Source organism: Acinetobacter sp. YH16042, from assembly GCF_013417245.1.
Lineage (GTDB): Bacteria > Pseudomonadota > Gammaproteobacteria > Pseudomonadales > Moraxellaceae > Acinetobacter > Acinetobacter amyesii.
Window position 1 is genome coordinate 1 of record NZ_VPEJ01000004.1, and the last position, 57,671, is coordinate 57,671.

A 57,671-nucleotide genomic window follows, 5' to 3' on the forward strand; every position below is an offset into this window, starting at 1 on the left:
TACTGACAAAAATTTGCTCAAATAAACTTCGAGTAATTTCTACCATCAATCAATGAAAATAATTTCGATCGATCAATCAGTAAAAATCCACACAAGTTGTTCTTCATAATCTCTTAATGATCTTCTTAATGCTTCGTCAGCAAATAAGAAAACAACATCAAACAACTCAAAACCTTATGTTTATAGCTGTCTGCGTTGGTATGCAGCGTATTCTATAGAGTTTCAAAACAAACACAAGCCCCTATCATAGAAATTTCTACGATATTGCGCTTGAATGTATATTTTTTAAACTAAAAGCAATTTATTGCTTATTTAAAGATCAATATATCCGTATATTTTGCTTTATGAAAGACGAATTTTATAATTCTTGGTGATTTTTATATTCTTCAATCTAAAAAGCCCGTAATTCAACGGACTTTTCAAATAACGCGGATTTCAAGAAAACTAATAAAGTTACGAAAGTAACTTTAGTTTGCTTGCTCAGCCAACCAACTCATGAATTTTTGTCGTTCAGCTTTACTAGCCTTCTGCCAAAGCTGAATTAATTGTTGATCTACTCCATTTTGATGAACAGCTATATTTTTTGGAGCAGCTACAGGAACGGCTACGTTCGTTGGCTTTACTGTTACGGATTGTGCATAAACAGGTGCCGGTTGATTTTCTGGCACAGCTTCTTTCTTCGTAAAATCTACGGCATTACCCAATACACCATTGGAGAAAATCGATTTTTGTTCTTTCTTTGCCCCAGCTTGCTGCACAAGTAATTGATTAGATTTGTCATACAACCCAAATATCGGCTGGTCTTTATATTTTTGCGCAGCATCAAAATCTTTTGGTGCATTGACTAGACCCAAACGATACTCTTGACCATCAATCAGTGCTGGAGTACGAATAGCGGCAACACCTGACTTTAATATATCGTGCGAATTATCAGCATGTTGAAAAAATTCGCTATAACGGACCGTTAATACGTTTTCACCTGCATCTAGCTTATATTTCTCGGTAGATCGAAATAAACCACCAGTAACTTCTTGATCATTAACTGCAACTATTTTAATTTCTTCCGGAACAGTCAAAGTTACAGCTGCAAATCCGGCACTACTTAACATCAGCGCTGCAGCAGCAACAGTTAATCTTAAAGTCATCATTATCACTCTTTATCAATTATTTAGTTTCGAATGCACTATGCAATGCATATATGACAATCTTATGACATCTAACAATCACTGTATATTTTGTTTCAAGACATTATTTTGATATTCATTCAAGAATTTTGCATATAAAAAAAGGATGCTCAAAGCATCCTTTTTAATTCATCACACCATCATTACTTGAATGTTTTGAATCGTTCTTCATCTGCAATAAAGGTTTTTTCACCTGCAGGTGCTTCAATCGAACCAAAAACAAGCTGTGCGCGTAGTTTCCATTGATCTGGCACATCAAATGCCGCAGCTGTTTCAGCATCAACAATTGGATTGTAATGTTGTAATGACGCACCAATATTTTTTTCAGCCAAAGCCGTCCAAGTAGCAAATTGAGCAATCGCTGTTGAGTGTTCAGACCATACTGGGAAATTATCTGCATAAAGTGCAAATTGTTCTTGGAGGGCTTTTACTACAGCCTGATCTTCATAAAATAATGCTGTACCAAAACCTGCTGCAAAACTATTAATCTTGCCATTGGTTCCTTCAAATGCATCTGCAGGTACAATTTTACGTAAAGTTTCACGTACGATATTCCAGAATTTTTGATGTGCATCACCAAACAGAATAACGACACGAGACGTTTGAGAGTTAAATGATGACGGACTTAAACGTACTGCATTTTTAATGGTTTGCTCAATTTCATCTTGCGATAAAGTAACGTTATTACCAATAGAATAGATTGTGCGACGTTGTTCGATTTGATTCAAGAATGACATTACAAGACCTCTTTTTATTTTCAATTAGCTGACTAAGTTGAGATTTATAATAGGTGATGTTTTTAACAGTTGCATGACTATATTTACAACATTGTGTCTTATTTCTAGAACAATCAGTTGCAAGCATCTAAATACCTACAACCCACTTACATTCAAATATTGGTTCACAGTCTTTAGGACAGCAGAAATCAAAGCAACCTACAGAACATAGAAATTACTCATAAATTCTAAACTGATCTTGATCTTCTGGTTCTAAACGTTCAGGCGCTTGACCTTCAATTGAACCAAAGACCAACTGCGCACGTAGCAGCCATTGTTTTGAAATATTAAAGTGTTCGGCAACGGCATAATCAATGTGTGGATTATAGTGTTGTAAACATGCGCCTAAACCTGCATCTGCGATCGAAGTCCATACTGCGAATTGAGCCATGCCTGACGTTTGCTCCGACCACACTGGAAAATCTTCTGCACTTAATGGCACTTTCTTTTGTAATTGTTGAATCACAGCTTGATCTTCATAGAAAAGCACAGTTCCCAGGCCAGCTGCACACTGATCTATTTTGAGCGCCACACCTTCAAAAATATAACTCGCAACATTCTTGCGTTGTACGTCTTTTACAATGTCCCAAAATTTTTGATGAGATTCGCCAAATAAAACTACAATACGTGTGCTTTGCGAATTATATGCAGATGGACAACTTCTTACGGATTCTTGAATCAGTTCAGCCAAGTAAGCCTGACTATAATGCACCTTTTTTCCAAGCTCATAAATACTTCGACGTTTCTTTAGTTGGTCGACAAATGACGCTTCTACTTCTTGTTCGGTAGTTTTCTTTTTTAATTTAAAATCTTTAGTGATATCCGCAGTCAATACATGACCAATTTTATCGAGTAACGCCACCCTAAACACCCCAAAGCAATTTTTATATATAACAACAATTCCTTACTTATTCTAAGGGTATATCAGGCTAAATTTTGACTATGATTTATTCACATGTTGCTTTTTAAATCAATCAGTAAGCTCAAAAACAAAAAACTCCGCATTTTGCGGAGTTTATGTGACATTTAACGCATTTTATTTATCAGTTTCAAATAATGCTGCGACAAATGATTTTGCTGAGAATGGACGCAAGTCATCAATTTTCTCACCTACACCAATAAAACGAATTGGCACATGGGTACGGCTTGCAATATTGAATAACACACCACCTTTGGCTGTACCATCAAGCTTAGTAATAGTTAGACCTGTAAGCCCTACTGCCTCGTCAAACATTTCAACTTGGTTAATGGCATTTTGACCTGTGCCTGCATCTACCACCAACATCACTTCATGCGGAGCTGTAGCGTCAATTTTTTGCATTACACGTTTTACTTTAGACAACTCTTGCATGAGGTGTCCTTTGTTGTGTAAACGACCTGCGGTGTCTGCAATCAGCACGTCTACGCCTTTTGCACGAGCACTTTCGAATGCATCAAAAATAACTGAAGCAGAATCTGCACCATGACCTTGCGCCACAACTGCAATATTATTGCGTTCGCCCCAAATTTGTAATTGCTCTGTTGCTGCTGCACGGAATGTATCACCAGCAGCCAACATTACTTTTTTACCTTCACCTTGTAAGCGTTTTGCTAATTTACCAATCGTGGTGGTTTTACCCACACCATTTACACCAACAACCAAAATCACATACGGATTTTTATTGCTATCGATATGTAGCGGTTTAACACGTGGTGCAAGTAATGCCACCAGTTCTTCTTGAAGCGCTTTATACAAAGAGTGTGAGTAAATTAAATCACCACGTTCAGTACGTTCAGTTAAGTTCGCAATAATCGTTTTGGTTGCATCAACACCAATGTCAGCAACCAAAAGTTGCTCTTCGACTTCTTCTAAAAGTTCATCGTCAATTTCCTTCCCACCGATCAGGATATTCACCATGCCGTCTGCCAAGTTCTTACGTGACTTTGCTAGACCTTCTTTCATTCGACTAAAGAAGCCGCCTTTCGCCTTCGAGTCTTCAGTTTCTGACTCTGTTTCTTGTAATGGTGCAGCAACGTCTTGCTGTACTTTCGGTGTCTCGATAATCGGCACATTTACCGCAGGTAAACTCGGTAGCGTGACATCGTCATCACCGATATCAGCATCAATCAAAAATTTATTCTGCCCATGAGATTGCTGTTGCATGCCGAATCCTTGAAAAGCACTGCGTTAAAAAAACCGATTCTATCATAAGTTATCTTAAATTGAGTCGCTACACGCCTGTCAGAGCGAAGCACACTAAAAAACAACATGTTGAACTTGCAATCAAAATTAACTTTAGGAAAACTAGATAGCTATAAAATGCATTTTAATGGATTCCTTTGTGTCCCATAAAAACAGATTTTCTCCTTGTCTTTTTAAAACTTTATTTCGCTCTGCGCTTCCTATCTGTGTCATTAGCAGTTGCCTTTGGTCTGCAACTCATCTACATGCAGACACACGTACCCAATTAACACGTAGCACCTTTGAAACCACACTTAAAAATGGCTTAAAGGTCATTATCCGTGAAGACCACCGTGCGCCGATGGTAATGACCCATATTTGGTATCGTGTTGGCAGTAGTGATGAGTCGGGCAATCTATTAGGGATCTCCCACGCGCTCGAACATATGATGTTTAAAGGAACCACCAAAGTTCCTAATGATGAATTTACACGTCTCAGCCGTATCTATGGCGGCAGCATCAACGCTGCAACCTTTACCAATTACACCAATTATTATCAGTTGTATCCAAAAGCCTATTTTCCTATGGCGCTGGAGCTCGAAGCGGATCGTATGAGTAATTTACGATTGCAACAACAAGATTTCGAGCCTGAAATTAAAGTGGTTATGGAAGAACGCAGACAGCGTACAGATGATAACCCTCGTTCTTTGGCTTATGAACGTTTCAAATGGATCTCTTACCCAACCAGTCACTATCGTCAACCCGTCATTGGACACATGAAAAATCTGCAAAACATCAAATTAGCAGATTTAAAACAGTGGTATAAAGATTGGTATACCCCAAACAACGCCATTTTGGTGATTGTCGGTGATGTCGATGCCGAAGCAGCAATACGTCAAGTTCAAAAATACTTTGGTGATATTCCATCACGTAAAACACCTGATCGTAACGATGTGATGGAATTCGAACGTGTGGGCTATCGTCACATGGAACTAAATTTGCCCGTACAAGTGCCCAATTTGTATATGGCGTGGAATGTACGCTCACTGGCTACCGCAAAAAATCCACAAGATGCTTATGCACTCAATATTATTCGCAATATTTTAGACAGTGGGATCTCATCTCGCCTACAAGACAAACTGGTACGAGATAGAAAATTACTCACGGCTGTAAGCGTTTCTTATGATCCATACAATCGTGGAGACAGCTTGTTTACCATTTCAGCACTCCCTGCCGATGGCGTCAAAATGGAACAAGCGCAAAAAGCTATACAAGATGAAATCGACACTTTAAAAACAGAATTAGTCAAAACACCTGAAGTTGAACGTATCACCACACGTTTTGTCTCCAATTTAGTCTATAACCAAGATGACATCAGCAGCCAAGCCAAGACTATCGGTAACTTAGAAGTCAATGGGCTCAGTTTCAGGCTAATGGACGAATTACCAAAATTATATGAAAACGTCAGCGCACAGGATATTCAACGTGTCGCCAATGCGTATTTTGTCCGAGAAAATTTAAGCACCATGTATCTACTTCCAGAACAGACGGAGGTTCCAACAACCTCAAATAAAGCAGATCAAACAGTAAAATCCGCTCAAACGGAAGTTGTTATTCCAGAGCAACAAATCAGCTCAACCCAAAACACAGATAGCGTCTTGTAAGGATTAGTGATGACTATTACGAAAATTTTATCCCTAAGCTTACTCACTGCGTTTGGCTCAATCCTCCATGCAGAAACATATACGGAAAATGTTCCTGACCTCAACGATAATCCGAGCCAATTACAATCTATCCCCATGCTGCAAAGTTTAAAGAATTTACAGATTGATAAAGACTACCGTGCTCCACTTGTTCAAGTGCTGAAAAACCGACATGGTGTGAATAGCCTGTTTGTTGAATCGCAAGATCTACCCATGGTGGATATTCAACTGACCTTTAATGCGGGTTCTGCTCGTGATGAAGAAGTCGGAAAAGGCTTGTATGGTGTTGCCAACATGGCTGCACGTTTAATCGATGAAGGCACAGAAAAATACAATGCAACGCAAATTGCCTCGGTTTTTGACCAAACAGGTGCTCAATTTAGCGTGCAAGCACATCGAGATATGTTTGTCGTTCGGTTACGCGTATTGTCAGACCCTAAAAAATTAGAACCTGCTTTAAGTATGATGATGGACGTGATTAAAAATGCGACTTTTAAAACCTCTAGTCTAAACTTAGCTCTCAGTAATAACCAAGCTGGTCAGAAGCAACTCCAAGAAAGCCCAAGTCGCTTAATGAATATTCGTTTCTATCGGGCTGTATACGGCACACATCCTTATGCAGAACCGATTACGGGAACCAATGGCAGTATCAAAAAAATAACACCAGACATTTTAAAAAAGTTTCGTGATCAATTTTTAGTTGCTCAAAACATGAATATTGCCATTACAGGCAAACTCAGCAAAAAAGAAGCGCAAAACCTAGCAGAACGTATTTCTGGAAACTTAAACCAAGGTGAAAAAGCCAAGGCACTTGCACAACCAGAAGAAAAACAAGGGTTTGATATTATCCATCTTCCCTACAATTCCACCCAAGCCAACGTCATATTTGGACATTTAGGGACGACCCGTGATAACAAAGATCGATTAGCCCTAGAAGTAGCCAATCGAATGTTTGGCGGTGGTGGTTTTAACTCGGTCCTCATGCAAGAGCTTCGTGTCAAACGTGGCTATACTTATGGTGCCTATAGTGCATTTAGCTTTAGCCAAGCGCCCGGTATCTTTAGTTTTAGCTATGGAACACGTCAAGATCAGCTGATAGATAGTATTCGTGTTGCGCATAAAGCCTTTAATGATTTTGTCAAAATGCCTATTGATCAAAAACAAATGGAAGAAACCAAAGCCGGTATGCTGCGTGCTTTTCCAAATAATTACAGCAGTAATGCAACAATCAATGCACAGCTTGGTCTATTGGGCTTTTATCAACAAGACCCAGATTATTTGACCCAGTACCCTAAATTATTGGAAAAAATAACTGTAGCTGATGTACAAAATGCGGTTCGTACCTACATGCACCCTGAAAATATGACGGTGATTGTGGTCAGTAAAACCTTAGATAAAAATGAAGTACAGCAGATATTGGAGGAGAATGTACAAGCAGCTCCAACCAAGATAATCCCTGCGACTAAGGCTGTTCCTCTGCCAAAGCCGGAAGTTGATGTGCCCGTACAGACTCCATCTGATAAGCATGCATCAATTTAAGATAAGCACCCACACGGATGCGATCTTGCTGTCTCAGCAACATCGCCATTTCCTGAGTTTCAGGATAACTTTGCTGAAACGCAAGTCGTGATACGTTTTGGTATTGCTGTACAGAAATAGGACGATATAAGGCAATCACAGCCAATACCAAAATCACTACGATCACGACTGAAACAAAGATATTATAAATTTGCTCTAGCTGTATTTTAGATTTGAATTGAATAATTTTTTCTAAATCAATAGTCATACACTACCTCAGGTTCAAAGTAGTGTATGGCTGACGTTCAAGAAGTTCAAGTCACAGCGCTTAAAACTGCATCAGTCCACTGTTTCAGTCTGTGAGTTAGCTAAACAATTTACTGAATAATGGTACGTATCACCGCAAAATAAAGAATCAATGCAATAATCGCCAAAACGATAAATACTGCAAAAATACTCATTCCACCCTCTGCATGCGCAGGATGTAAATCATCATCATCGGCGATTTTGAGTAATTCACCATTGTATGCATTGTAAAATTCTAAGCGCTGTCCCTTATCTAAATCCCGTGTGAAATCATATACACGTTTGCGCTGTGCTAAACCAAAATCCCCTAAATGAATCTCCTGATGAAAAATTGCGTCATCAAGATTGCGACGATGTAGATGTGCCAATTCCACAATTTGCGCTAATGTCGGAGGATAATCTAAAGTTAAACCGTCTAAAACTTTTGTCATTTTACTTCTCCTTATTATCTACAACTTCTTATGTTAGTATTTTACCCATGAAAACAATTGTTCATTGTTTAATCATGTAAACTATAGCAAATTAGAAATACTTACGTGAATAGTTGACAATTCAAGATAATTGTAATATTAGTTTAATAATACTTAGTTATATTAGTTAATAGGGCTAAAGAATGGGCCCTTAATGATCATAATTAGAATAAGGAGTTAAATATGATTCAACAATTCTCTCAACATGAACTCGAACATGTATACGCAAATGCGGTGAACACAATTCAGTCTCAAATGAACTTCAGCGATGCAGTTCACGAATTGGAAGATGCAGCTCGTGCTGGACATGGTAAAGCAGCGTTATTTTTGGCTGAACTTTATTATCAAGGCTTCCGCGTAGAACGTGACTCACTCAAAGCGCAATATTGGCAGAACATGGCCACCTTGCAAGCATAACAAAACGTCACTAAGGTGGCGTTTTTTTACACCCTTCAACTTTTGACTACATAAATTCTTACAATCCAGTTCAAAGCTTACACAGCTTTTTCATAAGAATTTCCTACAATAGGAGCAACATCAACAACACGCTGCATATGATGTCTAAATTAAAGCAATATAAACCTATTCCAAAAGATTTATTTTTCAAAATTAGTATTTTAAAAACCATGATGTACTGTGGAGTCCTTTGGGGTCTCTACCACCAACAAGGTTGGGCAATGACCAGCGATCAAGATCATATTATCTTCCCGTTTTGGCTAAATGGCATTCAAGCGCATAAATATGCCAAAAAGCATTGGCCCAACTACACTCCACGACGCATTACTCCAGAAGATTTTGAGGCATCGCTATTACCAACATTGACACGCCTTAAAGTTATCCCTGCGTTGCATAGCTCAAGTCACATTCGTCTCAAGCTCACAACATCACAAATGCGTTTATTCTTTTTTAACCAAGATAAGATTCAAATGGCATAAAACCCTCAGTGCATGTTTGACCTCTGCATGCACTGAAAAGTATTTGCTTTTTTCAAATTTCGCGCTAATTTAAATTAAACAAAAACTACTATAAAGGAATGAAAATATGACTACAGTTGCCCAAGTACTTAAAGACAAAGCTTATCAAGAAATTTACACCATCACCCCAGATGCGACTGTACTCGAAGCCATTTCCCTGATGGCACAAAAAGGCATTGGTGCCCTCGTTGTGACCCATGAAGGCACAGTTGTTGGGATTTTGTCTGAGCGTGATTACACACGTAAAATCGCACTCATGGAAAGAACCTCTTTCGATACCTCTGTCAGCGAAATTATGACGGGTAGTGTCATCACCGTGACAAGTGCCGCGACTGTCGAAGAATGTTTAGAACTTATGACAGATCGCCATTTACGTCATTTACCTGTCGTTGAGGAACAGAAATTAACCGGCTTAATCTCCATCGGCGACCTTGTAAAAGCAGCAATGGATGATCAACGCAAACTGATCGAACAACTTCAACAATATATTTCAGGCTAAACTCAATAATTCCCCCTTAACAAGCTTTAAGGGGGGAATTCTAAAAATCAATAATTTAATATAATTCAAAATTTGTAATGACATACACATTACAAATTAATTACTTTTCTCAATTTCCTTTCTTATGTTGAAACCCGTTTTAGATAAATTAGACCAACTGGATGCCATCATTTTAGAATTAGAACGCTTAATGGTTTCGATGAAGAATGATGAGCTGCTGGAATACCACCGACGTACGATTAATTTGGAGATTGCTTCGTCTATCGCTGAAATTTTAGATGCAAAAGCAATTATTTATGCACTACATCCTGAGTTAATTCCAATTACATCAAGCGTTAACCACACTATATATAAAAATTATGTCAAAAAAAATATCCCAGTTAAAAACTGGGATACTTCGAATATAGATCGGGCTATACAACTGCAAAAGATTTTTGCACCATCAACAGATGATGAGCAACTTAGTCTTTTTTAATGGCAGTAATTAATTTAAACCTAATTTTTCAGCCACATAGTCTGAGTCTTTATCGCCCCGGCCTGAAACGTTAACAACAATCTTCACATCTTTGGCAAGTTTTGATGCTTCACGAATTGCCCATGCAACCGCATGTGAACTTTCTAGTGCAGGCACAATACCTTCTACACGTGAAAGCGTCATGAATGCATCTAAACATTCTTGGTCTGTCGCTGTTGTATATTCAACACGGCCTAGGTCTTTTAACAAGCTATGTTGTGGCCCCACTCCAGGATAATCCAAACCTGATGCAATTGAATGCACTGGTAATGGTTCACCCTGTTCATCTTCAAGGACATAACATGCCATGCCATGAATTTGACTTGGCTTACCCAATGTCAACGTCGCAGAGTGCATATTGGTATCTAAGCCATGACCAGCCGGCTCTACACCCACAAGTTTAACATCGGTGTCATTGAGGAATGCTGTAAATGCACCAACGGCATTGGATCCACCACCCACACATGCAACCACATAGTCAGGATTTGCACCAAAACGCTCGTTGGTCTGAACTTTAATTTCATCACCAATAATTGACTGGAAGTCACGAACCATTTTCGGGAATGGATGTGGACCAACCACTGAACCAATCGCATAAATAAAATTGGTTGGATCTTTTAAATATTCTTCAAATGCGCTATCTACTGCATCTTTGAGCGTAGCTGTACCACGAGTAACAGAGATTAGGTTGGCACCTAAAATCTTCATTTTCACCACGTTTGGATGTTCTTTTTCAATATCCACTTGCCCCATGTGAATTTCACATGGAATACCCACCAAGGCACAAGCCGTTGCTAATGCCACACCATGCTGACCTGCACCAGTTTCTGCGATCACTTTGGTTTTACCCATGTATTTTGCTAACAAAGCTTCGCCAAGGCAGTGGTTAATTTTATGTGCGCCAGTATGGTTGAGATCTTCACGTTTCAGGTAGATTTGTGCTCCACCTAATTTTTCAGACAAGCGCTTTGCATAAAACAATGGACTAGGACGTCCAACATAGTGTGCAAACAACTCTTTCAATTCATTTTGAAATTCTTCTGTATGACGAATTTGCTCATAAGCAACATTAATGTCATCCATTGCCTGTTTTAAATCTGGTGGAATGAACTGCCCACCGTATTCACCGAAGAAACCTTCTTCATTAGGTAATGCGATACCATTAATTTGATGATCCATCATATTTCCTTCATGTTGTATGCAGAACAAAGACTTTTAAATACTATCCAATTTTGAAAATAAGAAACAATGCAAAATTGGAGTAAGTAATATAAACATCATTGATAAGAAAAAGTATCGTTTTTAACGCTTTAGCGCGCTAAATATTTCGTCATATCTTCCACACCTTTTAGGGTCATTGGGAACATATGATCTTCAAAGATTTGTTTAATCGCAGCAATGGTTTGGGTGTAATGCCAATAACTTTCTTCTTCTGGGTTTAACCACGCTGTTTTATCAAAATGATTACGTAAACGCTGTAACCACACCTGACCCGCTTCATCATTCATATATTCCACAGATCCACCTACCGAGTTCAACTCATACGGTGCCATACTTGCATCACCGACAACGATAACACGGTAATCTCGCCCATAGGTATTGAATAGATCCCATGTATTCATACGCGTGCTTGAACGGCGAATATTGTCTTTCCACACATAGTCATATAAACAGTTATGGAAATAGAAATACTCTAAGGTTTTAAATTCAGTTTTTGCAGCGGTAAAGAGCTTCTCGCATTGGGCAATATGTGAATCCATCGATCCCCCAACATCAAACAGCATCAACACTTTAATGCGGTTACGTCGTTCTGGAACAAGCTGTACATCCAAAATGCCTTGCTTGGCTGTTTCACGAATGGTTCCATCAATGTCAAGCTCATCTGCTGCACCTTGACGGGCAAATTTACGCAAACGACGCAATGCCATCTGCATCTGACGACTGCCGAGAATCTGCTCATCATCTAGGTTTCGGTATTGACGTTGTTCCCACACTTTCACCGCAGATCGTTTACGACCAGGCCCACCAATACGCACGCCTTCAGGATGGTCGCCATAGGCACCAAACGGGGACGTACCACCCGTCCCAATCATCCGATTACCACCTTGATGCTTTTTATGCTGCTCGCGCAAACGCTCTTCAAGCATTTTCATCAGTTCTTCTAATGATCCAGCTTTTTTTAGTTCTTCTCGTTGTTCAGGTGTCAAATGCTTTTCGATGAGCTCTAGATCAAACCAATCCTTTGGCAGTTTATGTACCTGATTTAGTAGCTCGTCTAAATCAAAGGTGGCAATACCGTCAAAATAATCCTTCATTGCACGGTCGAACTTATCAAAGTAACGTTCATCTTTGACCATGACGGTTTTTGCAAGCTGATAAAATTCATTTTGATCTGCAAAGACCAGCCCTGCTGCCACTGCTTGGTTCAAGTCAATCAATTCACGAGTTGAAACAGGAACACCGTATTTTCGAAGGGTATAAAACAATCGCACAAACATAGGCGAATAAAATCCAATAAAAATTAAATATCAGGAGGTCAAATCCAGTGTGAATGCATGTGATCTTGTTATTTCATCTGCAACTGAGTCTTGCCTTTACGCATACCATTATGAAAAATTGATCTCTACAAGTAAAGCCAAAAGCTTTTACTGCGTGTTCATATACGTTGCCCTACTACCCAAAGAAACACATACAGCATGATTTATTCGCAAGTCGCATTTCTATTATTAAGCGATTGTTTAAGAGTTTCATATTTGTGTTGAACATTGAGGCGATCTTGCTGCAAATGTTCAATAGATACGATTTTATGAAAACCTTGATGGTTTCTATAGCGGTTAAAGTCACTTAGATGCAAGATCACAAAATCATAGTATTTCAGCTCAAGTACAGTTGCAGCACAGGCCTTTTGCTGAATGGCCGTTTGAGCTGCGAGATGATCCGATTGATCAATGAGCTTTTCTTTAAGTTGATGTTCTGCAACTTGCGCCCAATACGCATCTTGGAGTAGCTGTTGATGCTGCTGTTCAAACTGAGCATCATCCATTGCATAGCTAAAATTAGAAAAATACAAGCACGCAGCCAACAAGAGTACGGTCGGCTTTAATCTCTTAGATACAGCTATATGTACACGAGATACGTATGCGCTTGTCTGCATAATTCACCTTTGTATGATTTAACGCTCAAAATAAAAGCCGGATAACCGGCTTTTAAATCTTTGATAGAATTGATATCAATTAACGACGTGACATAAATGCTAGACGCTCAAGCAATTGCACATCTTGTTCATTCTTAATCAAGGCACCATAAAGCGGTGGAATTGATTTTGATTTATCCGTATTGCGTAAAATATCTTCTGGCATATCATCAGCCATCAGCAAACTCAACCAATCAATCAACTCAGAGGTTGAAGGCGGCTTCTTTAAACCCGGAACTTGACGTAGTTTAAAGAAGATTTGCAGTGCTTCTGAAACCAAGGTATTTGAAATATTTTCAAAATGCACATCGATGATTTCACGCATGGTTGCTTCGTCCGGGAACTCAATATAATGGAAGAAACAACGACGCAAAAAGGCATCTGGAAGTTCTTTTTCATTATTTGAAGTAATGATCACGATTGGACGTTGTGTTGCCGTAATCGTTTCACCCGTCTCATACACAAAGAAGGACATTTTATCGAGTTCATGCAGCAAATCATTAGGGAATTCGATATCTGCTTTATCAATCTCGTCAATTAGAAGCACACAACGTTCTTCACTGGTAAACGCTTCCCAAAGTTTACCCGGCTTAATATAGTTTTTGATGTCATAAACACGGTCATCACCCAACTGACTATCACGCAGACGAGATACGGCGTCGTACTCGTACAAACCTTGCTGAGCCTTTGTCGTTGATTTGATATGCCACGTAATGAGCTTAAGCCCTAAGCTTTCAGCCACTTGTTCGGCTAAAAGTGTTTTACCTGTCCCCGGCTCACCTTTAACCAAAAGTGGCTTTTGCAATGAACGTGCAGCTTTTACTGCAAGTTTTAAGCTATCGGTCGCAATATATTGATCTGTACCAGTAAATTGTTGAGTTTCAACAGACATAACATAACCTTATTTTTTTATTTAAAGCGGTGAAATTTTCTTGTTTACAACATGCTGTGGTTTCGCTGCATTGTATTTTGTCCAAAAATATCCAAGGACTAAACCAATACCCACCACAAAGAGAATCATCGATAGATTCAACCAAACCAATGGCTGATCTTTTGTTAATACACCAAAAATCAAACCAAAAATCGCAGGTGCGATCGCTGCATTTGAACCTTCAGAAACAGTTGGTGTTAATAAAATAGCAAATACGATAAGCCAACCAATGGCACCTATCATTTTGGGTAAGCGCTTCATCAGCCCATACCAACACAACAAAGCAATTACAGCCCCACCTAAGTAAACCGTAATTGCAATACTGCTTTCAGGAATTGAGTCCAATACCGATACTACACCATTCATTTTCACAACTCCTGAATTAACTTAAGCGCCGCGCAAGCCTTCTGGCTCAACCGCATTTGGGTCAATTAAACCTTCTGGAGGCATTTGAATAAAGAACCCTTTTGTTTCAATTGAATCTAATACATGCAATACGTTCACACGTGCAAGTTTGCGTGATTCACTAAGTTCTAGATCCATGACAAATGTGGCACGACCAAACGCTGTACGTAATGCATCAGGCATTACTGCAAGCGGATCTGTCGCTTCAGTTTCGTTTTCATTAACTTCAGGACGAGCAATATAAAGATACATTTCATCTTTTTTGCTCGATTTGTAGATAGAACAGTACATAATTGAATCAATACTCATTAAACGCAAGGCAAAGGATACATCAAAAAAAAGACTGATACATTAGTGTTTATTAACGCATCAGTCGTGAATTTGTATAAGTGATAGTTCTTTAATCAATCAGAACTTATTCCAACACTTTCATTTGACCAGAAAGATAGCTTTCATCGGCATGCAGCACTTCAATTAAAGGCTTCGTCAGCAAATCATAGCGCCAGCCCAACAAATAACTCGGTAAATCTTGTTCATCATTATGAAAAACCACATGCTGATACAAAGCATTTAACCATTTTTTGCGCATTAAAACTTCTTTAGGCACAGAGGTTTCTTGCACTGCACGTTGAATGACTGTATCGACGCGCGAACCAATATCCTGAGAAGAATGACGAATTGGACGTGCCATACGCAGCGGCCATTCAGCTTGTTCAGGTAAAAACTTCAACAAATCTAAAATAATTTTACCATGCTCACGCACAATGTTCGGACGAATGTCTTTCACCGCACTCAATTGAAAATTATTTTTTGGATTTTTTTCTACCATATCAATGATGGTTGAGTTTTTAAGAATAAAACTACGTGGCTGATTTAAGGCTTTCACCATTTGCTCACGCCAAACTACCAATTGCTGAATTTGCATGAGCTGTCGACGTGAATGTCGATAATTACCAACATCGTGATACAACAAATGGATCGGCGTTTCAGTGCCAATTTCATAAGTTAAATTTTTGCAGTCCTCAAGCACACAATTTAATAAACTTTTCGCAGCCAACTCGTTTTGAATCGTTTGGCTTAAATTCATTAAATAATGTACATCATTCGCTGCATAATTCATTTGCTCGGCACTGAGTGGGCGAGCCAACCAATCTGAACGAGTCTGATCTTTATCAATATCGACATCGAGCATGGTTTTTAAGGCATTTTGATAGCTGACTTGTAAGCCATGCCCTAAAAATGACATCCCAACTTGTGTATCAAAGACATTTTCTAAAGACTTATGCTGTGCATAGTGATAAATCAGGTCGATATCTTCACTACAAGCATGAAAAATGTTTTGCTGAGCCGCAAATAATTTTTGCCAGAATTGGCTTAAATCGAGGGTTGTACCATCAAGTAAATACACCTGATTTTGTACATTAATTTGGAAAAGTCCAAGTTTGGGCCACAGGGTATCTACTTTTATAAACTCGGTGTCGAGTCCGTAAATCGAGCTTTGGTCCATAAGATTTAAAACAGAATTTAAATCTGGCTGATTTTGAATGAATTGATACATAAGTTGCTGAGTCTAATTTTAGATGCTCTATGAGCTTATATTAACTGATATATATTATTTATCTATAAGGAAAAACGTTATTTTAGTGACTTATTTTCTTTATTTGGCTTTTTTATTCATTATAAATAAAAACTTTAATCGTTATTAAGTATAAATAATTAGGTGAAAATTATACAAAGCGAAACGAGTTTCGCTCTATAGTTACTTCATTCGCATTCGGTTATGCACGGCCTGACTTAAGGTATGACTATCCACATATTCAAGCTCACCACCCTGTGGTACACCCTGTGCAATACGGGTCATTTGTATTGGTAAATGTTTGGTCGCTTCAACCAAATAATGTGCTGTCGCTTGACCTTCAACCGTTGCATTGGTCGCCAAGATCACTTCCTGCACTTTACCATCACTTAGTCGTTGAATTAAATATGGGATACCAATTTCGTCGGGGCCAATACCATCGAGTGGCGACAAATGCCCACCCAATACATGATATTTCCCTCTAAAACTGCCACTTTGCTCGATTGCCATGACATCTGCAGGAGATTCAACCACACAAAGCAGTTGATCATCACGCTCTGACGAGACGCATATGTTGCATACCTCATCTTCAGTCAATGAATGGCAAATGGAACATTCATGAATATAGTTGGTTGCTTCAGTCAAGGCATGTGCCAGACCAACAGCACCCTCCCTATTTTTCATGATTAAGTGCAGTGCCATACGTTGAGCCGACTTTGGCCCAACGCTTGGCAAAATACGCAATGCCTGTACAAGTTGATCAAAACGATCACTAAACATTCAACGTATTCCTTAGAATAAACCTGAAAGACCTGGTGGAAGCCCCATACCAGAGTTTGCAGATTTCAGTTTTTCTTCTGAAATCACTTCAGCTTGACGTGAAGCATCATTCATTGCCGCTGCAATTAAGTCTTCAATCATATCTGCATCATCTTGAAGTAGTTCAGGATTAATTTCGATACGTTTCACTACATGACGTGCAGTCATAGTAACTTTAACCAGACCACCACCTGCTTCAGCGTGAACTTCAACTTGTGCAAGCTCTTCCTTGGCTTTTTTAATGTTGCTCTCAACTTCTTTTTGCATGCGTTGAGCTTGCTGCATGAGCATATTAATGTTCATAAAAATCTCCGAACAAAACTGATGAATTCACTTTAGATAAGATCTAAACCGCGTGAAAGATCGCGAATAATATCATTAATATCTTCTAAACCAACAGATACGCGAATTAAACCTTCGCTAATCCCTGCTGCTTTTTTCGCTTCTGCTGACATTCTGCCATGAGAAGTCGTTGCAGGATGAGTAATTGTTGATTTTACATCACCCAAATTACTTGTAATAGAAAGGAACTTAGTATTATCAATCACTGTCCAAGCGCCTTCACGTTCGCCTTTGGCAACAAACGATACAACTCCGCCAAAGCCTTTTTGTTGCTTTTTCGCCAACTCATGACCTTCGTGATTTGGAAGTCCCGCATAGTACACTTTTTCAACTTTCGGGTGTGCATCCAACCATTCAGCTAAAGTCTGAGCACTGGCACAGTGGGCTTTCATACGTAAGCTTAAAGTTTCTAGGCCTTTCAGGAAGATCCATGCATTGAATGGGCTCATCGAGTTACCCAGTGTACGAATAACACCTGTAATCTCTTCCATCAATTTTGCACTACCAACAACTGCACCACCTAGCGCACGACCTTGACCATCAATATATTTTGTTGATGAATAGATCACGAGGTCCGCACCAAATTTAATCGGTTGCTGTAACACTGGTGTACAGAAGGTATTATCGACTGCAAATAATGCGCCATGCGCATGTGCAATATCGGCAATGGCTTGTAAATCACCTACTTGAGCTAATGGGTTTGACGGTGTTTCAATAAACAATAGGCGTGTAGTTGGACGAATCGCTTGTTTCCAAGCATCTAAATCTTCCAAATCAACAAAAGTAACATCAACGCCAAATTTGATGACATATTTTTCAAACAGAGAAATGATCGAACCAAAGACAGCACGTGAACAAACCACATGATCGCCAGCTTTCAAATATGCCAAAGTAATTGCGTGTACGCCCGCCATACCTGAACTTGTCGCAACCGCGGCTTCAGCACCATCCAAAACAGCTAAACGTTTTTCGAAAGTTTGTACAGTTGGATTGGTATAACGTGAATAGGTATTGCCTTCAATTTGACCTGAAAATTTTGCTGCGGCATCTGCTGCACTTTCACAAACAAATGATGAAGTCAGGAAAATTGGCTCGCTATGTTCACCCTCAAAAGTACGAGTATGACCTGTACGAATCGCTAAAGTCTCTAATTGGTATTCGATGTCGTCTTGTTGGCTCATCTGTATTACTCAGTCGCGAAGAACTGCCTTTGTGAAGAATTGCCAATATTTTGAGCGTCTAAGCTATTTAAGGTCAAGGTAAAATACGAAATTATCGCTTAGACTTCGACCAATCCTACAAGGACTTAGGCAATTGACAGTTATGCACCCTTTCAAACAGAAATTTCTAGCGCAGCAAAAGAAAATTAAACACCTGTCTACACGTGTGTTTAATGCAAAATCGCTGGTCCTTTCTCAATCAACACCCTATGAAGTAATTACTGAATATAAACATGCAAAAGTTCGGTATTACGCTTCGCCTGATCGTAAATACAAAGAACCCTTAGTGTTTGTTGCACCACTGGCCATCAATATGGCAATTTATGATTTGTATCCATATCGCTCATTGGTGAAACATTTTCAACACAGTGGCTTTGATGTCTATTTGTTGGAATGGGGAAAGTTGAACTATCAAGATCGATTCTTAAATTTTCTATCGTTTATTGATGATGTGATTCCCCATTGTATAGATCAAATTTGTGAGCATGCAGATAGTCGATACATCTCGCTACATGGTTGGAGCATGGCTGGAGTCTTTGTCACGCTGTATACCGCATTACATCAACCTGAACATGTTAAAAATCTAATGGTGATGGGCGCACCAATTGATAGCTATGCCTCAGGTCGTATCGGAAAGTTATTTCAAAAAACCAATCGCTTGCTTTCACGTAGTAAGAATTTACAAGATACTGTTTACACTGGGAAAATTCCTAAACATTTTATCCATACACCGGGCGTGCTTAATGCGATTGGATTTAAAATCGTCGATCCAATTGGTTGGTTCAAAAGCCAAAAGCAATTTTTATCTAACTTAGATAATCTGCATGACCTGTATGAACATGCAACCATGGGCGATTTTCTCAATCACATGATTGACTATCCGGGTGGCATTAACCAAGACATGGTTTTCAATGTTTGGCTACAAAATCCGCTTAAAAACGGCATTATTCAATTGAAAGATAAAGTTATTCAATTAAAAAATATCCACTGTTCATTGTTAATTGGCGCGGGTTCTACCGATCAAATCGTTACGGCAGATGCAGCAAGTCCTTTAGGCGAATTGACAAGTAGTCAAGATGTCACGTTTACTCTCATTCCCGGTGGTCACCTCGGCCTGATGTCGAGTCAAAAAAGTGCCAATCAATTTTGGCCAACTTTGACCCAGTGGCTTACACAAAGATCCAGTTTATTGAAATAAAAATTTAGAGGGTAAAGTAAAGATGATTCAGTCAGTTGCATTTATTGGATTGGGCGCAATGGGTTCCCGTATGGCAGCGCACCTACCAAAACAGTTCGACACGGTTTATGTCTGGAATCGAAACTTTACCAAGGCAGAGCAACATGCTGCTGAATTTGGTACGCAAGCGGTTGCTTTAGAACAAGCAGTACAAGCGGACATTATTTTTTCTTGCCTACCCATCAGCCAAGATGTTGAAAATTTAATTGCGAGTGTGACGCTGAAATCAGGCTCGATTTGGGTCGACTGTACCAGCGGTGTGCCAGAATCTGCAAAAAAACTCGCTTCAGCCTTAAAGCAACAAAACGTTTCATTCTTAGACGCCCCTGTGAGTGGACAAACCATTGGCGCTGAAACGGGAACATTAACCGTCATGATTGGTGGTGACGCAGCAGCCTTTGAACGTGCATTACCTGCGATCCAAACATTTGGCAGACTGATTAAACATGTGGGTGAACCGGGTGCGGGTTTTGCTGTTAAAGCTGTAAACAACATGTTAATGGCTGTAAATCTTTGTGCAGTTGCTGAAGGATTCACCACCTTAAAAGCGCATGGCGTAGACTTACATGAAGCACTCGATTGTATAAATGCGTCGAGTGGTAAAAGTAATGTGACCGAAACGGTTTTACCGCAGCGCGTACTGAATCGTAGCTTCCCATTAACCTTTGCACTTCCATTACTTGCAAAAGATACGGGAATTGCTGTTGATCTGGTGCGACAAGCAAAACTTTCAGCGCCTGTGCTGTCTTTGACGCAAAACTTAATCCAAGCAGCAAGTGATCAAGCTGAAGAAAACAGTGATTTTTCAAGCGCTATGATTATGTATGAAAAATGGAGTAAAATTACAATTGAGTAATAACTCGCCATTGAATAACGATAAATAACCATCATATTGTACTCTAGTGTCATAACACACATTGTTACAAATGACAGAGGAAACTCGCATGAACAAATTTACCCTCGCAACTTTGCTAGGTGCTGTAACTTTAATCGGGGCTTCTACTACTGTTTTAGCATCTGAGCAAGAATGCCAAAAGTTGAAAAATGACCATGACGTGATTTATGCATCGAAAGGTTTCTGCTTTAAAGATCCTGACGCTAAAGCGAAGTTTGGCAATGACAATTGCTACACAACTAAGCCTAAATTTTCAGAAAAAGAGCAACAACGACTTGACGCGATCAAAGATCGTCAGAAAGAATTGAACTGTAAATAATTACGATTCAATTCGCACAAGGAATTTAGCAATGACTTATGATGATCAAAATATTTTTGCTCGGATTTTACGTGGAGAACTTCCAGCGTTTAAAGTCTATGAAGATGATCAAGTACTCGCTTTTATGGATGTCATGCCACAGGCCGAAGGTCATACGCTCGTAATTCCTAAAACCCCTGCTATTACGCTGCTTGATTTAGATCCAGAAGCGGCTGCTTATACCATTCAGGTTGCTCAAAAAGTTGCGAAAGCAATGGAAAAAGCTTTAGACGTGAAAGGTATCGTATTGATGCAGTTGTCTGGCGCTGCTGCGGGTCAAACTGTTCCGCATGTACATTTCCACCTAATACCGACTTCAGTGCATGAATTAGGTAAACATGCCGCACAAATGGGCGACATGGAAAAAATTAAAGCTATTGGCGAAAAAATCAAAGCAGCACTTTAAGTCCAATTGAGTTTAAAGTGATGATCAATGGAGCTTCGGCTCCATTTTTTTATGTTTAGAATATTGTGCCAAGTCATTTTAACTGCAAAATTTAATATTTAAAAATAACTATAAATATTTAATAAATATCAATCTTTATAAATAAAAATACAATTTAAACCAAAAATCACCTTTCACCGTTTTGAAATATTTCCTTAATAGAACTGTCTTATTTGTAATGAATACTTAGCGCCATTAGATAGCGAAATTACTTCTAGCCAAGCTACTGATAAAACATATTGATATGACTGGAAAAGTCTTCTGGAGCTTCAAATGAAAAAAAATCTATGTGCATTAGCAATCGGGGCAACAATTCTTACACCAATGATGGCATCTGCTGCAGATGTAAAAATTTATGGCCGTGCACATGTCTCTCTTGACTATCTAGATGATGGTAAAGATTACAACGAAGTTGGTCTTTCTTCTAACGCTTCACGCTTAGGCTTCAAAGTAGATCAAAAAATTAATGATGACCTCAACGTATTCGCTCAAATTGAGCAAGAAGTAAACTTTGCAAGCGGTAGCCAAGACAGCAAAGGTGTAGATTTTTCAACACGTGACACATTCGTGGGTTTAAAAAGTTCAACTTATGGTCAAGCACGTGTAGGTCGTTTTGACAGCCCATTTAAAGTCGCACGTAGCCCTGTGAACTTCTTCGGTGACATGGTTGGTGACGTTCGTAACGTAACACGTGTAGGCAACTTAAAATTTGATGAACGTAATGAAAACACCATTGAATATAAATCGCCAAAATTTGGCGGTGGTTTCAATGTATTGGCTGCAATGTCAATGCATTCAGGTACACAAATTGACCGTGAAGCAGATGGCGAAGGCAAAGATGATAACAAAGCCTATGATCTTGCTCTAACTTATAAAGAAGGCCCTATTGATTTTGCAGCAGCTTACGAAAAGTATGATGAAAATGCAGCAAACGCAGCTGGTGGTGCAAGTCGTGATGCATTGCGTATTGCTGGTGCATATAAGTTAACTGAAGAATTTAACTTGGGTGCGTTATACCAAATTGCCAAACACGACAACAATACAGCCAACCCAGATGCGCAAGTTTTCGGTGTAGCTGGCGAATATAAAGTAACGCCTAAAACCTCAGTACGCGGTGAATACTTCTACCGTGACGTAGATGCTGATGATGCCAATGCAAGCTTGATCGGTGTGGGTGTAGAACATAAGTTGGATAGCACATTACGCGTATACAGCAACTTAGCAACTGTGCTTAACGACAAAAACTCTAAACTCAATCCTTGGAAAGAAGGTCGTAGCTTCGGTAACGGTATCTCAGGTATCGGTGATGAAAATGCAACTGCACTTTCTCTTGGTCTACGTTACGACTTCTAAGCTGCAATATCTCCCCCAAAAGACATACTCCGGTATGTCTTTTTTACTCTTAAATTCAAAAAAGAAGAGCAACAAAGATTAAATTATTAGAGAGAAGCAAGTTGAGTTCGCATTTTGCTTCCGACCGGTCAAAGTTGCATCATGAACTATACTCATCTCACTCAAGAACAAAGATATCAAATATACAACTCGTTATGCAGAGGTTTTTCTAAGGCTGTACTAGCTCAAATCTGATCTGACGGTTACCAATTGCTTAAGGCTGTACCGCTTAGTAACCACCTTCTGTTTTCATCACTTGGGTATCTGTTTTATACTTCGATAAAAGCTCACGTAACGAATTCATGAGCACACTGGTGTCGACACCCACGGCAACAAATTCTGTGCCTAACTCGATATACTTCTGAGTCACATCATGCTGTGTCGACAAAATACCTGCTGCTTTACCCGCCTTACGTATACGCTGAATTGCATCAATCACGGTTTTTTGTACTTCAGGATGGTTCGAATTCCCCTGATAACCCATCGTCGCCGACAAATCCACCGCACCAATAAATACCCCATCGATGCCATCAATTTTCAGTATTTCATCTAAGTTTTTAATCCCCTCAACCGACTCAATCTGAATCAGTAAACAGATATTTTCATGTGCAGTTGCATAGTAGTCAGGAATACTGTTCCAACGTGTTGCACGTGCTAATGCTGCACCTACTCCACGAATACCTTCAGGTGGATAACGTACTGCCTTAACCATAAGTTGAGCTTGTTCAACAGTTTCAACCATAGGAATCAGCAAGGTTTGCGCACCGATATCCAACAATTGTTTAATCAGTTGCACACTACCAATTGGAGGTCGAACTACGGCTTGCGAAGGATATGCTGCAATACTTTGCAATTGCGACAATGTCGTCCGTAAGTCACTTGGTGCATGCTCGCCATCAATTAGCAACCAGTCATAACCTGCATTTGCAGCTATTTCAGTCCCATAAGCATCGGCTAATCCGACCCATAAACCAATCTGCTGTTCGGTTTTTAATTTTTTCTTGAAATGATTGGTGTAATCCATCGCTGCTGTCTCATGCTTAAACTATGATTAACTACAATTGATTAAACGCCTTTTGGCAAAAACTACCAATAGCATTTATCTATCTTATGATTTTATATAACTCTAATTCGCACTTCATACAGCTTAAATCTGTTAATTTTTAGCCAATGAGTACAGCATATACGACTAAGATCTATCTTTGGAAAATTTTCTCCTTAGACCATTTGGCCGTTTATCCGCTAAACTACAGCAAACTATATCTGGAGATATTCGATGGATCTGTTAAACGTATCAAAACAACGCTATACCACGAAAGCTTATGATCCTGCTAAAAAAATTCCGCAGGAACAATTTGAGCGTTTATTACAAATACTCCGTTTAGCACCATCTTCTATTAATATTCAGCCTTGGCATTTTTTTATTGCAGATCATGATGCAGCCAAACAACGCATTGCCAAAGCCTTAGTAGGAAAATATGCCTACAATGCCCCAAAAGTTTTAGATTCATCACATACGATTTTATTCTGTACTAAAGCAGACATCACTACAGAGCATTTAGATAATCTTTTAAATCAGGATGATCGTAGTGGTCGCTTTAAAGATGACAAAGCCAAACAAGGTCAAAAAGACAGCCGTACAGGTTATGTCGATTATTATCGTAATGAAAAAGGTGATATTCAACGTTGGGCTGAAAACCAAACATTTATTGCTTTAGGTCAAATGCTTTTGGCAGCAGGCATTGAAGGTGTGGATGCAACACCGATTGGTGGATTTGACGAAGCCATCATCACTGAAGAATTGGGCTTAGTTGAACAAAACTTGATTCCTTCTGTACTGATGACTTTAGGCTATCGTAGCGAAAATGATTTCAATGCGAAATTACCTAAATCACGTCTGAATGCTGAAGAAATTTTTACACATCTCTAGGCTTTTCATAAAACCGACGAAAGGGGCTATTTTACCTCTTTTTTGTCATTTCGGGACTTATTATTTAAACAATTATCGAGTATATTCTGCTCAAAATATACTCAGGTCTCTCCCTATGCCTACAGCTATAAAATTACCCATGAAATTTCATTGCGAAGCGTGCAATACGGTTTATTTACAAAAATATGCGGGCGATATGCTCCATAGCTATCCAAACTGCCCAAACTGTAAACAACCGGGTCAGTTACAAGGCACGATTGAAACTCAAGATTTCCTAAAACACCCCGTTGCAGTGGGTAAATGTTATTTTGAAAACACCTTACAACGTTTTCAACAACTCACACGTTAACTAAGCATCTAAAACTAAAAGCCCTCAAATCGAGGGCTTTTTTAATAACGACATATTTAGCAACAATGTGAAAATATAATATTTATAAATTGGTCTGAACTTTGCTGAATAATTTGAATCAGAACAACAAATCAAGCAGAGGTGGGACATGTCATATTTACTACAAATGCCGATGAAGTTTGAATGCGGTCATTGCCATCAAATGTATCTGTATACTTATCAATATACTGATCATCACTGCCCTGAGTGTCCGAGTTGTCGAGATCAAGGACTGCTCATGGGCGTGGCTGAGTGGGATGATTTGCTACAACACCCGATCGTTTTTGCTAAAAGTTATCTTAGACAGACATGGCATATGCTAAGCAAACCACACTCATGATCCCTGCAATCAAACCAAATACGGTTGCGACTCTCAATTTTTCTTTAAAGATGATGAGGCCCGCAACCACACCTAAAACTACAACCAAAATATTCATGCCAGCAAAGACGATTGCAGGTGTGTCTTTAAGCAACATGTGGGCTTTCACATACAGTGCAATATTGGCAAAGTTTAAGAGACCTAAGCCCAATCCAGCGAGGATATTTTTTGTCTGCCCCAGACTGCCGTGTTGTACGATGTTATAAATACTCGAAAGTAGAAATGAACAAATAAACACCAGATTTAAAGTCACCGCAAACTGCATGCCCAAACCTGAGGCAAATTTTAATAGCACATCAATCAGTGCATAGCCTGCCCAAACGCTTAATAAAAATAAAATCCCCTGCTTTCCATCAATGCTTCCCTTACGCTGTGAAAATAAAATCAGCAATACCGCAAGTACACCAAGCGCAATACCAATGAGCTTAATGGCATTAAAATATTCACTGAAAATAAAATAGGCTGCGCTAAGAGAAAGCACAACCGATAAGCGCTGAGCCAATTCGGTTTTTAAAATACCTGCTGTTTGCAGTGAGCGTGCTAAGCAATAAAAAATCGTCGGCAGTAATACACCCAAAGCCGCAATTAAAACCCACGGCGTTTTATTAATCGAAATATGGGCTAGATCCGGCTTAAACCATAGAAAACATAAAATACTCGCAGATGCATAATTCCATGTGATCATTTGTGCAGGGTTAAAACCCCGATCACGACAGAGTTTTAGAATTACTGAAACGAGAACACTGCAAATCGCGGCAGCAAAGATCAATTCCATGACACGCTCTTATTCTTGAGTTGTATTTAAAGCAATTTTTCTAAGTTCAAATCAAAGAAAAGCCCACTTAATTGTGGGCTTTTCTTCAAAAATAATCTATCTCAAGACAAATTATTTATAGTGACTCACCATTTTCTCTAAAGAAATTGGACGAATCTTGTCAGCATTACCCGCTGTACCAAATGCTTCATAACGATCGATACAAATTTGTTTCATCGCATCAACAGTTGCAGAGAAGAATTTACGTGGGTCAAATTCAGCTGGTTTTTCAGCCATCATACGGCGCATAGCACCTGTAGAAGCAAGACGTAAGTCAGTATCGATGTTAATTTTACGAACACCGTGTTTGATTGCGTCTACAAGTTGGTCTACTGGAACACCGTAAGTTTCGCCGATGTTACCACCGAATTCATTAATTACAGCCAACCATTCTTGTGGCACAGAGCTTGAACCGTGCATTACAAGATGCGTATTTGGTAACGCAGCGTGAATTTCTTTAATACGGTCAATCGCTAAGATGTCACCTGTAGGTGGACGAGTAAATTTGTACGCACCGTGTGAAGTACCCACCGCAATTGCAAGTGCGTCAACATTTGTATCTGATACAAATGAACGCGCTTCTTCAACTGAAGTTAAAAGTTGAGAATGGTCAAGTACGCCTTCAGCGCCTACACCATCTTCTTCACCAGCCATACCAGTTTCAAGGCTACCTAAACAACCGATTTCGCCTTCTACTGAAACGCCACACGCATGTGCCATTTGAACAGTACGACGAGTCACATCTACGTTGTATTCGTATGAAGTTGGTGTTTTACCGTCTTCACCTAATGAACCGTCCATCATCACTGATGAGAAGCCAAGTTGAATAGAACGTTGACATACATCAGGGCTAGTACCATGGTCTTGGTGCATAACCACAGGAATATGTGGCCATTCTTCGATTGCTGCCAAAATCAAATGACGCAAGAACGGAGCGCCTGCATACTTACGTGCACCTGCAGATGCTTGTACGATTACAGGTGAATTTGTTGCATCTGCTGCAAGCATAATTGCACGCATTTGTTCTAAGTTGTTTACGTTGAATGCTGGTACGCCGTAAGCATGTTCGCCGGCGTGATCCAAGAGCTGGCGCAATGAAATAAGAGCCATAATATCCTCCCAGGTAATGCCGCATATTCTACATGCTCAATCATTTCAATTCAGCAACAAATAACACTATTTAAAAAAAAATCCCTGCATTTGCAGGGACTTTTTAAATAAAGACAACAATCTTAGTGAGCTGCTGCTGCTGAAGCGGCTGTTTCAGCGTCAGCTGTTGCTTCGTCTGCAGGTGCATTTGCAATTTCAGCAGGAACATCTTGGTTCTTTTCATCCAATACTGGCTTATCAAGTTCATCAATGGCTTTTTGTTGTTCTGGCGTTGTTTGAGCATTGTCTACGGCAACAGCAGATGCTTCTGATTCCGTTGGTGCAGACTCTTTTTTAGCACAAGCTGTCAAAGTTAATGGTGCGATTAAAAGTACAGCAAGTGCAAGTTTTAAGTTCATCGTTGTTTCCTACTACTGCGAATTAGGTGTTGCGATGAATTTTATTGCAGAAATATTGCACTTTGATGACGGCAAAATGAATGGGCGATAAAAAAAGGCTGACCGAAGCCAACCTTTTTTAATACTGTATTATCTTATTGATAATACTAAATTAAGCACGGTCAAGAAGCGCAGCTACAGCAGGAAGTGTTTTACCTTCGACGAATTCAAGGAAGGCACCACCACCAGTCGAGATGTAACCAATTTTGTCTGCAACTGCATATTTATCAATTGCAGCAAGCGTGTCACCACCACCCGCGATCGAGAAGCCTTCAGATTCTGCAATCGCTAAAGACAATGCTTTTGTGCCTTCGCCGAATTGATCAACTTCAAACACACCTACTGGGCCATTCCATAGAATAGTTTTTGAAGTTTTCAAAATCTCAGCAAATGCTTTGGCAGTTTCAGGACCTACATCCAAAATCATGTCGTTATCTGTTACATCTTCAACTTTTTTCACAACAGCTTTAGCAGCAGCTAATGAACCGAGGAAGTCTGCAAAATCAATTTCAGCAGCATCAGCAACAACCACATCTGTTGGAAGTGGTACAGATACTTTTGCAGCAATGGCTTTTGCTGTGTCGATCAAGTCATTTTCACAAAGTGATTTACCAACATTGAAGCCTGCAGCAGCTAAGAATGTATTGGCAATACCACCACCCACGATCAATTGATCACAGATGCCAGATAGTGAAGTTAATACATCTAATTTAGTAGAAACTTTTGAGCCTGCAACAATCGCAACCATTGGTTTTGCAGGAGTTTTAAGTGCACGGCCTAGTGCATCAAGCTCAGCAGCAAGTAAAGGACCTGCAGCAGCCACTTTTGCACAACGTGCTACGCCTTCAGTCGATGCTTCTGCACGGTGAGCCGTACCAAATGCATCCATTACGTAAACATCACAAAGTGCTGCGTATTTAGCAGATAATTCAGGATTGTTTTTCTTTTCACCCACGTTGAAACGGCAGTTTTCAAGTAAAACCACTTGACCTGGCGCAACGTCAACACCGTCCAAATAGTCAGTGATCAGTTGAACGTCCTGACCCAACGCCTCTGTTAAATAAGCAGCTACAGGTGCTAGAGACTGTTCTGCTTTAGGCTCACCTTCAACAGGACGACCTAAGTGTGAATACACCATTACAGCAGCACCTTTTTCTACAGCTGCTTTAATTGTTGGCAACGCCGCACGTAAACGTGCATCGCTTGTAATCACGCCATTTTTAACTGGTACGTTAAGATCTTCACGGATCAGAACACGTTTACCCGCCAAATCTAGGTCAGTCATACGCTGAAAGTTCATGCATTACTCTCTTTTATTGATATCAAAACGCGACGATTTTAAATGATTATGCAGAAAAACGTTAGCTTCTTTTGCAGAAAAGCTATGTCGAGCCAAAGTTTTGTTATGATAGCGAAAAGCCTTATAAAGATTCAGCGCTTATGTCGATTCATCCAGACCCAAATATTAATCGTTTAAATGTTTTAGGCGAACCCTTGGCAAGCTGTTGTTTTGATCCGATTACCGGATATTTTAGAAATGGCTTTTGCCATACAGCAACAACAGACCTTGGTCAGCATACGATGTGTGCACAAATGACATCTGAATTTTTAAACTTTTCCCAAAAAGTTGGCAATGACCTAATCACACCTTTACCCGAAGTTGGTTTTCCAGGACTACAACCTGGTGACTTCTGGTGTATCTGTGTGACTCGCTGGGTGGAAGCGTATCAAGAAGGATTTGCCCCACCTATTAAAATACAAGCGTGTCACCAAGCGGCGCTGTCTTATGTACCGCTTGATGTACTTATGGAATATGCAGTGTAATGAGTACTCCCAAAATCATTTTGGCTTCGAGCAGCCAAACCCGTAAAGACCTGATGGACCGTTTACGGATTGATTACCACTCAATCGTACCAGATATAGACGAAACACCTCGCGGTGAAAACCACGCCGATGAGTTAGCAAAGCGACTGGCATTTGAAAAAGCTTCTGCGATTGCAAACCAGCACCCAGACGCGATTGTGATTGGTTCTGACCAAGTCGCATGGCGCGAAGGTGCACCAGATATTTTTATCGGTAAACCGCTTTGCGATGAAAAAGCCATTAAGCAGCTTCAAGCCAATTCTGACAAAATCGTTTATTTCAGTACGGCACTCAGTGTCCAACAAAAATCGACAGGTTTTGAACAAACCCTTGTCGAGCACTATAAAGTGAAGTTTCGCAAACTTAGCTTGCCTGAAATTGAACGTTATGTTCAGGTTGAACAGCCGCTACACTGCGCTGGCAGTTTTAAGTGTGAAAGTTTAGGGATTAGCTTATTTGAAGAAATGATCGGGCAAGACCAAACCACACTCATGGGTATGCCGATGATTAAACTCTGCAATATTTTGCGTGAGCTTAAGATTTTAGTCCCATAATTTTAAAATTATTATCTGTTACAGCATAATAAACACATCATTAGCTCTTTATGGGCTAATGATTAAAAAGTCACTTACTTATTTATTACAACCAAGAACTGAAAACATGAAAACGTTTAATTTAATTTCATCTAGCCTCATTAGCATTAGCCTTCTATTTTGTTCGACAAACGGTCATACCAATACAGTGAATCAAACTGTGACCAACTCTCAGCAATACAACAAAAACTTAGTCAATGAGTGGGTTCAATATAAATTTATCTATGCTGAATTAGAACAACAAGGCGCTGCAATGCAGGAGCAAATCATTCAACAGCTAGGGACTAAAACCAAAACCGGTGGTAGTAGCACGCCAGAACAACAAATCAATAAACTGGTTGCTCTAGGCAAACAAAAATTTGAAAGCATTCAACCACAAACAGTTGAAGTGAAAAAACTTCTAAAACTACAAACCGAAAATGTTGAAATGATGGCAAAAGTCATGCCGAATCATTTCAAATTAATGTCTGACAAAGAAAATACTAAAATTGACACCAATGCACATTTTGAGCAATTCATGAAATTTTCAGCGACAACGGCTGCTGCCAATAGCTATGATTTGGAAGTTGAAAAATTAGTCATGCAATATCTCAAAGACAATCCTTTAAAATAGTCTCAAGCTAATCGAAATAATTTAATGAAATAGAGCCTTGCTAAAAACAGGAATCTCAAGGGACAATATATCCATTAAAATTGTATGTATTTAGTTATGGCTCATTCTCTTGACATCCTCGGCGGCATAAGCGCTGAACAATTCCTTGCCGAATATTGGCAAAAAAAACCATTATTGGTTCGTAATGCACTCCCTGAAATTGCCCAAATACTTGAACCTAAAGACGTTCTTGAATTGGCTTTAGAAGACAATGTCACTGCACGTCTCATCAAACAAAAAGATCGTGATCCTAACCAATGGACAGTGAAATCTTCTCCACTACTTAAAGCCGATTTTCAAAAAATGCCGAAACTGTGGACTTTATTGGTTCAAGCTGTCGATCATTATTCTTTTGACCTAGCCGAGCTTTGGAAGCAGTTTTCATTTATTCCGCAATGGCGTCGTGATGACATCATGGTGTCATATGCACAAAAAGGTGGCTCTGTCGGGCAACATTTTGATTTTTACGATGTATTCCTCGTACAAGGCTATGGTCACCGCCGTTGGCAATTAGGTCAGATGTGTGATGCAGATACTTCATTTGTCGAAGGTCAACCGCTTCGCTTACTCCCAGAAATGGACGTTCATTTTGATGAAGTGCTTGCTCCCGGCGACTTACTTTATGTACCACCAGGCCTATCACACTATGGCGTAGCTGAAGATGAATGTCTGACGTATTCATTTGGCTTCCGCATGCCAAATGTCACTGAAATGATGGATCGAGTGACAGACAAATTCACAGACAATCCTCTACTTAAAAATCCATTAACTGACATTTTACGTGACCAAATCAGTGCGATTGGCCAAGTGACTGAAAATGAACTTGAGTATTTAAAAGAAAAGTTATTTGAACAATTGCAAAATTCAACCGTACTTGAAGATGCAATCATGAGCTTAATGTCAGAACCTAAATATCCTGACAATATTCCTGAAGCCGAAGAAATCGGCACTGGTGATCTTGAAGAGGCCTTAGATCAAGGCTATCAACTCATGTTAGAACCGGCTTCACGCTTACTATATACAGAGCAAGACGGTGATATTTTGTTTTGGGCAAATGGCGAAGGAATCTGTATCTCAGACGAATTTGCAGTGCATTTAAAAACCATTGCCGATGGCCAAAGTCTAGCGCTAGACGAATCTTTATATGATGCTGATATCTTAGAAGATATTGCCATGCTATTAAATGAATCTGTGCTGATGCTCGTCCCAACGGAAGCTGAATAAACTCAATAAAAAGGGAGCGTCATGCTCCCTTTTTATACTGCTGAATAGCATTATTTTCGCTTTCTACGATTTAAAAAATCTTCGACTTGATCGGCTTTTTTTTCCACGATGACGTGATAAACCCATACTATCAACAACACCAGTCCAATAAACCACAGATAGCGCATTACGCTGTATTTAAGGTGAAGACATAGACTAGAATGTGGTGATCGTAGATACCATCGGAATTCAAATATAAAAGCCTAAAAACAAAAGCGAAGCTATGGTGACAAGAAAAAAGGCACATATTTTCAAAGTTTAAGTCATTATTCATCGCAGATTCAAATCCCAAGTGCGACACATTTGTAGTTAGTTGAAAAAGTTAGATGTATTCATAGAATCATTAGACTTTTTCAACTCGCAATTGGAAAGCACACAATGAAGAAATACACCCAACTTTCTCAAGATGAAAGATACAAAATTTATGCTACTTTGAAAAGTAAAAGTTCAATCGCTACCCTTGCTCGGGAATTAGGACGTTCACGATCAACCATCTACCGTGAATTAAAAAGAAATACTGGGCAACGTGGATATAGAGCTCAACAGGCAGCTAAATTTGCAAGTCAAAGACGGTACCGTCCTTCATCATCAATGACAGCATTTGCCTTCGCTTATATTGATTATTTGATTGGTTTGGACTGGTCACCCGAACAAATTTCAGGTGCTTTAACACAACGCGATTGGCTGGATGTACCTTCACATGAGTGGATTTACCAGTACATTTATCAAGATAAATCAAAAGGCGGTAAACTTCATCTACATTTAAGGCATCAGAAGAAATATTGAAAACGCGGTTACAAAAACACGGATCGTAGGGGTCAAATCATTGATAAAACAAGTATTCACTGCCGACACCAGGTCATTGATCAACGACAACGTTTAGGAGATTTCGAAGGTGACACGGTGATTGGTAAACATCATAAAGGTGCTTTATTGACTCTCGTTGATCGAAAGAGCCTGTATGTACATATTGTTCATTTAGGGCCAACGAGAGCATCCCCTCAAACGATTACTTATGCATTAGATCGTTTACGAATGAGCCATGCTTATAGCGTGACATTTGATAATGGCAAAGAATTTTCCGAACACAAAAGAATTACTGATACCGGCATAGAGGCGTATTTCGCTGACCCTTACAAGTCTATTCAGCGAGCTAGAAATGAAAATACGAATGGTTTAATCCGTCAATATCTGCCAAAATCATCATCGTTTGATGACGTGTCAAACGAACAAATAGAGCAGATAGAATTTGCACTCAACCATCGTCCTAGAAAAACACTAGGTTGGTATACACCGAGTGAAGTTATGGCTGGTTTTTATACTGTTGCACTTGCTGCTTGAATCCGCCATTTTAAAAAAATTTAAAGTCAAATATCACAATCATGGTTTTTTTTACATACTTTATCCCAGTATTCATAATCTTTTGAATTATTTAGTTTTTTATAATAAAGTCTTAAGTTGTAAATAGCATCAGGGTTCCCATTTATTGCTAATGGTTTTATTATTTCAATAGCTGTATTAATATTAGCTCCCACACCATACCCTTTAAAATATAATGTTGCTAATTGGATCTCCGCTAGAGAATAATTTTGATTTGCCGATAAAGTGTACCACTTGAAAGCCTCCTTAAAATCCTTATTAACCCCTATTCCTTCAAAATACATTTGCCCAATATTAAACTGCGCATCTGGATTACCTAGCAAAGCAGCCTTCTTATAATATTTCAGTGCCTTTTCTAAATCTACATCATAACCATAGCCATAATTATACATCACACCTATTAAATTAAAGGCTGGCGCGAAATTATCATTTTCAATCTCCTTAAAAATTGATGCTGCTTCTGTATAATATCCTTGCTCTAATCGAACTCTTCCTACATTATAAATAGCTGGAATATAATTTTCATTTCCAGCTTCAGCATAATATTTTAATGCAGAATCTAAATTTTTATCGACATAAATTCCATTCTCATAAAAATTCCCAAGCTCATTTTTAGCATAACTACTAATATTATTTACGTTTTCTAAAGTTAATAATTTTTTATATGCTTTTTCATACTTTTTCTTTTCAAGCAGACCTTTATACTCATTCAAAATATTTTTTTCTTGCTGTTCGGATAAAATTAATGGTTCAGATGAGCTTGATGAACAAGAGCTTAAAAAAAATACTATAACTAAAGGTAAAAAATATAATCTAAAGTTCATAACTAATCCGTGAATTCAATATCACTTATTTCTTAATATTTTATAAAAGTCGTTTAAACCTAATAACAGATTAAACTTACAATATTCTAATTAATCAAATTTAAACACGTATAAAATTCGCAATATACTTTTAATAATAAAATAAGGGCTGATAAATCAGCCCTTATTTTCAACTACTTAATCAATTAAGACAATTGAGCAGCAGCAATTTTCTTAGTATCAACATCTTTAGAAGCGTCAGTATAGTCGCTCATTTTGTCGAAGCTTAAGTATTGGTAGATGTCAGCAGACATGCTATCAATTTGAGCTGCGTATTCTTGGTACTCAGCTGGAGTTGGTAATTTACCAAGTACAGCAGCAACAGAAGCAAGCTCAGCAGAAGCTAAGTAAACGTTCGCACCTTGACCTAGACGGTTCGGGAAGTTACGAGTAGAAGTCGATACACAAGTAGTGTTCGGAGCTACACGTGCTTGGTTACCCATACATAATGAACAACCTGGCATTTCTGTACGAGCGCCAGCTTTACCATAGATGTTGTAGAAACCTTCTTCCATCAATTGACGTTCGTCCATACGAGTTGGAGGAGCCAACCATAGACGAGTAGATAAAGAACCACCAGGAACTTTGTCTAGAAGTTTACCAGCCGCACGGAAGTGACCAATGTTAGTCATACATGAACCAACGAATACTTCGTCAATTTTTGTACCAGCAACGTCAGAAAGCAATTTAGCGTCATCTGGGTCGTTCGGGCAGCAAAGAACTGGTTCAGTAATTGTAGAAAGGTCAATTTCATACACTTTAGTGTATTCAGCATCTGGATCTGCTTTGATTAGGCTTGGGTTCGCTAACCATTTCTCCATGTTTTCTACACGGCGCGCCATAGTACGAGCATCGCCATAACCTTCAGAAATCATCCATTTCAACATAGTAATGTTTGATTTAAGGTATTCAGCAACTTTCTCTTCAGAAAGCGTGATAGAACAACCAGCAGCTGAACGTTCAGCAGAAGCGTCAGAAAGTTCGAACGCTTGCTCAACAGTAAGGTCAGTTTCCATTTCTGTAAGGTCGATCTCAAGGATACGGCCAGAGAAGATGTTCTTCTTACCTTTTTTCTCTACAGTTAAGTCGCCTTCTTGGATCGCAACGTAAGGAATCGCATGTACTAGGTCACGTAGAGTGATACCAGGTTGCATTTTACCTTTGAACTTAACAAGAACAGACTCAGGCATGTCTAGTGGCATAACGCCAGTTGCAGCAGCAAACGCTACAAGACCAGAACCCGCTGGGAATGAAATACCGATTGGGAAACGAGTATGCGAGTCACCACCAGTACCAACTGTATCTGGAAGAAGCATACGGTTTAACCAAGAGTGGATAATACCATCACCTGGACGTAGAGAAACACCACCACGGTTCATAATGAAATCAGGAAGCGTGTGCTGCATTTGAACGTCAACTGGTTTTGGATACGCAGCTGTATGACAGAAAGATTGCATAACTAGGTCAGCAGAGAAGCCTAGGCAAGCAAGATCTTTAAGTTCGTCACGAGTCATTGGACCTGTTGTATCTTGAGAACCAACAGTAGTCATCTTAGGTTCACAGTAAGTACCTGGAAGTACACCTTGACCTTCAGGAAGACCACAAGCGCGACCAACCATTTTTTGAGCTTGAGTGAAGCCTTTACCAGTAGCTGCAGGTTGAACTGGAGTACGGAATAAAGTTGAAGGTGCAAGACCAAGAGCTTCACGAGCTTTAGTTGTTAAACCACGACCAACGATAAGGTTGATACGGCCACCAGCACGTACTTCATCTAAAAGAACTGGAGTTTTAAGTTCAGATTCAGCGATTTGAACGCCGTCTTTGAACGCAGTTACTTTAGCAGCAGCGTGGTCGATTTTAAGCGTGATTTCGTCGCCCATGTTCATGTTTTGAACATCGATTTCTACTGGCAATGCACCAGCATCTTCCATTGTGTTGAAGAAAATCGGAGCGATTTTAGAACCTAAGCAGTAACCACCGTCTTTTTTGTTCGGGATGTGAGCAATTTCGTCACCGAAGAACCAAAGTACAGAGTTAGTTGCTGACTTACGAGAAGAACCAGTACCAACAACGTCACCTACGTAAGCAACTTGGTTGCCTTTCGCGATAAGGTCTTTGATTTGGTTAAGAGGACCAACTTCACCAGGAACTTCTGGGTTGATACCGTCACGTACGTTTTTAAGCATTGCGTTAGCGTGTAACGGAATGTCTGGACGGCTCCACGCGTCTTGTGCAGGTGACAAGTCGTCTGTGTTAGTTTCGCCAGTTACTTTGAAAACTGTAAGTTTGATTTCTTCAGGAACGTCTTTACGGCTAGTGAACCATTCAGCGTCAGCCCAAGATTGCATAACTGCTTGTGCATTCGCATTGCCCGCTTTTGCTTTATCAGCAACGTCGTGGAACGCATCAAATACAAGAAGAGTTTTCTTAAGTGCGTCAGCAGCTAATTCAGCAAGCTCTGCATCATCAAGAAGTGCAACTAAAGGAGCAACGTTATAACCACCAAGCATAGTACCTAGTAGGTAAACCGCACGTTCTTTAGTTACTAGTGGAGAAGTCGCTTCGCCTTTTGCCAAAGCAGCTAAGAAAGCAGCTTTAACGTATGCAGCTTGGTCAACACCCGCTGGAACACGGTTTTCTAGTAAATCAACTAAAAATGCTTCTTCGCCAGCTGGTGGGTTTTTTAATAATTCAACTAATGCAGCTGTTTGAGCATCGTCAAGTGGCTTCGGTGGGACTCCGAGTGCGGCACGTTCTTCAACGTGTTGGCGGTAAGCTTCTAGCACGGTGTTATTCCTCTTTTTTAAAAAATTATTTACGCATTCCTGCTTTAAATAAAGCTACGCAAATAATATGGACTGCTAAATTTTACTAAAATTCCAGTTAAAAGTTAATGCACTACAAGTGTTTCTTCGTGATGCCCGTTATTTTATAAATAAATGATCCTCATATCGTTTATACATTAAGCAAAATCAATACTTAGAACACGCTTTTCTTGCGCATATTAACTTTTGACTAAAATTAACCATCAAAAAACAGGCAACTAAATGTTGCCTGTTTTTATCTGTATTAGATATTCCACCTTAGTGGACAGTGGTTGCAGTGATATATTGCTGAAGTTCTGCTCGATCGCCTGTAAATCTGAGGCACCATTCGTCCTGGCATGTGGTTTGATGTTGATTACTTGCAAAGCTGATATCGACCAAATAGCGTTGAGAAAATGCATCTACTTTTTGGCGTAAAGTGACTTTATCTCCAATGCTGAGCACGTAGTTCCCACCACCGATAATTGCTACGCCTTGTTCATCTTCTAGGAGTAGATCTTAGTGATGCATATAACCGATAACGTCCATATTCTACTCCTCTACTGTTTTTTTATTCTCCATTTCATTATTCATTAAAAAGATTTGCTTTTCTATATTTATGATTTAGCAAGTTGTCACAATTTGTATTTCGCTTTGGTTAGGCTATTTTAAATGTTTGAGTATCTCGTGTTTAAAATACCCCTAAGAGAAATAGGCATCGGCGAAATGCATGAACTCCATCATATGGTTAAAAGAATTGCTACCCTTGTAACTACTCGCTGATGAATACAACGGGGTTTGCTTTACGCATTTTCTCGCATAAAAAAACCGTTCCTTAGAACGGTTTGTAATCTGGCATTTCGGTATGCGGTGTTGCGATACATTTTTCAGTAAACTCAACACGAATTTTTTCACGTGCTTTTTCAACATCAGCATTAATCTCAGCTTGTGGCAAGGCATAAACTTCATCAATGATGTTCAGGATAAATCCTTTGGTGGTTTCATCCTCAATCTTGCTGGCATGCTCAATTGCTTTGTCTTTTTCAATTGCATTTTGACGATCTAACATAATCGTACGTGCAGCATTACCTACACTGCGGCAGTAACCCTGCCATTGCTCTTCAGGGGTTAATGGTTTTTTCTCAGCACAGCCGACCAAAGCCACCATAACGGATAAAGCAAATAACTTTTTCATGAACTTCTCCTTACGAGGGGCAATATAAAAGATCGTAATGGATTTGTCATTTAAATTAGTCGCAACCGAACAAACAAAAAAAGCCCTTTCGGGCCTTTTTTATAAGTTTGCATTAACCACAAGTTGCTTGAATAATCTTTTGATTGATTGGATTTACAGTAACAGTTACGCGCTCTACACGATAATCCATTGTCACAGGCTGCCCAGGTTTGACTAGACGGACAATTTGAGCTTGGCTAATCGCCTTGATCTGATCTTCTGTCAATTTTGCTTGACCAATCAGAGTGTTGGCCTTTTCAGGTACACATTGGGTCTGACTACTACGGAATAATGCCCATTCTTCAACCACTTGCCCGTTTGGCAGATGGCAATACCCCACCTGACCATTTGCTTCATCACGAATCTCAAGTTTACCTTTTTGCTCTACACAATATTGGCTGGCTGGATTTGCTATACCAATTTTTTCTGGCATATTTTCAGTTTGCTGTGTTGTGCTACAACCCGCCATAAGTGCTGTCAGTGCAACTAAAATCCATATATTTTTCATCATGTCTATTTCTGAATATAAAAATTTAACTTATCAAGTTTGTGGTAAATAAACGAGTTGTTTATTGCAGTTTTTAGCAAGCACTCTTTTTCTGTGATTGGGTGTGATATCCAAATTGGGCAACAACACATCCATTGTTCAATAATTAGGAAATCCATGAAAGAAGAATAAAGGATTAAGCTGTATTGGGTTATGAAACCCGTTAAAAACCATTGCTGAACGTTGTCGGGGTAACAAACTAGGATAGAGATTCTATTTAATTGCTGGAATCTATAATTTGGAACTGCGTAAAAATGACTTATAAAAGAGGTCTATTAATTGAGTAAGATATAATCTTACTTCAACAAAGTTATACATAAGTTACTAACATGCTTAATATTTCAGCTCAATCTTAGATTTTTTTCGACTTAATGCTATGACCGAGATTTATCGACATCTAAACCAAAATATATTAAGGCCAATGATTTCGACAAGACTGAAGTATCTATTACGCTCACAATATTTAGTTTTGCTGCGCTAAAAAAGCTTGAATCGCCTGCTGTGCAATTTCAGCATCCTGAAAAGACTTTACGCCAGACACGCCCATTGCACCAACCAACTGCCCTTCATACATAATCGGCTCACCGCCTTCCAGCATGCCTGAAAAGGTATCCATGGTCAGAAAGCCCATTTGACCGCCTTTAATAATGTCTTCAAAAAGTTTTGAAGGACGGCGGCTAATCGCAGAACATTTGGCTTTTTCTAAGCATAGGTTTGCTGTCATTGGCGATGCACCATCCATGCGTTTCATCGCTAACAAATTGCCTGTCTCATCCGTAACCGCAATGCTGACATTAAAACCATTTTCGACTGCATAAGCATGTGCTGTGTTTAGTAAAAATTCTGCATCTGCCAAAGTTAAATAATGCTTGGTTTTCATTTAAAAATCCTTCTCTTAAAAAACTGAACTTAAAACAACAAAAAAAGCCCACAGCAGGCTGCGGGCTTTATTCTAAAGCAGAATTTACCAATTTAAATGAAAATTACTTCATTTTGGCAAAAACTTCTTTCGCCATTTCAATGGTAAATGCAATATCTTCATCGCTATGCGCGCTTGAGAAGAAACCTGCTTCAAATGCTGAAGGTGCTAAGTTTACACCGCGCTGTAACATACCGTGGAAGAAAGTACGGAAAGCATCTACATCACATTTCAGAATTGAATCAAAACCGGTGATTTCAGTTTGATCAGTGAAATAAATACCGAACATGCCGCCCACTTGCTGCGTAAAGAACGGAATGCCCGCTTCGTCTGCAGCTGCCTGTAAACCAGCAAGCAAACCTGCCAATTTTTCAGTCAAAGTTTCATAGAAGCCCGGCTGACGCAAATGTTTAAACATCTCAATACCGGCACGCATAGCCAATGGGTTACCAGACAATGTACCTGCTTGATAGACCTTGCCCAGTGGTGCAATGCATTCCATCACTTCGCGTTTACCCCCAAATGCGCCAACTGGCAGGCCAGCACCAATAATTTTACCCAACGTGGTTAAATCAGGTGTTACGCCATAATGTGCTTGCGCACCGCCAAGACCGACACGGAAACCTGTCATTACTTCATCAATGATAAAGACCGAACCATGCTCATCACACACATCGCGAATTGCTTGCAAGAAACCCTCTATAGGTTTCACCAAGTTCATGTTGCCTGCAACTGGCTCGACAATTACACCTGCAATTTCTGAACCGAATTTTGCAAAGCATTCTTTAAGCATCGCAATATCGTTATACGGCAGTGTTAAGGTATGTTTAGCGAAATCAGCTGGAACACCTGCAGAAGTTGCTTCACCCTCACCCTTTGTCAACAAGCCTGAACCCGCTTTAACCAAGAGTGAATCTGAGTGACCGTGGTAGCAACCTTCAAATTTTACAATCTTGTCACGGCCGGTATAGCCACGAGCAAGACGAATGGCTGTCATAGTCGCTTCAGTCCCTGAATTAGTCATACGAACCAATTCAATAGACGGCATAATTTCGCAAATAATATCCGCCAAAGTCGTTTCATGAACGGTTGGCGCACCAAAACTTAAACCATCAACAGCCGCTTCTTGAACCGCTTTAATAATGTCGGGCTGCGCATGACCTAAAATCATTGGGCCCCAAGAGCCGACATAGTCGACATAGCGTTTTCCGTCTACGTCATAGAGATATGCGCCTTGCGCTTTTTCGATAAATACCGGTGTACCGCCTACACCATTAAATGCGCGTACAGGAGAGTTTACGCCGCCAGGAATATGCTTGCTGGCTTGTTTAAATAATTGTTCTTGCTTAGCAGATAAGCTCATAAAAATTCTCTACTTATTCAATCTAAAAAATAAAATTAAGCTTGTTCAGCAAAAAGCTCAGACCATTCATAAACACGACTGCTTACAGCAGACATTGAACGACCTAATACATCACTAATCACAGCACAAAGATCAGCACCCGCTTCAATCACTTCAGCAGAATTTTCTACAGTTAAACCACCAATTGCACAAATAGGTACATTTAGTTTCGCTTTGGCTTGTTTTAGCGTTTCTAAGCCAATATTGCCTGCTTCAGGCTTAGTTTCAGTCGCAAAAATGGCGCCAAAAGCCACATAGTTTGCACCGTCTGCAATCGCCTGCTCAGCCAGTTCTAAAGAATTATTACAGCTTCGACCGATCAAAACATTTTTAGGTAAACGTGCTACAGCTTCAGCAATTGAACCGTCATCTTGCCCTAAATGTACACCCACACCATATTGAACTGCAGTTTCTAAATCGTCATTAATAACAAAAGGCACTTTGTATTGATTACACATATTTTTCATGTATTCAATTTCATAAGCCTGATCTTCCTTTGCCACTTTTTTACGGCGATATTGCAAAACAGCAACTTCATAAGTTGCCATCGCGCCTTCGAGTTTGGCTAAAAGCAATTCGATAGGATCATCATTGGTAATGAGGTATAAACCACGCATAGTTCAATCACAACTTAAAACTTTTGAATATTATAACGATTAGGTCTATGAAATGTTGCTTGGGGCATAAAATTTTAATGCTTTGCCGCTGAGAAAGTTATATTCCTTTTCACAGGACTGCTTATATAAATGTTTAATTGAATTTTCTGTAGAAAATGGCAAAAAATACCTATTTTCAGGTATAGAACAAAACTGATACAAATTATTTAATACTGCAACAGAAGAACACAAAACGCAGCGCATAAAAACACAACACTTTATAAAAATAAAAATAAAAATGTGTAACCTATTAGACTTTTTGGTGCTTGGTAAGAAACGTTTTGGGGAGCGTTCAGAGCATCAAAAAGTCTAGCCTATTTTATTAAAATTTTTATTATTATATTTTTCAAACAATAGAACTTTTCTAAGGCCATAAAAAAAGCCTAGAGAAGGTCACTCTAGGCTTGGAAAACTGGGGTTTATCGTCTATTTATCTTTCAGATAAACAGTGAATAAACAATATGAACATTATTAGACTAATCACTCTAAACTTACAAGTCATTTACCCAAAAAACTACACCAAAATCAATAAAAATTAAACGTTTGATTAATAAATAATTAACTATCAATCTTATCTAAATTACGGTCTTTTAAGCTTAAGTTCCCCTTCACAATATCAGACAGCATGCGCCAATCGGAAATAAAGCTGTATAAAGGCTGCTTGAAACTTGCCGGCTTATTTTTTTCAAAGAAAAAATGTCCGACCCATGCACAGGCATAGCCTGAAACCAGACCATAAGCAAAATACTTTGGTTGTTTTTTTAAAATTGCTTTCGTGAAGAAATAGAGTCCTATACTGCTGCCTGTGGCATGTAAACGTCGGCTCATGATATTTCGATGTTCAGTCAAATAAAATCGATAAAATTGCGAGTAGTCACGAATAGGCAACTGAAATTCGGGCTTTAAATCTCGATTAAACTCGGGTTGTACTTGTGAATTCATGTTGTGCTCATCCTGAACTTATTTTAATCAACATAGCTTAAAATTCGTCCGCCTTAAAGGCGTAAAATTTTATTTTGATCCCATGAAAGTCGAACCATTGTGAATTATACAATTGATGGAATATCCATCTTTTAAAACTTTTCTTAGTCCAAAAGCAGAGTTTTCAAATCCGTCAAGTCTTACTTCTCAACTGTTTTTCGCTACAATCGATACGCGTTTAACTCATAGAAAATTTACGCACATTTTAGTTTTTCATTTTTATAAAAATTTAAAGATCGCTTCATGCCAGATCATGAAGTTGTGACATCAGGACAGAAAACCATGGTTGAAGTTGAATTAAAGTTCCAGATTCCAGAAGCACGTCGAACTGCATTATTAAAGGCACTCGATCCAAAAAAATCTGAACAAATTCAACTTAAAGCTAAATATTTTGATACCCCAGATCGACAAATGGCACAGCAGCATGCAGCCTTGCGTCAACGTTTAGAAGGAACCCGCTGGATTCAAACCCTGAAAGCTGCAGGTAAAAGCCACATTGAACGCTTTGAGCATAACTTAGATTTGGGTGAACTTGAACAAGCTCCTGCCCTAGATTTATCTGTTTATAGTAATGAAGCTGAAGTTCAATCAGTTTTAAAAACCACTTTAGGCGATCAGCAAGATTCACTACAACTTCAGTTTGAAACCGACATTCTGAGAACTTATCGCGTCATAGAGTTTGAAGACGCCAAAATCGAAGTTAGCTTAGATATCGGCTGTATCCGTAGCAACAATACAGAAACAGAGGTTCACGAAGTTGAATTTGAACTGAAAAGCGGCTCTATTCAATCGCTCCTTGCCTTTAGTTTTGAATGGGTTAAAAAGTACCATTTGTGGTTAGACGTTCGAAGTAAAGCCGAAATTGGCAACTTGTTGGCATTGAGTCAAACTGTGAGTCCAGCAGTTGAGGCTAAAGAATTTCAACTCAGTAAAAAAGACACTGCCGCAAAAAACTTACGACTTTTAATTGCACAGGAAATGCAGCACCTTCTGCCTAATATTGCCGCAATTTCTGCAGGTGTTGCTCAGGCCGAGCACATTACACAAGCTCAAAAAGCACTCCATCATTTACAATTAACCATTTCGCTGTTTAAAGATTGGAACAGCGATATCGTTGAAAAATGGGCCATGCAATTGGGCGCATTTAAACAGCAGTTTGAACAATTACACCATTTTGAGCACATGCAAAATACCTTGGGTGGCTTTTTACAAAACCCAACGACCTCAGAAAATTTAACCAAAGATATTTTGTATGCCAAAGAGAAGTTAGGCAATTTGGTTAAATCGACTCAAAATGTGCATCATTATCTTGAGCTTTTAATGTTTAGTTTGAAAGTCGATGATGCACCGCAAGAACATGATTTTAAATGGTATGCTCAAACTACCCTTCAAAACCAATATAAAGCCCTGCAAGAGGCTTTAAATGATGCCGACATTAACAATTTTGAAAGCTTAGATGTGCTTTCTCAGCGCATACAAGAGCTTAAATTTAGCTTCCCAATTTTGACGTCTATTTATGATGTAAAAAACTTGCAGAAATATAGTAAAGCGCTCAATGATGCACAAGTCGCGGCTCAGGAATATCAAGTCCTTTCCTCTTCTGCACAATATATTCAGCAAACAGAGCTGGAAGCTAGTGATTGGTTTGTTCTCGGTTGGTTGACTGCAAAGCAAGAGGTTTATGCAGATAAACTTTTAGAAGCGACGGAACAATTCCTTGTCAGTCGAAAACTCATTAAATAAAACCTAAGGGAGATTCAATGAGTCTCCCTTTTTTATTTGTATCCTACATTGTCATATAGATATTCATTTGTTGAACATTCAGGTTCATAGTCGGCTATTTTCAATTCATCATTTCCTTAGTTTGACTCAGTTACATTGAAATATTTTGAGAACCTATTATTTTTGTTTTCTGGATAAAAACTTTTAAAATAAGCTATCTGAAAACTTAGATTCAGGGTGGTTTTATGTTGAAAAGTCACATACCTGTAATTTATCCCCTATTTTCATTTTCACTTATTTTTATATTTTTCCCAATACTGAGTGCTTGTAGTGAACAACATAAGCCTGTGCAAAGTACCGAATTAAGGCGCACGGCATCCTTACAAGTCGAAAAGCCGCTTTCTCCAACTCAAAACTTTGATCAGACACGACGAACCTTTAAAGTCCTGCGCAATAATAATGAGGACTATGGTGATGAGTCTTACCAAATCAAAACCGATGCTGGCACACTGAGTATTTACAGCATGAACTTGAATCCGCAACAAGGTCAGCTACTATCTAGCGTCAAGTCTGGAGAATGTCTCACCCTATCGAGTCAAAGCGACAATTTAATTGCGGTTGACGGTTATATCAGTGTGATGGAATTGGGCGACATTAAAATTCATCCCTGCAAATAAACTTCAATATAGTATTTGCATATCAGTCATTCAAAAAAACTAAGAAAATTGCCTTAAGGCTACACTGCTATTGGGGGTTTAATTCATAATCCATACTGATTTAACCTTGTGCTAATAACCCCCATGATTTCATGGCATTACTCACCATGCGTTGTAATTGTGTCAAGGCCATACCATCACGTGCTTGTATCGTCATCCCTTGCAATAAGGTCATATAAAAATCAGTCAATTGCTCTGCATGAGCCAAACTTTCAATTTCGGCATTTGCCATAGTGGCTATTTTCACATTAGGGCGTGGATTACATAATCCAAAGCATCCTTGTGCAGCGAACTAAATTCACGTTCTAAGTAATATCGTCAACATATTTAATTAACTGATGTTACGCGCGTAAAAGTAATTACGCATTTTTAAAATGATTTTTAAGTCTATTCGACGGAGTCTTACATCTAGGGTTTAAATAAAGGGATTAGCCTTCGGCTGGAAGTACTTTTGTTTCGGCAAAATGAGAAGCGAAGCTTCGCAAGGAAACCATCTTGCGGAGCAATGCTCCTCACCGCAAAACTCGTTCACTAGCGTCTACTTATTCAAAGTATCGCAAAAACATCTTTAAATAGATGTAGTTCTGTCTCAAACACTTGCGGATGACGTTGCCGCGTATCGCTCTTTTATTTGAATCAAATGGCGCTTCTGATGTTACTGCGTAACATCAGTAATTAACGATATTTATTAATTAACGATATTTCCCAAAGATTTTCCACGTATTGTTATCTGCTAAAGGGTCACTATAGCTATCGCTACGGGCTTTACGTGGTTTGTCACGGGCATCCACCAATTTAAACTCGTTTTCGACACTAAGTACAATGCCATTCACATAAAAACGAGTACGGGTATAATCACTTTGCCCATGTTGAAATACATAGGTTCTGAGGTCAATAAATTCACGGTGTCCGACCAAGGCTGCAGTGTCATCGCTGTCTAGCCAATGTCGCATCGCTTGAATTTGATCTGCTTCAAACTGCCCACATTTTTCAACCAAACTTGCAATACCACGAAAGGTTTTAGATTCTTTCGCACGTGTTTTGTTGATTCGAATACGATCCACATGAAAATAAAAAAGCGGCAGATTCAAATGACTCGGCAAATGGATTGCATCAAGGACTTCATCTTCCACAAAGGGTTGAAATAAGTCTTGAGCACGTTCAATTAAGCCTGTCCACTGTGCATAATATTCGGCTACTTCAGACTGTGTACCATAATAAATGGGCAGCCCTTCTACATTGGCTAAGGTTGAGGGCGGCCAAATATTTTGTCGAAGTAATGCAATATCACTTTTCAGACTTTGCACTGCGATTGCGTCTTGCATGAAGCATTCCATTTTACTTAGGCTATTTTTTAGATTAAGTCAAAGGTTTAGTTTCTGCAAGGCTTTGCCTATAATACTGCATTAGATTTTTATGCTAGGACACATTCATGGTTCAAAAGATTGAAGCTACTGATGTAACCGAAGAAGAAGCGTTGAATGCAGCTTTCTTTGAACGTGCGGATGAATTTATTAAACAAGCCAATGAATTTTGTCGTGTTGAAAAAGGTTCTCAAGTTAAACCTGCAGAAATGCGCGGCCAAGTGAGTGCTGCCATGTTATTTGGTACTGCTCGCTTTAATACTTGGGTTGCTGCAAATGGCTTCAAAGATGGCAAAGAAATGCGTGATGCCAAAGATCAAGTGATGTCTTATATTCTTCAACAATTTCAAATGATGCTTGAAGATAATTATGATGAATATTGCGAACAGTTTGAAAACTATCTTCGCTTCCGTCATAACGAAGAATTCCATGCAAACAAGCATGATCACGACCACGATCATCAGCATTAATCAAAAGCCCTTCGGGGCTTTTTTTATACAACTTCTCTTTCACAAAGCTTTGATTTAATATTTAGTCATAACGTTGTATTTTCATCATTCATGCTATTTTCAGTGCCTCGCGTATTCGGAAATACAATGAAATACGCAAGAAATGGACATGGTTTTAAGGACAAGGATAGCAATGCAGACGCTCGATTTTGCCATCGTGGATTCACATATACATCAATGGGATCCATACAATACCCCACATGCCGCTTCACTTGCCGTGAAATTATTGGGTAAACATCCCTACTTGCTCGACAAAATGATGCGCTTAGTTAAGCCGCAAGAGTTAATTGACACAGTTGGTTTAACCAAACATGTGACGACACCGTATTTGCCTGAAAATTATAAGCAAGATGCAGGACATTATCTGGTCGATCAAATCGTACATGTAGAAGCGAGCTGGCATGACCATAAAGGCAAAGGGGTGGTTGGTGAAACAAAGTTTATTGAATCTTTAGACTTTAATGCTCAAAAGATTAAACTTGGCGCCATAGTCGGCACTGCAGACCCATGTGACAGTAGTTTTAAGAAAATTCTTAAAATGCATAAACAAGCCTCCCCACATTTTCGTGGCATACGAAAAATGGCAGCTGTACATGAAGACCCAAAAGTTCACGCATGGACCAATGAGCCCCATCTCTATACCAATAAAAAATTTATGAAAGGTTTTGAAGCCCTTGCTCAAATGAATTTAAGTTTTGATGCATGGGTTTATTCAGACCAAATTCGTGATTTAACCGCTTTAGCACGTGCTTTCCCTGAAACATCTATCGTTCTGGATCATTTTGGGACACCTGTCGGTGCCTTTGGACCTGTCGGCTCACATACAGGCTTAACCCAAACTTCACGTGACAATATCTTGTTTCGTTGGAAAGATGATTTAGCTGAACTGGCAAGTTGCCCAAATGTTTATACCAAAATGTCTGGATTATTCATGCCGGTGCTGGGTCATCAGTTTCATAAAGAACAACGCCTTGCATCCAAACAAGAGATTTTCGATTGCGCCTTTCCGCTTATTTCTCATGCTCTACAATGCTTTGGGAAATACCGTGTGATGTTTGGCTCTAACTTCCCGATGGATAGTGTGAGTGCATCCTTGGTGAATATTATTGACGCCTTTTCAGATGCGGTCGCGAGTTATGATCCTGATGCGCTGACTTTAGTCTTCCAACAAAATGCGCGTCAGTTCTACCGCCTATAAGTTCATTAAGCTATTTTGCTATCAAGCTATCCATTGCGGCTCAAAAAAAATCCTCCATCTGGAGGATTTTTTTATTCGGTTTATTTTTGAGTAGATTTTACAGCTTGACCATATTGGTCAGCCATCACCTCAACCAAACGCTCAGGTTGAATATATTTTTTGATGACAGCATTAACATCCGCTTTGGTCAAACTAGCAATGCGTTGATCACGCTGTTCACGATAGTTTAAATCACGACCTTTTTCTAACTGTGGAATCAACATACTATGAATGCGACGGTCATCTTCAAGTGCAGTTAAACGCTTTTTCAAAATACTGGCTTTGGCTGCTTCTACTTCCTGTTCCGTCACGCCATTTTTCAATAAGTTTTGCAAAACTTTATGAACAGACTGAGAAACTTGTGCTGATTTACCCGCAGTGTAGTTTGCATCAATACTCAGTACACCTGAATTCACCCATTCATCAAAATTAATGTCTGCACTAAAACCATAAACCAGTGCATTCTTTTCACGTAACTCTTGGGCTAGACGTGAAGACAACTGTGAATCACCAAGTATGTGGCGTAATACTTGTAACGCAGGAGAATCGGTATGCTCTACACCTACAGGTAGAGTCATAATGGCTTGGTAACTACCAAACTCACGCTGTTCAGACAATGCATGCACTTTCTGTGCAGGATACGCTGTAAATGTAGACTCTAAGCGTTGATATGGCTCGCGGGTTTTCCAATCTGCAAATTCTTTTTTCAGAATTTTTTCTATTTGCTTGGTATCAAAATCACCTGTTACCGCAATTTGTGCATGCTGTGTTTTAAAGAATTTTTGATGTAACTGCTGCACTTGATCACGTGTAGCCGACTCAATTTGTTTTTTCGCAAGTTCAGGTTCGAAGTGATAACGAATATCCCCCGGCTCATAGATCTCGACAATACGCGACAGTGTCATTGCAGCAACGGTATCCGGCTCTGTATAAGGTCGATCCAAACTCGATAAACTTTGCGCTTTAATTAAATCAAATTGTGACTGTTCAAATGCTGGATTTTTAATAACATCAATAACATATTGCAAAAAATCAGCAAATTTTTCTTTACGTGCAACCACCTGAATCATGAGACCATTATCATTTGCACTGACCGTTGCACCGCCACCAACATCAATAATTTTATCGGCAATTTGCTGTAAACTTTGATCTTTAGATGCACGGAACATGAGATAAGCTGTCAAATCTAGCAACTCACCTTTATTCATTAAGCTTTGCGCTGTACCAAAATCCAATGCAATCGTTGCATAAGTCTTGTCATCACGAGTTTTAGTTGGAAACAATGCATACTGAATGCCGTTTTTAAATTTAGCGCGCTGAATCTGTTTTTCTTTCTGATTTAAATATTGCTTAGACTCTGCAACATATTGCTTCACTTCAGCACGATAAACACTCGCATCTTTCAATGGCTCTTCTGCAGGCGCTTGCTGATCTAAAGTTTCAGCAGGTTTTGACGCAGCCTGTTGCTGTGCTTTCTTTTGATCTTCAGGTGTAGGCAGAATATTTCCTGTAACACGGTATTCAGGCTTTAGAAAGTCCTTATACACCTGATTCACGTCGCTTACATTCAGCTTTTGCACTTTATCTAAGTCACGGAAATATTGAGACCAGTCCCCGTTATAAGCCACAGTATAAGAACTGAGACGCTCGCCAAGTGCTGTTGCGCTATTTTTGACATTGTCAGCCATATTTCGAGTCAGGCTTTTAACACGGTTTAGCTCGACGTCATTAAAGGCTTTATTCTGCTCTACACCTTGTGCCAGACTGGTTGCCACTTTGTTAGCATCATGACTTGGGCCATATATCGCCCCCATAAACACCAAATTAAAATCTTTATCTAACCATGTGGTGGATTGAACTGCGGTTGCTGTCCCTGTTTCCACCATGCTTTGATACAAATGCCCACTTGGCTGTAAGGTATACAAAGTTGGAGATACCGCCAAAGCGGTTTTAATCGGTTCGACTGCACCATTTAAATAAATATTAAATTTACCAAAGTCACTGCCCTTATGAACGGTAAATTCGCGTTGCTTTAATTTCGTTCCATCTAATTTAGGGACTTTGGCCTGTTCAGGAATTTGGCGTGCGGCAATTGGGCTAAATTGTTGATCAATTTGTTTTAATACAGCAGCTTTATCAAACTTACCAGAAATCACCATCACTGCATTATTTGGCGCATACCAACGGCGATAGAACTGGTTTAATTCGTTCATATTGATGGATTGAAGTTCTTTCAAATCACCTATCGGTAAGCGGCCTAAAGATTGATTGCCATAGGCTTCTTTTAAAACTTGGTCGATTAACACTGAAAATGGCTGATCTAAACGAATTTCACGTTCACGCTTAACGATATCAATTTCTGTCGGTACAAATTTTTCCTGAAGTACCAATTTGTCCATCCGTTCTGCTTCCAAATGCAAAACTTGGTCAATCGAACTTTGTTCAGGACGAATCACATTGGTGTATTTCGTTGAATAATAATCCGTACTGGCATTGGTCATCAGCGTGAATTGGTCTAAGCGACGCTGAAATTCATCACCTTTGACATTTTCAGTGCCTTTAAAGGCCAAATGTTCGAGCAAATGTGCCAAACCACCTTTGCCCGCAGGGTCATTTAAAGAACCCGTGAAATACACCGTATTCATAAACACTTTGCTTTCTTTATCGTTTTGCGCCAAAACCACACGAAAACCGTTATCTAATTTATATTCTTCAATGGCTTGTTCAGTTTTAACCAATATAGGTTGAGCAAATAGGCTGGTACTTAAACCTGCAAAAAAAAGTGAAAGCGTTAAATGTTTAATACGCATGTAATTCAAGTGTCCTTTATATTTAGCATCGATCAGCGCAGTGCTGTCGATCAGATTGGTTTTGATTTTATGCTGAGCTTTTCTGGATTAATAGTTACTTTTTATTATATACATGCTGCAGAATGAGACAGCATGTATTTGATTTATGTTCAGATATAAATGTCCGACTGCATATATAAACACGCATAGCCTGAGATTTCTATACGGTCATTTTCGAGCATTTGACAATGTAACTCACCACCACGGCTTGATGCTTGATACGCTAAGATCTGACCTCTTTGTAGACGTTCTGCCCAAATTGGCACGATTCCGGTATGAATAGAACCCGTAACAGGATCTTCATTGATGCCATTACCCGGTGCAAAATAGCGTGAAATACAGTCATATTGCTGGGCTGCCGCAGTGATTGCAACATCAGTGATCGTACCCGGCGCTGTGATGGCGGTGCGGATTTTGCCCAGTCGTTTTAAAATTTCAAAATTCGGTTGTTCGTCCAAAACTTGTTGAGCCGTTTCGTATTCCACGATATACGCCTGCTCATTCAAATAAACCTGCTTGAAAGGTTGACTCAACCCTAGACGTAGCTCTTCAGGATATTCGCTCACGACCTGTGCCCGACGCACAGGGAAATTCATCAGAATTTTTCCATCTTCAGCTTTATTTACGCTAAAAATACCGAGATTTTTGACATGAAATTGGATATTTTTTTCAGCCGTATAAAACTCAAAAAGCACATAACTACTGGCCAATGTCGCATGTCCACAGAAGTCCACTTCAGTGGTCGGTGTAAACCAACGAATTTCATAATTGCTGCTGTCGATTTTTTTCACAAATGCAGTTTCAGATAGATTATTTTCCAAAGCAATCTGTTGCATCAAGTGTTCATCTAACCATTCATCCAACACCAAAACCGCCGCTGGGTTGCCTTTAAATAACACTTGGGTAAATGCGTCCACTTGATACATTTTCATTGATTGAACTCCTGATTTAGTGATTTATATTAAAGGCTTTTGAAAATATTTCATGCGTTATATGCTATGTAGCAACACTTTTTAATAAAACATCTAAGTTTTAGATGAACTTAAATATAGGCACAATTTTGAAAACGCATATTCACCCCGTTCCTTTAGAAAAATCATACCGACTTTTAAATCATGGGCCGACTGTGCTCGTCTCTGCTCAGGATCAAACCCATACTGGTGTGATGACTGCTGCATGGGCATGCGCCTTAGAGTTCAACCCTGCAAAAGTGACAGTAGTACTGGATAAATCAACTAAAACACGTGAAATTATTGAAAATTCAGGTTATTTCGCCTTACAAGTGCCAACACTGAAACAACTCAAACTGGTCTATGCACTTGGCATGATGAGCCAACGTGATGCGCCAGAAAAATTACGCCAATGTGGCGTGGAATTATTTCAATTTAATAACTCAGATATTCCTGTGGTTGAAGGTTGTGCTGCCTGGCTACTGTGCAAACTTATTCCTGAACCTCACAATCAACAAGCACATGATCTGTTTATCGGCGAAGTCATTGCTGCTTATGCAGACGACCGCGTCTTCCGTAACGGACATTGGTATTATCATGAAGTAGCAGATGAATGGAAAAGCCTACATCATGTTGCTGGCGGGCACTTTTATACCATTGGTAATCCTGTATCTGTAGATGAGACACCAGACTAAAATAGCGCTATGAACTCTGTCGTTTATTTAGGGTTGAAAATCGATAATCATACCTTTTGAGCATTTTCATGCTAACTTTAACTTAATTTAAAATATTGAATGAATGGATATGACGTTTAAAATACATACATTGGATGTCAAAAATTCACTGCAAAATTATATTTGGCTGCTTGAGCACACCGAAAGCCATGATGTCATTGCAGTAGATCCTACTGAAGCCGCTTTGGTCGAGCGCTATTGTCAGGTACATCAGCTTAATCTTACGCAAATTTGGCTAACGCATTGGCATAAAGATCACGTCGGTGGTGTACCTGAACTTATTCAAAATAAAAACATTGCCGTTTACGGCCCCCGTGCAGAATTAAGCCGTATTCCATGGGTGAATTTTCCTCTCGATCATAATGACCGTTTTGAATTTCATGGTCTTGAAGTCGAAATAACAGCAACTCCCGGCCACACCCTCGGGCATATCGTATATTTTATAGATGACATTCATACACTGTTCTGTGGCGACGTATTATTTGCTATGGGCTGTGGACGTGTATTTGAAGGTACTTTTCAACAAATGTACGATTCATTGAACCGTATTGCCGCATTCCCTGCAGAAACTCAAGTGTATTGTACTCACGAATACACCCTGTCGAATGCGCAGTTTGCGCGGCATGTTGAACCCGACAACCTTGCCATACAACAGCGTTTTGATGAGGTTGAATCCCTACGCATGCTTGGACAATGTACTTTGCCAAGCAGCATTGAATTAGAACTAGAAACCAATCCATTTTTACGCGCAGAAAGTGTTGAAGCGTTTCAGCGCTTAAGAGAACTCAAAGACAATTTTTAATTGGATTGCGAGTTATAAGCATTTTAGATTTCATCATAAATAAACTGTTTTATTTGTGATGAATGTTTCGGGTCGATTTATCATTTTATATTTATAAAATTTGATTGCTTGCAGCAAATTCGTCCAATTCAGCTTGAGTCACAACTCGAACCGCTTGCATTTCATCGATACGCACCATCAATAAGCCACCTAATGCAGGCTGATAACGTCGCGCACTGCCAAAAGGCGTATATGCCACTTTGGATTGCTCCGAAAAGACCAACCAATCTTCATGTCCAAGCATCACCGCAATAGGCGTCTGCCCCGCTTGTTGCATCTGTTCAATTTTTGCTTTGACATCGTGCTCAATGTTTTGCATGCATTCAATCTATTTATATCGATGGGACATAGTATAAAAGCATTTCGACAAATCTTGATGTGAAATAGCTTTGCATGCTCACCTATCCAGCGAATTAGGTTTTGAACAAGCTGTTATTTGCAATCAATACTGCACACCTAATCCACTATACTTTCTAAGTTAAGTCATCGCTTATTTTGCACACAGCTTCTCTATACGCATAGGATAGATTTTAAGCCAGCAGTTAAAACCCAAATTTCTAAAATACGTTATATTTACTTACATTAAGTTTAGCTTGTTATAAAACAGCGAGTTAAATGAATTTATACAGTTTACAAGCCGATAATCTGTTTATTTATCCATCAAAATTTCATATTTTAAATAAAAGTTTTCCATTTCCCCTTTAAAAAATATTTTGACACCCCTATTTAATATTTTAATGATTGATAAGGAGTTCGCTCGTGAAAAAAGTGGTTAAAGCAAAAAATTTAGTTGCCTTCCGTCTTTGGTTAGAAAAGTTAGGATATTCTGTTCGTACACTGGCAGATAATCGTGGATTTACATTCAGTTTTAAAAAAGAATATGGTTTAGTGACTGTAGATTTGTCTGGTAATGCTTTGGCCATGCAGCTCGGTGAAGAGTTTGAAGATCATTTAAAGGCATAATCTTCTCTATAATTTATTCGAACGATTTGAAATAAATGATTTAATTCGATTGATTCGAATCCGCATTTAAAAAACTTGCCCGTATATGCGGGCTTTTTTTTACCTTTGATGTTGCTGACACATTTTTATTGATTTAAATTTCAGACAATAAAAAAGCAAGATTAGACATCTTGCTGTATCTCCTGGTTCATCATCTTTCATTAGATTTTATTATTAGAATTAGTCTTCAAAAAAGACCATGTTTAAGACACTGATTTTTTCGAATTTCAAAAACAAAAAAGCAAGGTATAAAACCTTGCTTAATCTAATGGTGGGGACGGAGAGACTCGAACTCTCACACCTCGCGGCGCTGGAACCTAAATCCAGTGCGTCTACCAATTTCGCCACGTCCCCAACTCGGGTGCTGACAATGTCAGACTTTAATTTGTTTTAAAAACCTGTTTATTTGGCAACTTAATAAATTAAGTGGTGGGGACGGAGAGACTCGAACTCTCACACCTCGCGGCGCTGGAACCTAAATCCAGTGCGTCTACCAATTTCGCCACGTCCCCAACAGGGTTGCTGACAATGTCAGACTTTTTAAAAATTGGCAGAGGATCAAGGATTCGAACCTTGACGAACGGTTTTGGAGACCGTCATGCTACCATTACACCAATCCTCTGTGACCTTCACTACTAAACTCATGTTTAGTAATTCAGTGGTGGGGACGGAGAGACTCGAACTCTCACACCTCGCGGCGCTGGAACCTAAATCCAGTGCGTCTACCAATTTCGCCACGTCCCCGATGGCTGTGTATATTATAGAGATCACCCCTACATGACAAGCCTTTTTTATAAAAAAGCATCTTGTTTGTTTAAATAAAAAACAATAGTGCTTTTTTTGTATTTTTCTTAAGCAAATTCAGCAACTAAGTCGCTTTTTAAGCGATAAAAATCCACCAATCTGTCATTTTTTTGCTTCATCAACATGTGTTGCAATAGCTGAGTAAACCCTTGATATTGCATTGGCAGATCAAGCTTTAAGCGTTGGCAATGTAAATAGGCCCAATCTTCATAGTTTTTCGCCTCTAAACGCTGTGATGTCAGCCATTCCAAGAAAATAATCCCCAAAGCATAGATATCACTGTGCAAAGATTTCGCTTGTCCATGGAAAAGTTCGGGAGCCATATAACGTGGTGTCGCAGTTAAGGCATCTAACTGATCAAATTCTAAAGGTAGCGCTTGCTCAAAATCGATGAGTCTGCACTGCCCTTGCCAACTCACAAAATGCTCTTGTTTTAAATCTGCATGTATCCAACCGTGCAGGCTTAATCGTTCAACCACATCGAGTGCTTGCCATAGCACTTGCCTCACCTGTTCTATGCTCAAACTCGATGCAGGCTGTACGAACCAAGGCTCAGCATTCGGCAATATTAATAGTTGGTCAATAGACTCTTGCTGAATACTGAGATGCGACTGTTTTATCACTTGAAAAGCTAACGTGATACTGTTTTGTGTAGACGCTTGACTAAATAGTTGGTACAGCTCAATTTCACGACCAAAACTGGCTACATGTTCAAGGCTGCTGTCACTGACTTGCGCCTTGAGCCAATAATTTTGTTGGTTGAATTGAAATTGATATAGACGACGCCCAAAAACCAAACTTTTAGATTTGGTTTTTGGCTCATAAATGATTTGCGTTAAATCCGTGAATTTAAACTGCAATAAATTCTGCATGTCGTTGACTGGGTTCATTTTGATAATTTAATAATTCCAAACAATGCTGAATGGTCTTACCGATGCGGGCTTGCGTTTCGATTAATGAAATCTTCGGCCAAGTGGCTCTTTCACCTTCACGCTGCAATACCTTAAACAGATAAGGTCGTGGATTTTGCAACATATAACTATAGTGTCTTAAGCCATATTTCCCCACAATATTGACATCACCATAGTATCGCTGGTCCACCACGCCATAACCATGATCAAGCAAACGTCTTACCGGTGGAATACTTCCTGCACGCTCACGGGCAAAATCCATCACCCCTTTACTAATCACCTTACCTTGACGACGAACGATCCGCTCAGGCCAACTCAACATACTTTTACGAAAGCGTGAAACATCATCCTGCATAAACGGCACAATATGCGGATTGACCTGACTGGCGATACTGTAATTAATATTATATAAACGCGCCATTTTCTCCTGTGGGAAATCACTGCGCACACTCCCATCTACCCAACGCGTTGCCGACATATATGGCGTAAATTGCCCGTCATAACGCTTACTGGTCAGTCGTACCGGTGGAAATAGAATGGGCACTGCACAAGATGCCAACACTGCACTCCAAACCAACAAATCGGGTGATGTATACGCATTCATAATTCGTGCATCTTGGGATGCATCATAAGGCGCAACTGCCACATTGATATGCAGACCAGATTGCTTATAAGCTTCGGCAAAAGTTAAGTCACCTAAGTTTTCAACCAAAAACTTTTTCAGATATTTTACATCTGCCAAACCGCCATTACCCTGCACTAACTCAGTCAATTTACGAAAATGAAATGCCTCACTAAAGAAATTTTGTCCGTTTAATAAATTGGTAAACTCTGACGGTTTAGAGACACCCAACATCCCGGTCATAATTGCGCCAGCACTGGAACCAGACAGAACTTTTG

The 57,671-nt window shown here is 39.4% G+C and carries 59 protein-coding genes, 4 tRNA genes and 3 pseudogenes (1 of these 66 running past the window's edge); 25 read left to right on the top strand and 41 right to left on the bottom strand.

Annotated features, from left to right (window positions below; all coding sequences use genetic code 11):
• Positions 1-467: 467 nt before the first annotated feature.
• The 4 genes from FTV37_RS03850 to ftsY all read right to left on the bottom strand — a co-directional run bounded on the left by FTV37_RS03850 (position 468) and on the right by ftsY (position 4,103).
• Positions 468-1,145, bottom strand: a complete 678-nt coding sequence (locus tag FTV37_RS03850; protein ID WP_180063174.1) for a DUF2057 domain-containing protein — start codon at positions 1,143-1,145, stop codon at positions 468-470.
• Positions 1,146-1,327: 182 nt separating this feature from the next.
• Positions 1,328-1,921 carry a nitroreductase family protein gene (locus FTV37_RS03855; RefSeq protein ID WP_168379659.1) on the bottom strand — a complete coding sequence of 198 codons (594 nt, stop codon included), beginning with the start codon at positions 1,919-1,921 and terminating at the stop codon, positions 1,328-1,330.
• Between the two features lie 214 nt (positions 1,922-2,135).
• Positions 2,136-2,822 carry a nitroreductase family protein gene (locus tag FTV37_RS03860; RefSeq protein WP_180063081.1) on the bottom strand — a complete coding sequence of 229 codons (687 nt, stop codon included), beginning with the start codon at positions 2,820-2,822 and terminating at the stop codon, positions 2,136-2,138.
• A gap of 174 nt (positions 2,823-2,996) precedes the next feature.
• Positions 2,997-4,103 (bottom strand): signal recognition particle-docking protein FtsY, encoded by a 1,107-nt coding sequence (ftsY, locus tag FTV37_RS03865; RefSeq protein WP_168379661.1) that lies wholly within the window; start codon positions 4,101-4,103, stop codon positions 2,997-2,999.
• A gap of 250 nt (positions 4,104-4,353) precedes the next feature.
• Here ftsY and FTV37_RS03870 point away from each other — a divergent pair.
• Positions 4,354-5,667: pseudogene (locus tag FTV37_RS03870) on the top strand (M16 family metallopeptidase); the annotation flags it as partial.
• Positions 5,668-5,793: 126 nt separating this feature from the next.
• Complete coding sequence (locus FTV37_RS03875) at positions 5,794-7,362, top strand: pitrilysin family protein (RefSeq protein WP_180063082.1); 1,569 nt, start codon at positions 5,794-5,796, stop codon at positions 7,360-7,362.
• Here the strand turns inward: FTV37_RS03875 and FTV37_RS03880 are convergent.
• Positions 7,286-7,609, bottom strand: coding sequence for a hypothetical protein (locus FTV37_RS03880; RefSeq protein WP_180063083.1), 324 nt, complete (start codon positions 7,607-7,609; stop codon positions 7,286-7,288). The two genes, FTV37_RS03875 and FTV37_RS03880, sit on opposite strands and share 77 nt — an antisense overlap.
• 109 nt (positions 7,610-7,718) lie before the next feature.
• Entirely contained in the window at positions 7,719-8,078 is a 360-nt protein-coding gene (locus FTV37_RS03885; protein ID WP_180011241.1) for a hypothetical protein, read from the bottom strand.
• A 222-nt stretch (positions 8,079-8,300) separates the two neighbouring features.
• Between FTV37_RS03885 and FTV37_RS03890 the strand changes: the two genes are divergently transcribed.
• From FTV37_RS03890 to FTV37_RS03905, 4 genes are all read left to right on the top strand, one after another.
• Positions 8,301-8,534, top strand: coding sequence for a hypothetical protein (locus FTV37_RS03890; RefSeq protein ID WP_078188494.1), 234 nt, complete (start codon positions 8,301-8,303; stop codon positions 8,532-8,534).
• A gap of 140 nt (positions 8,535-8,674) precedes the next feature.
• Complete coding sequence (locus tag FTV37_RS03895; RefSeq protein WP_078188495.1) at positions 8,675-9,052, top strand: DUF2750 domain-containing protein; 378 nt, start codon at positions 8,675-8,677, stop codon at positions 9,050-9,052.
• A gap of 106 nt (positions 9,053-9,158) precedes the next feature.
• Positions 9,159-9,590, top strand: coding sequence for a CBS domain-containing protein (locus FTV37_RS03900; RefSeq protein WP_078193901.1), 432 nt, complete (start codon positions 9,159-9,161; stop codon positions 9,588-9,590).
• Between the two features lie 124 nt (positions 9,591-9,714).
• A complete protein-coding gene (locus FTV37_RS03905; RefSeq protein ID WP_180063084.1) occupies positions 9,715-10,065 on the top strand; it encodes a hypothetical protein in 351 nt (116 codons plus the stop codon).
• Positions 10,066-10,074: 9 nt separating this feature from the next.
• Here FTV37_RS03905 and trpB read toward each other — a convergent pair whose 3' ends face one another.
• From trpB to FTV37_RS03955, 10 genes are all read right to left on the bottom strand, one after another.
• Positions 10,075-11,283 carry a tryptophan synthase subunit beta gene (gene trpB, locus FTV37_RS03910; protein ID WP_180063175.1) on the bottom strand — a complete coding sequence of 403 codons (1,209 nt, stop codon included), beginning with the start codon at positions 11,281-11,283 and terminating at the stop codon, positions 10,075-10,077.
• Between the two features lie 131 nt (positions 11,284-11,414).
• Positions 11,415-12,602, bottom strand: a complete 1,188-nt coding sequence (locus tag FTV37_RS03915; RefSeq protein ID WP_180007278.1) for a VWA domain-containing protein — start codon at positions 12,600-12,602, stop codon at positions 11,415-11,417.
• A gap of 203 nt (positions 12,603-12,805) precedes the next feature.
• Positions 12,806-13,258 (bottom strand): hypothetical protein, encoded by a 453-nt coding sequence (locus FTV37_RS03920; RefSeq protein WP_180063085.1) that lies wholly within the window; start codon positions 13,256-13,258, stop codon positions 12,806-12,808.
• Between the two features lie 79 nt (positions 13,259-13,337).
• Positions 13,338-14,189 (bottom strand): MoxR family ATPase, encoded by an 852-nt coding sequence (locus FTV37_RS03925; RefSeq protein WP_078188501.1) that lies wholly within the window; start codon positions 14,187-14,189, stop codon positions 13,338-13,340.
• Between the two features lie 21 nt (positions 14,190-14,210).
• Positions 14,211-14,594, bottom strand: a complete 384-nt coding sequence (locus tag FTV37_RS03930; protein WP_180063086.1) for a hypothetical protein — start codon at positions 14,592-14,594, stop codon at positions 14,211-14,213.
• A 21-nt stretch (positions 14,595-14,615) separates the two neighbouring features.
• A complete protein-coding gene (locus FTV37_RS03935) occupies positions 14,616-14,924 on the bottom strand; it encodes a YcgL domain-containing protein (RefSeq protein WP_078188503.1) in 309 nt (102 codons plus the stop codon).
• A 124-nt stretch (positions 14,925-15,048) separates the two neighbouring features.
• Positions 15,049-16,191 carry an HRDC domain-containing protein gene (locus FTV37_RS03940; protein ID WP_180063087.1) on the bottom strand — a complete coding sequence of 381 codons (1,143 nt, stop codon included), beginning with the start codon at positions 16,189-16,191 and terminating at the stop codon, positions 15,049-15,051.
• Positions 16,192-16,392: 201 nt separating this feature from the next.
• Entirely contained in the window at positions 16,393-16,989 is a 597-nt protein-coding gene (gene recR, locus FTV37_RS03945; protein ID WP_078188505.1) for a recombination mediator RecR, read from the bottom strand.
• A gap of 12 nt (positions 16,990-17,001) precedes the next feature.
• Positions 17,002-17,331, bottom strand: coding sequence for a YbaB/EbfC family nucleoid-associated protein (locus FTV37_RS03950; protein WP_078188506.1), 330 nt, complete (start codon positions 17,329-17,331; stop codon positions 17,002-17,004).
• A 32-nt stretch (positions 17,332-17,363) separates the two neighbouring features.
• On the bottom strand, positions 17,364-18,551 hold the full coding sequence (locus tag FTV37_RS03955; protein ID WP_168379669.1) for an O-succinylhomoserine sulfhydrylase: 1,188 nt from the start codon (positions 18,549-18,551) through the stop codon (positions 17,364-17,366).
• 142 nt (positions 18,552-18,693) lie between these two features.
• Between FTV37_RS03955 and FTV37_RS03960 the strand changes: the two genes are divergently transcribed.
• The 5 genes from FTV37_RS03960 (at position 18,694) to FTV37_RS03980 (ending at position 22,878) form a co-directional block, all read left to right on the top strand.
• Entirely contained in the window at positions 18,694-19,788 is a 1,095-nt protein-coding gene (locus FTV37_RS03960; protein WP_180063088.1) for an alpha/beta fold hydrolase, read from the top strand.
• Positions 19,789-19,810: 22 nt separating this feature from the next.
• On the top strand, positions 19,811-20,683 hold the full coding sequence (locus FTV37_RS03965; protein WP_180005093.1) for an NAD(P)-dependent oxidoreductase: 873 nt from the start codon (positions 19,811-19,813) through the stop codon (positions 20,681-20,683).
• An 88-nt stretch (positions 20,684-20,771) separates the two neighbouring features.
• Positions 20,772-21,041, top strand: coding sequence for a YARHG domain-containing protein (locus tag FTV37_RS03970; protein ID WP_180005094.1), 270 nt, complete (start codon positions 20,772-20,774; stop codon positions 21,039-21,041).
• 31 nt (positions 21,042-21,072) lie between these two features.
• Entirely contained in the window at positions 21,073-21,486 is a 414-nt protein-coding gene (locus tag FTV37_RS03975) for an HIT family protein (RefSeq protein ID WP_078188511.1), read from the top strand.
• Between the two features lie 312 nt (positions 21,487-21,798).
• Positions 21,799-22,878: a porin gene (locus FTV37_RS03980; protein ID WP_180063089.1), complete on the top strand. Its 1,080-nt coding sequence runs from the start codon at positions 21,799-21,801 to the stop codon at positions 22,876-22,878.
• Positions 22,879-23,146: 268 nt separating this feature from the next.
• Here the strand turns inward: FTV37_RS03980 and hpaI are convergent, their stop codons facing one another.
• Positions 23,147-23,941 (bottom strand): 4-hydroxy-2-oxoheptanedioate aldolase, encoded by a 795-nt coding sequence (gene hpaI, locus FTV37_RS03985; protein WP_168379673.1) that lies wholly within the window; start codon positions 23,939-23,941, stop codon positions 23,147-23,149.
• Positions 23,942-24,193: 252 nt separating this feature from the next.
• On the opposite strand from hpaI, the gene nfsB reads away from it, so the two are divergent.
• Positions 24,194-24,847, top strand: coding sequence for an oxygen-insensitive NAD(P)H nitroreductase (nfsB, locus tag FTV37_RS03990; RefSeq protein WP_180063090.1), 654 nt, complete (start codon positions 24,194-24,196; stop codon positions 24,845-24,847).
• 115 nt (positions 24,848-24,962) lie between these two features.
• Positions 24,963-25,196, top strand: coding sequence for a hypothetical protein (locus tag FTV37_RS03995; RefSeq protein ID WP_078188692.1), 234 nt, complete (start codon positions 24,963-24,965; stop codon positions 25,194-25,196).
• A 338-nt stretch (positions 25,197-25,534) separates the two neighbouring features.
• On the opposite strand, the gene FTV37_RS04000 is transcribed toward FTV37_RS03995, so the two are convergent.
• The 4 genes from FTV37_RS04000 to FTV37_RS04015 form a co-directional block, all read right to left on the bottom strand.
• Positions 25,535-26,389 (bottom strand): EamA family transporter, encoded by an 855-nt coding sequence (locus FTV37_RS04000; RefSeq protein WP_180049406.1) that lies wholly within the window; start codon positions 26,387-26,389, stop codon positions 25,535-25,537.
• A 111-nt stretch (positions 26,390-26,500) separates the two neighbouring features.
• A complete protein-coding gene (gene fba, locus FTV37_RS04005) occupies positions 26,501-27,538 on the bottom strand; it encodes a class II fructose-bisphosphate aldolase (protein ID WP_180007283.1) in 1,038 nt (345 codons plus the stop codon).
• Between the two features lie 122 nt (positions 27,539-27,660).
• The gene (locus tag FTV37_RS04010; RefSeq protein WP_078193510.1) at positions 27,661-27,936 is read right to left on the bottom strand and encodes a hypothetical protein; all 276 of its coding nucleotides are present in this window, start codon (positions 27,934-27,936) and stop codon (positions 27,661-27,663) included.
• Between the two features lie 151 nt (positions 27,937-28,087).
• Complete coding sequence (locus FTV37_RS04015; protein ID WP_180063091.1) at positions 28,088-29,275, bottom strand: phosphoglycerate kinase; 1,188 nt, start codon at positions 29,273-29,275, stop codon at positions 28,088-28,090.
• A 140-nt stretch (positions 29,276-29,415) separates the two neighbouring features.
• On the opposite strand from FTV37_RS04015, the gene FTV37_RS04020 reads away from it, so the two are divergent.
• The 5 genes and pseudogenes from FTV37_RS04020 (at position 29,416) to FTV37_RS04040 (ending at position 33,687) form a co-directional block, all read left to right on the top strand.
• On the top strand, positions 29,416-29,799 hold the full coding sequence (locus FTV37_RS04020; RefSeq protein WP_078188698.1) for a DUF2237 family protein: 384 nt from the start codon (positions 29,416-29,418) through the stop codon (positions 29,797-29,799).
• Positions 29,799-30,392, top strand: coding sequence for a nucleoside triphosphate pyrophosphatase (locus FTV37_RS04025; RefSeq protein ID WP_180027243.1), 594 nt, complete (start codon positions 29,799-29,801; stop codon positions 30,390-30,392). Before FTV37_RS04020 ends, FTV37_RS04025 begins: the two co-directional genes overlap by 1 nt.
• Before the next feature lie 106 nt (positions 30,393-30,498).
• Positions 30,499-31,044 carry a hypothetical protein gene (locus FTV37_RS04030; protein WP_180022725.1) on the top strand — a complete coding sequence of 182 codons (546 nt, stop codon included), beginning with the start codon at positions 30,499-30,501 and terminating at the stop codon, positions 31,042-31,044.
• A gap of 96 nt (positions 31,045-31,140) precedes the next feature.
• Positions 31,141-32,307 carry a cupin domain-containing protein gene (locus FTV37_RS04035; RefSeq protein WP_180027242.1) on the top strand — a complete coding sequence of 389 codons (1,167 nt, stop codon included), beginning with the start codon at positions 31,141-31,143 and terminating at the stop codon, positions 32,305-32,307.
• A gap of 417 nt (positions 32,308-32,724) precedes the next feature.
• Positions 32,725-33,687, top strand: a pseudogene (locus FTV37_RS04040) (IS30 family transposase).
• Positions 33,688-33,713: 26 nt separating this feature from the next.
• Here FTV37_RS04040 and FTV37_RS04045 read toward each other — a convergent pair.
• From FTV37_RS04045 to FTV37_RS04085, 9 genes and pseudogenes are all read right to left on the bottom strand, one after another.
• On the bottom strand, positions 33,714-34,550 hold the full coding sequence (locus FTV37_RS04045) for a tetratricopeptide repeat protein (protein WP_180063092.1): 837 nt from the start codon (positions 34,548-34,550) through the stop codon (positions 33,714-33,716).
• A gap of 185 nt (positions 34,551-34,735) precedes the next feature.
• A complete protein-coding gene (locus tag FTV37_RS04050; protein ID WP_180063093.1) occupies positions 34,736-37,375 on the bottom strand; it encodes a bifunctional aconitate hydratase 2/2-methylisocitrate dehydratase in 2,640 nt (879 codons plus the stop codon).
• A 297-nt stretch (positions 37,376-37,672) separates the two neighbouring features.
• Positions 37,673-37,942: pseudogene (locus tag FTV37_RS04055) on the bottom strand (hypothetical protein).
• A gap of 286 nt (positions 37,943-38,228) precedes the next feature.
• Positions 38,229-38,588 (bottom strand): hypothetical protein, encoded by a 360-nt coding sequence (locus tag FTV37_RS04060; RefSeq protein ID WP_180063094.1) that lies wholly within the window; start codon positions 38,586-38,588, stop codon positions 38,229-38,231.
• 112 nt (positions 38,589-38,700) lie between these two features.
• Positions 38,701-39,138, bottom strand: a complete 438-nt coding sequence (locus FTV37_RS04065) for an I78 family peptidase inhibitor (protein WP_180007289.1) — start codon at positions 39,136-39,138, stop codon at positions 38,701-38,703.
• A 499-nt stretch (positions 39,139-39,637) separates the two neighbouring features.
• Positions 39,638-40,054, bottom strand: coding sequence for a heme-binding protein (locus FTV37_RS04070; RefSeq protein WP_180007290.1), 417 nt, complete (start codon positions 40,052-40,054; stop codon positions 39,638-39,640).
• 103 nt (positions 40,055-40,157) lie between these two features.
• Positions 40,158-41,456, bottom strand: coding sequence for a glutamate-1-semialdehyde 2,1-aminomutase (gene hemL / locus FTV37_RS04075; RefSeq protein WP_180007291.1), 1,299 nt, complete (start codon positions 41,454-41,456; stop codon positions 40,158-40,160).
• A gap of 35 nt (positions 41,457-41,491) precedes the next feature.
• Positions 41,492-42,112, bottom strand: a complete 621-nt coding sequence (thiE, locus tag FTV37_RS04080) for a thiamine phosphate synthase (RefSeq protein WP_078188828.1) — start codon at positions 42,110-42,112, stop codon at positions 41,492-41,494.
• Between the two features lie 597 nt (positions 42,113-42,709).
• The gene (locus FTV37_RS04085; protein ID WP_180002975.1) at positions 42,710-43,093 is read right to left on the bottom strand and encodes a DUF962 domain-containing protein; all 384 of its coding nucleotides are present in this window, start codon (positions 43,091-43,093) and stop codon (positions 42,710-42,712) included.
• Positions 43,094-43,414: 321 nt separating this feature from the next.
• On the opposite strand from FTV37_RS04085, the gene FTV37_RS04090 reads away from it, so the two are divergent.
• Together FTV37_RS04090 and FTV37_RS04095 are read left to right on the top strand one after the other, a co-directional pair.
• Positions 43,415-44,875: an inorganic triphosphatase gene (locus FTV37_RS04090; RefSeq protein WP_180063176.1), complete on the top strand. Its 1,461-nt coding sequence runs from the start codon at positions 43,415-43,417 to the stop codon at positions 44,873-44,875.
• 224 nt (positions 44,876-45,099) lie between these two features.
• On the top strand, positions 45,100-45,531 hold the full coding sequence (locus FTV37_RS04095) for a hypothetical protein (protein WP_168378945.1): 432 nt from the start codon (positions 45,100-45,102) through the stop codon (positions 45,529-45,531).
• Positions 45,532-45,631: 100 nt separating this feature from the next.
• Here FTV37_RS04095 and FTV37_RS04100 read toward each other — a convergent pair whose 3' ends face one another.
• Positions 45,632-45,802 carry a hypothetical protein gene (locus FTV37_RS04100; RefSeq protein WP_180002979.1) on the bottom strand — a complete coding sequence of 57 codons (171 nt, stop codon included), beginning with the start codon at positions 45,800-45,802 and terminating at the stop codon, positions 45,632-45,634.
• A gap of 460 nt (positions 45,803-46,262) precedes the next feature.
• Positions 46,263-46,895, bottom strand: a complete 633-nt coding sequence (locus tag FTV37_RS04105; protein WP_180007293.1) for a hypothetical protein — start codon at positions 46,893-46,895, stop codon at positions 46,263-46,265.
• Between the two features lie 107 nt (positions 46,896-47,002).
• Between FTV37_RS04105 and FTV37_RS04110 the strand changes: the two genes are divergently transcribed.
• Positions 47,003-47,404 (top strand): DUF3144 domain-containing protein, encoded by a 402-nt coding sequence (locus tag FTV37_RS04110; RefSeq protein ID WP_078188837.1) that lies wholly within the window; start codon positions 47,003-47,005, stop codon positions 47,402-47,404.
• A 172-nt stretch (positions 47,405-47,576) separates the two neighbouring features.
• On the top strand, positions 47,577-48,641 hold the full coding sequence (locus tag FTV37_RS04115) for an amidohydrolase (RefSeq protein WP_180007295.1): 1,065 nt from the start codon (positions 47,577-47,579) through the stop codon (positions 48,639-48,641).
• Between the two features lie 80 nt (positions 48,642-48,721).
• Here the strand turns inward: FTV37_RS04115 and FTV37_RS04120 are convergent, their stop codons facing one another.
• Together FTV37_RS04120 and FTV37_RS04125 are read right to left on the bottom strand one after the other, a co-directional pair.
• On the bottom strand, positions 48,722-51,490 hold the full coding sequence (locus FTV37_RS04120; protein ID WP_180063095.1) for a pitrilysin family protein: 2,769 nt from the start codon (positions 51,488-51,490) through the stop codon (positions 48,722-48,724).
• Between the two features lie 149 nt (positions 51,491-51,639).
• Positions 51,640-52,461, bottom strand: coding sequence for a PhzF family phenazine biosynthesis protein (locus FTV37_RS04125; RefSeq protein ID WP_180063096.1), 822 nt, complete (start codon positions 52,459-52,461; stop codon positions 51,640-51,642).
• 104 nt (positions 52,462-52,565) lie between these two features.
• On the opposite strand from FTV37_RS04125, the gene FTV37_RS04130 reads away from it, so the two are divergent.
• Positions 52,566-53,174: a flavin reductase family protein gene (locus FTV37_RS04130; protein ID WP_180063097.1), complete on the top strand. Its 609-nt coding sequence runs from the start codon at positions 52,566-52,568 to the stop codon at positions 53,172-53,174.
• Positions 53,175-53,283: 109 nt separating this feature from the next.
• The gene (gene gloB, locus FTV37_RS04135; protein ID WP_180063098.1) at positions 53,284-54,015 is read left to right on the top strand and encodes a hydroxyacylglutathione hydrolase; all 732 of its coding nucleotides are present in this window, start codon (positions 53,284-53,286) and stop codon (positions 54,013-54,015) included.
• Between the two features lie 91 nt (positions 54,016-54,106).
• Here the strand turns inward: gloB and FTV37_RS04140 are convergent, their stop codons facing one another.
• The gene (locus FTV37_RS04140) at positions 54,107-54,331 is read right to left on the bottom strand and encodes a hypothetical protein (RefSeq protein ID WP_171525918.1); all 225 of its coding nucleotides are present in this window, start codon (positions 54,329-54,331) and stop codon (positions 54,107-54,109) included.
• Between the two features lie 482 nt (positions 54,332-54,813).
• Here FTV37_RS04140 and FTV37_RS04145 point away from each other — a divergent pair, with 482 nt between their 5' ends.
• Positions 54,814-55,017, top strand: a complete 204-nt coding sequence (locus tag FTV37_RS04145) for a hypothetical protein (RefSeq protein WP_078188846.1) — start codon at positions 54,814-54,816, stop codon at positions 55,015-55,017.
• 308 nt (positions 55,018-55,325) lie between these two features.
• On the opposite strand, the gene FTV37_RS04150 is transcribed toward FTV37_RS04145, so the two are convergent.
• The 6 genes from FTV37_RS04150 to FTV37_RS04175 form a co-directional block, all read right to left on the bottom strand.
• Positions 55,326-55,410: transfer RNA gene (locus FTV37_RS04150), tRNA-Leu, on the bottom strand.
• A 73-nt stretch (positions 55,411-55,483) separates the two neighbouring features.
• Positions 55,484-55,568, bottom strand: a tRNA-Leu gene (locus FTV37_RS04155).
• A 36-nt stretch (positions 55,569-55,604) separates the two neighbouring features.
• Positions 55,605-55,678, bottom strand: a tRNA-Trp gene (locus FTV37_RS04160).
• Between the two features lie 37 nt (positions 55,679-55,715).
• Positions 55,716-55,800: transfer RNA gene (locus tag FTV37_RS04165), tRNA-Leu, on the bottom strand.
• A gap of 107 nt (positions 55,801-55,907) precedes the next feature.
• Positions 55,908-56,732, bottom strand: coding sequence for a protein kinase (locus FTV37_RS04170; RefSeq protein ID WP_180063099.1), 825 nt, complete (start codon positions 56,730-56,732; stop codon positions 55,908-55,910).
• Positions 56,710-57,671: the 3' portion of a DUF3336 domain-containing protein gene (locus tag FTV37_RS04175; RefSeq protein WP_180063100.1), read on the bottom strand. Its footprint extends 550 nt past the window's final position; 962 of the gene's 1,512 nt are visible here — the last part of the coding sequence; the start codon falls outside the window, past its right edge; its stop codon occupies positions 56,710-56,712. The genes FTV37_RS04170 and FTV37_RS04175 overlap by 23 nt, the downstream gene beginning before the upstream one ends.

What these genes read in the sequence shown, in the direction of transcription:
- FTV37_RS03850 (WP_180063174.1), bottom strand. Translation starts at nt 1,145, where the DNA reads ATGACTTTAAGATTAACTGTTGCTGCTGCAGCGCTGATGTTAAGTAGT.
- FTV37_RS03855 (WP_168379659.1), bottom strand. Translation starts at nt 1,921, where the DNA reads ATGTCATTCTTGAATCAAATCGAACAACGTCGCACAATCTATTCTATT.
- ftsY (WP_168379661.1), bottom strand. Translation starts at nt 4,103, where the DNA reads ATGCAACAGCAATCTCATGGGCAGAATAAATTTTTGATTGATGCTGAT.
- FTV37_RS03875 (WP_180063082.1), top strand. Translation starts at nt 5,794, where the DNA reads ATGACTATTACGAAAATTTTATCCCTAAGCTTACTCACTGCGTTTGGC.
- FTV37_RS03880 (WP_180063083.1), bottom strand. Translation starts at nt 7,609, where the DNA reads ATGACTATTGATTTAGAAAAAATTATTCAATTCAAATCTAAAATACAG.
- FTV37_RS03885 (WP_180011241.1), bottom strand. Translation starts at nt 8,078, where the DNA reads ATGACAAAAGTTTTAGACGGTTTAACTTTAGATTATCCTCCGACATTA.
- FTV37_RS03890 (WP_078188494.1), top strand. Translation starts at nt 8,301, where the DNA reads ATGATTCAACAATTCTCTCAACATGAACTCGAACATGTATACGCAAAT.
- FTV37_RS03895 (WP_078188495.1), top strand. Translation starts at nt 8,675, where the DNA reads ATGTCTAAATTAAAGCAATATAAACCTATTCCAAAAGATTTATTTTTC.
- FTV37_RS03900 (WP_078193901.1), top strand. Translation starts at nt 9,159, where the DNA reads ATGACTACAGTTGCCCAAGTACTTAAAGACAAAGCTTATCAAGAAATT.
- FTV37_RS03905 (WP_180063084.1), top strand. Translation starts at nt 9,715, where the DNA reads ATGTTGAAACCCGTTTTAGATAAATTAGACCAACTGGATGCCATCATT.
- trpB (WP_180063175.1), bottom strand. Translation starts at nt 11,283, where the DNA reads ATGGATCATCAAATTAATGGTATCGCATTACCTAATGAAGAAGGTTTC.
- FTV37_RS03915 (WP_180007278.1), bottom strand. Translation starts at nt 12,602, where the DNA reads ATGTTTGTGCGATTGTTTTATACCCTTCGAAAATACGGTGTTCCTGTT.
- FTV37_RS03920 (WP_180063085.1), bottom strand. Translation starts at nt 13,258, where the DNA reads ATGCAGACAAGCGCATACGTATCTCGTGTACATATAGCTGTATCTAAG.
- FTV37_RS03925 (WP_078188501.1), bottom strand. Translation starts at nt 14,189, where the DNA reads ATGTCTGTTGAAACTCAACAATTTACTGGTACAGATCAATATATTGCG.
- FTV37_RS03930 (WP_180063086.1), bottom strand. Translation starts at nt 14,594, where the DNA reads ATGAATGGTGTAGTATCGGTATTGGACTCAATTCCTGAAAGCAGTATT.
- FTV37_RS03935 (WP_078188503.1), bottom strand. Translation starts at nt 14,924, where the DNA reads ATGTACTGTTCTATCTACAAATCGAGCAAAAAAGATGAAATGTATCTT.
- FTV37_RS03940 (WP_180063087.1), bottom strand. Translation starts at nt 16,191, where the DNA reads ATGTATCAATTCATTCAAAATCAGCCAGATTTAAATTCTGTTTTAAAT.
- recR (WP_078188505.1), bottom strand. Translation starts at nt 16,989, where the DNA reads ATGTTTAGTGATCGTTTTGATCAACTTGTACAGGCATTGCGTATTTTG.
- FTV37_RS03950 (WP_078188506.1), bottom strand. Translation starts at nt 17,331, where the DNA reads ATGAACATTAATATGCTCATGCAGCAAGCTCAACGCATGCAAAAAGAA.
- FTV37_RS03955 (WP_168379669.1), bottom strand. Translation starts at nt 18,551, where the DNA reads ATGAGCCAACAAGACGACATCGAATACCAATTAGAGACTTTAGCGATT.
- FTV37_RS03960 (WP_180063088.1), top strand. Translation starts at nt 18,694, where the DNA reads ATGCACCCTTTCAAACAGAAATTTCTAGCGCAGCAAAAGAAAATTAAA.
- FTV37_RS03965 (WP_180005093.1), top strand. Translation starts at nt 19,811, where the DNA reads ATGATTCAGTCAGTTGCATTTATTGGATTGGGCGCAATGGGTTCCCGT.
- FTV37_RS03970 (WP_180005094.1), top strand. Translation starts at nt 20,772, where the DNA reads ATGAACAAATTTACCCTCGCAACTTTGCTAGGTGCTGTAACTTTAATC.
- FTV37_RS03975 (WP_078188511.1), top strand. Translation starts at nt 21,073, where the DNA reads ATGACTTATGATGATCAAAATATTTTTGCTCGGATTTTACGTGGAGAA.
- FTV37_RS03980 (WP_180063089.1), top strand. Translation starts at nt 21,799, where the DNA reads ATGAAAAAAAATCTATGTGCATTAGCAATCGGGGCAACAATTCTTACA.
- hpaI (WP_168379673.1), bottom strand. Translation starts at nt 23,941, where the DNA reads ATGGATTACACCAATCATTTCAAGAAAAAATTAAAAACCGAACAGCAG.
- nfsB (WP_180063090.1), top strand. Translation starts at nt 24,194, where the DNA reads ATGGATCTGTTAAACGTATCAAAACAACGCTATACCACGAAAGCTTAT.
- FTV37_RS03995 (WP_078188692.1), top strand. Translation starts at nt 24,963, where the DNA reads ATGCCTACAGCTATAAAATTACCCATGAAATTTCATTGCGAAGCGTGC.
- FTV37_RS04000 (WP_180049406.1), bottom strand. Translation starts at nt 26,389, where the DNA reads ATGGAATTGATCTTTGCTGCCGCGATTTGCAGTGTTCTCGTTTCAGTA.
- fba (WP_180007283.1), bottom strand. Translation starts at nt 27,538, where the DNA reads ATGGCTCTTATTTCATTGCGCCAGCTCTTGGATCACGCCGGCGAACAT.
- FTV37_RS04010 (WP_078193510.1), bottom strand. Translation starts at nt 27,936, where the DNA reads ATGAACTTAAAACTTGCACTTGCTGTACTTTTAATCGCACCATTAACT.
- FTV37_RS04015 (WP_180063091.1), bottom strand. Translation starts at nt 29,275, where the DNA reads ATGAACTTTCAGCGTATGACTGACCTAGATTTGGCGGGTAAACGTGTT.
- FTV37_RS04020 (WP_078188698.1), top strand. Translation starts at nt 29,416, where the DNA reads ATGTCGATTCATCCAGACCCAAATATTAATCGTTTAAATGTTTTAGGC.
- FTV37_RS04025 (WP_180027243.1), top strand. Translation starts at nt 29,799, where the DNA reads ATGAGTACTCCCAAAATCATTTTGGCTTCGAGCAGCCAAACCCGTAAA.
- FTV37_RS04030 (WP_180022725.1), top strand. Translation starts at nt 30,499, where the DNA reads ATGAAAACGTTTAATTTAATTTCATCTAGCCTCATTAGCATTAGCCTT.
- FTV37_RS04035 (WP_180027242.1), top strand. Translation starts at nt 31,141, where the DNA reads ATGGCTCATTCTCTTGACATCCTCGGCGGCATAAGCGCTGAACAATTC.
- FTV37_RS04045 (WP_180063092.1), bottom strand. Translation starts at nt 34,550, where the DNA reads ATGAACTTTAGATTATATTTTTTACCTTTAGTTATAGTATTTTTTTTA.
- FTV37_RS04060 (WP_180063094.1), bottom strand. Translation starts at nt 38,588, where the DNA reads ATGAAAAAGTTATTTGCTTTATCCGTTATGGTGGCTTTGGTCGGCTGT.
- FTV37_RS04065 (WP_180007289.1), bottom strand. Translation starts at nt 39,138, where the DNA reads ATGATGAAAAATATATGGATTTTAGTTGCACTGACAGCACTTATGGCG.
- FTV37_RS04070 (WP_180007290.1), bottom strand. Translation starts at nt 40,054, where the DNA reads ATGAAAACCAAGCATTATTTAACTTTGGCAGATGCAGAATTTTTACTA.
- hemL (WP_180007291.1), bottom strand. Translation starts at nt 41,456, where the DNA reads ATGAGCTTATCTGCTAAGCAAGAACAATTATTTAAACAAGCCAGCAAG.
- thiE (WP_078188828.1), bottom strand. Translation starts at nt 42,112, where the DNA reads ATGCGTGGTTTATACCTCATTACCAATGATGATCCTATCGAATTGCTT.
- FTV37_RS04085 (WP_180002975.1), bottom strand. Translation starts at nt 43,093, where the DNA reads ATGAATTCACAAGTACAACCCGAGTTTAATCGAGATTTAAAGCCCGAA.
- FTV37_RS04090 (WP_180063176.1), top strand. Translation starts at nt 43,415, where the DNA reads ATGGTTGAAGTTGAATTAAAGTTCCAGATTCCAGAAGCACGTCGAACT.
- FTV37_RS04095 (WP_168378945.1), top strand. Translation starts at nt 45,100, where the DNA reads ATGTTGAAAAGTCACATACCTGTAATTTATCCCCTATTTTCATTTTCA.
- FTV37_RS04100 (WP_180002979.1), bottom strand. Translation starts at nt 45,802, where the DNA reads ATGGCAAATGCCGAAATTGAAAGTTTGGCTCATGCAGAGCAATTGACT.
- FTV37_RS04105 (WP_180007293.1), bottom strand. Translation starts at nt 46,895, where the DNA reads ATGCAAGACGCAATCGCAGTGCAAAGTCTGAAAAGTGATATTGCATTA.
- FTV37_RS04110 (WP_078188837.1), top strand. Translation starts at nt 47,003, where the DNA reads ATGGTTCAAAAGATTGAAGCTACTGATGTAACCGAAGAAGAAGCGTTG.
- FTV37_RS04115 (WP_180007295.1), top strand. Translation starts at nt 47,577, where the DNA reads ATGCAGACGCTCGATTTTGCCATCGTGGATTCACATATACATCAATGG.
- FTV37_RS04120 (WP_180063095.1), bottom strand. Translation starts at nt 51,490, where the DNA reads ATGCGTATTAAACATTTAACGCTTTCACTTTTTTTTGCAGGTTTAAGT.
- FTV37_RS04125 (WP_180063096.1), bottom strand. Translation starts at nt 52,461, where the DNA reads ATGAAAATGTATCAAGTGGACGCATTTACCCAAGTGTTATTTAAAGGC.
- FTV37_RS04130 (WP_180063097.1), top strand. Translation starts at nt 52,566, where the DNA reads ATGAACTTAAATATAGGCACAATTTTGAAAACGCATATTCACCCCGTT.
- gloB (WP_180063098.1), top strand. Translation starts at nt 53,284, where the DNA reads ATGACGTTTAAAATACATACATTGGATGTCAAAAATTCACTGCAAAAT.
- FTV37_RS04140 (WP_171525918.1), bottom strand. Translation starts at nt 54,331, where the DNA reads ATGCAACAAGCGGGGCAGACGCCTATTGCGGTGATGCTTGGACATGAA.
- FTV37_RS04170 (WP_180063099.1), bottom strand. Translation starts at nt 56,732, where the DNA reads ATGCAGAATTTATTGCAGTTTAAATTCACGGATTTAACGCAAATCATT.